At 40.0% G+C, this 57,671-nt stretch carries 54 protein-coding genes, 1 tRNA gene and 4 pseudogenes (1 of these 59 running past the window's edge); 49 read left to right on the top strand and 10 right to left on the bottom strand.

What is annotated here, in order from left to right; genetic code table 11:
* Positions 1 to 55: 55 nt before the first annotated feature.
* Positions 56 to 1,171 (bottom strand): ABC-F family ATP-binding cassette domain-containing protein, encoded by a 1,116-nt coding sequence (locus ACHBIF_RS03225; RefSeq protein WP_394718630.1) that lies wholly within the window; start codon positions 1,169 to 1,171, stop codon positions 56 to 58.
* A gap of 298 nt (positions 1,172 to 1,469) precedes the next feature.
* Here ACHBIF_RS03225 and ACHBIF_RS03230 point away from each other — a divergent pair.
* The 9 genes and pseudogenes from ACHBIF_RS03230 to lanM form a co-directional block, all read left to right on the top strand.
* A pseudogene (locus ACHBIF_RS03230) lies at positions 1,470 to 2,102 on the top strand (IS3-like element ISEnfa5 family transposase); the annotation flags it as partial.
* 46 nt (positions 2,103 to 2,148) lie between these two features.
* Positions 2,149 to 2,529 (top strand): annotated as a pseudogene (locus ACHBIF_RS03235) (nucleotidyltransferase domain-containing protein); the annotation flags it as partial.
* Between the two features lie 232 nt (positions 2,530 to 2,761).
* Positions 2,762 to 3,034, top strand: a complete 273-nt coding sequence (locus ACHBIF_RS03240; RefSeq protein ID WP_011266100.1) for a helix-turn-helix transcriptional regulator — start codon at positions 2,762 to 2,764, stop codon at positions 3,032 to 3,034.
* Between the two features lie 302 nt (positions 3,035 to 3,336).
* Positions 3,337 to 4,404 (top strand): Abi family protein, encoded by a 1,068-nt coding sequence (locus tag ACHBIF_RS03245; RefSeq protein WP_017768987.1) that lies wholly within the window; start codon positions 3,337 to 3,339, stop codon positions 4,402 to 4,404.
* 53 nt (positions 4,405 to 4,457) lie between these two features.
* Positions 4,458 to 4,700, top strand: coding sequence for a hypothetical protein (locus tag ACHBIF_RS03250; RefSeq protein ID WP_044980253.1), 243 nt, complete (start codon positions 4,458 to 4,460; stop codon positions 4,698 to 4,700).
* Between the two features lie 336 nt (positions 4,701 to 5,036).
* Positions 5,037 to 5,396, top strand: coding sequence for an SAG1252 family conjugative relaxosome accessory protein (locus ACHBIF_RS03255; protein WP_024394064.1), 360 nt, complete (start codon positions 5,037 to 5,039; stop codon positions 5,394 to 5,396).
* Between the two features lie 9 nt (positions 5,397 to 5,405).
* Positions 5,406 to 5,771 (top strand): MobC family plasmid mobilization relaxosome protein, encoded by a 366-nt coding sequence (locus ACHBIF_RS03260; protein WP_024394063.1) that lies wholly within the window; start codon positions 5,406 to 5,408, stop codon positions 5,769 to 5,771.
* On the top strand, positions 5,758 to 7,623 hold the full coding sequence (locus tag ACHBIF_RS03265; RefSeq protein WP_024395817.1) for an SAG1250 family conjugative relaxase: 1,866 nt from the start codon (positions 5,758 to 5,760) through the stop codon (positions 7,621 to 7,623). The genes ACHBIF_RS03260 and ACHBIF_RS03265 overlap by 14 nt, the downstream gene beginning before the upstream one ends.
* A gap of 131 nt (positions 7,624 to 7,754) precedes the next feature.
* Entirely contained in the window at positions 7,755 to 10,700 is a 2,946-nt protein-coding gene (gene lanM, locus ACHBIF_RS03270; RefSeq protein WP_024395818.1) for a type 2 lanthipeptide synthetase LanM, read from the top strand.
* 123 nt (positions 10,701 to 10,823) lie between these two features.
* Here the strand turns inward: lanM and ACHBIF_RS03275 are convergent.
* Positions 10,824 to 12,064, bottom strand: a pseudogene (locus ACHBIF_RS03275) (IS110 family transposase).
* Between the two features lie 366 nt (positions 12,065 to 12,430).
* Here ACHBIF_RS03275 and ACHBIF_RS03280 point away from each other — a divergent pair.
* From ACHBIF_RS03280 to ACHBIF_RS03375, 20 genes and pseudogenes are all read left to right on the top strand, one after another.
* Positions 12,431 to 14,548: a peptidase domain-containing ABC transporter gene (locus tag ACHBIF_RS03280; protein ID WP_044980252.1), complete on the top strand. Its 2,118-nt coding sequence runs from the start codon at positions 12,431 to 12,433 to the stop codon at positions 14,546 to 14,548.
* Positions 14,549 to 16,205: 1,657 nt separating this feature from the next.
* Complete coding sequence (gene slmA / locus ACHBIF_RS03285) at positions 16,206 to 16,394, top strand: salivaricin M family lantibiotic (RefSeq protein ID WP_024394059.1); 189 nt, start codon at positions 16,206 to 16,208, stop codon at positions 16,392 to 16,394.
* A gap of 15 nt (positions 16,395 to 16,409) precedes the next feature.
* Positions 16,410 to 16,592 carry a salivaricin M family lantibiotic gene (gene slmA, locus ACHBIF_RS03290; RefSeq protein WP_024394058.1) on the top strand — a complete coding sequence of 61 codons (183 nt, stop codon included), beginning with the start codon at positions 16,410 to 16,412 and terminating at the stop codon, positions 16,590 to 16,592.
* A gap of 80 nt (positions 16,593 to 16,672) precedes the next feature.
* Positions 16,673 to 16,855: a salivaricin M family lantibiotic gene (slmA, locus tag ACHBIF_RS03295; RefSeq protein WP_024394057.1), complete on the top strand. Its 183-nt coding sequence runs from the start codon at positions 16,673 to 16,675 to the stop codon at positions 16,853 to 16,855.
* Between the two features lie 93 nt (positions 16,856 to 16,948).
* Positions 16,949 to 17,125 carry a salivaricin M family lantibiotic gene (slmA, locus tag ACHBIF_RS03300; RefSeq protein ID WP_024394056.1) on the top strand — a complete coding sequence of 59 codons (177 nt, stop codon included), beginning with the start codon at positions 16,949 to 16,951 and terminating at the stop codon, positions 17,123 to 17,125.
* Positions 17,126 to 17,388: 263 nt separating this feature from the next.
* Positions 17,389 to 18,123, top strand: coding sequence for an ABC transporter ATP-binding protein (locus tag ACHBIF_RS03305; protein ID WP_024394055.1), 735 nt, complete (start codon positions 17,389 to 17,391; stop codon positions 18,121 to 18,123).
* 11 nt (positions 18,124 to 18,134) lie between these two features.
* Entirely contained in the window at positions 18,135 to 20,156 is a 2,022-nt protein-coding gene (locus tag ACHBIF_RS03310) for an FtsX-like permease family protein (RefSeq protein ID WP_044980250.1), read from the top strand.
* A gap of 86 nt (positions 20,157 to 20,242) precedes the next feature.
* A complete protein-coding gene (locus ACHBIF_RS03315) occupies positions 20,243 to 21,817 on the top strand; it encodes a sensor histidine kinase (protein WP_044980249.1) in 1,575 nt (524 codons plus the stop codon).
* Complete coding sequence (locus ACHBIF_RS03320; RefSeq protein WP_024394052.1) at positions 21,798 to 22,394, top strand: response regulator transcription factor; 597 nt, start codon at positions 21,798 to 21,800, stop codon at positions 22,392 to 22,394. The genes ACHBIF_RS03315 and ACHBIF_RS03320 overlap by 20 nt, the downstream gene beginning before the upstream one ends.
* A 78-nt stretch (positions 22,395 to 22,472) precedes the next feature.
* Positions 22,473 to 22,688 carry a helix-turn-helix domain-containing protein gene (locus ACHBIF_RS03325; protein ID WP_044680671.1) on the top strand — a complete coding sequence of 72 codons (216 nt, stop codon included), beginning with the start codon at positions 22,473 to 22,475 and terminating at the stop codon, positions 22,686 to 22,688.
* A gap of 273 nt (positions 22,689 to 22,961) precedes the next feature.
* Positions 22,962 to 23,102, top strand: a complete 141-nt coding sequence (locus tag ACHBIF_RS03330; protein WP_032499446.1) for a hypothetical protein — start codon at positions 22,962 to 22,964, stop codon at positions 23,100 to 23,102.
* 98 nt (positions 23,103 to 23,200) lie between these two features.
* On the top strand, positions 23,201 to 24,775 hold the full coding sequence (locus tag ACHBIF_RS03335; protein ID WP_044980248.1) for a recombinase family protein: 1,575 nt from the start codon (positions 23,201 to 23,203) through the stop codon (positions 24,773 to 24,775).
* Positions 24,775 to 26,391, top strand: a complete 1,617-nt coding sequence (locus ACHBIF_RS03340) for a recombinase family protein (protein ID WP_044980247.1) — start codon at positions 24,775 to 24,777, stop codon at positions 26,389 to 26,391. The genes ACHBIF_RS03335 and ACHBIF_RS03340 overlap by 1 nt, the downstream gene beginning before the upstream one ends.
* Positions 26,378 to 27,820: a recombinase family protein gene (locus ACHBIF_RS03345; RefSeq protein WP_228475522.1), complete on the top strand. Its 1,443-nt coding sequence runs from the start codon at positions 26,378 to 26,380 to the stop codon at positions 27,818 to 27,820. Before ACHBIF_RS03340 ends, ACHBIF_RS03345 begins: the two co-directional genes overlap by 14 nt.
* Positions 27,821 to 27,941: 121 nt before the next feature.
* Positions 27,942 to 28,271 (top strand): annotated as a pseudogene (locus tag ACHBIF_RS03350) (8-oxo-dGTP diphosphatase); the annotation flags it as partial.
* Between the two features lie 75 nt (positions 28,272 to 28,346).
* The gene (locus ACHBIF_RS03355; protein ID WP_029693774.1) at positions 28,347 to 28,607 is read left to right on the top strand and encodes a type II toxin-antitoxin system Phd/YefM family antitoxin; all 261 of its coding nucleotides are present in this window, start codon (positions 28,347 to 28,349) and stop codon (positions 28,605 to 28,607) included.
* A gap of 1 nt (position 28,608) precedes the next feature.
* A complete protein-coding gene (locus ACHBIF_RS03360) occupies positions 28,609 to 28,866 on the top strand; it encodes a Txe/YoeB family addiction module toxin (protein WP_172059171.1) in 258 nt (85 codons plus the stop codon).
* A gap of 113 nt (positions 28,867 to 28,979) precedes the next feature.
* Positions 28,980 to 29,852, top strand: coding sequence for a 16S rRNA (adenine(1518)-N(6)/adenine(1519)-N(6))-dimethyltransferase RsmA (gene rsmA, locus ACHBIF_RS03365; protein WP_394718641.1), 873 nt, complete (start codon positions 28,980 to 28,982; stop codon positions 29,850 to 29,852).
* 201 nt (positions 29,853 to 30,053) lie between these two features.
* The gene (locus ACHBIF_RS03370) at positions 30,054 to 31,784 is read left to right on the top strand and encodes a hypothetical protein (RefSeq protein ID WP_394718643.1); all 1,731 of its coding nucleotides are present in this window, start codon (positions 30,054 to 30,056) and stop codon (positions 31,782 to 31,784) included.
* Positions 31,785 to 31,796: 12 nt separating this feature from the next.
* Entirely contained in the window at positions 31,797 to 34,229 is a 2,433-nt protein-coding gene (locus ACHBIF_RS03375; RefSeq protein WP_394718645.1) for an LTA synthase family protein, read from the top strand.
* A 53-nt stretch (positions 34,230 to 34,282) separates the two neighbouring features.
* Here the strand turns inward: ACHBIF_RS03375 and ACHBIF_RS03380 are convergent.
* Positions 34,283 to 34,364, bottom strand: a tRNA-Leu gene (locus tag ACHBIF_RS03380).
* A 262-nt stretch (positions 34,365 to 34,626) separates the two neighbouring features.
* On the opposite strand from ACHBIF_RS03380, the gene ACHBIF_RS03385 reads away from it, so the two are divergent.
* The 8 genes from ACHBIF_RS03385 (at position 34,627) to purR (ending at position 42,090) form a co-directional block, all read left to right on the top strand.
* Positions 34,627 to 35,817, top strand: coding sequence for a cation:proton antiporter (locus ACHBIF_RS03385; protein ID WP_394718647.1), 1,191 nt, complete (start codon positions 34,627 to 34,629; stop codon positions 35,815 to 35,817).
* 135 nt (positions 35,818 to 35,952) lie between these two features.
* Positions 35,953 to 36,828: a ribosome small subunit-dependent GTPase A gene (gene rsgA / locus ACHBIF_RS03390; protein WP_105160347.1), complete on the top strand. Its 876-nt coding sequence runs from the start codon at positions 35,953 to 35,955 to the stop codon at positions 36,826 to 36,828.
* 13 nt (positions 36,829 to 36,841) lie between these two features.
* Positions 36,842 to 37,501 carry a ribulose-phosphate 3-epimerase gene (gene rpe, locus ACHBIF_RS03395; protein WP_105160346.1) on the top strand — a complete coding sequence of 220 codons (660 nt, stop codon included), beginning with the start codon at positions 36,842 to 36,844 and terminating at the stop codon, positions 37,499 to 37,501.
* Entirely contained in the window at positions 37,494 to 38,126 is a 633-nt protein-coding gene (locus tag ACHBIF_RS03400; RefSeq protein WP_394718650.1) for a thiamine diphosphokinase, read from the top strand. The genes rpe and ACHBIF_RS03400 overlap by 8 nt, the downstream gene beginning before the upstream one ends.
* Entirely contained in the window at positions 38,127 to 39,365 is a 1,239-nt protein-coding gene (locus ACHBIF_RS03405; protein WP_105160344.1) for a DNA recombination protein RmuC, read from the top strand.
* Positions 39,355 to 40,299, top strand: coding sequence for a 3'-5' exoribonuclease YhaM family protein (locus ACHBIF_RS03410; protein ID WP_105136987.1), 945 nt, complete (start codon positions 39,355 to 39,357; stop codon positions 40,297 to 40,299). Before ACHBIF_RS03405 ends, ACHBIF_RS03410 begins: the two co-directional genes overlap by 11 nt.
* Positions 40,296 to 41,180, top strand: coding sequence for a phosphotransferase (locus tag ACHBIF_RS03415; RefSeq protein ID WP_238143418.1), 885 nt, complete (start codon positions 40,296 to 40,298; stop codon positions 41,178 to 41,180). Before ACHBIF_RS03410 ends, ACHBIF_RS03415 begins: the two co-directional genes overlap by 4 nt.
* Before the next feature lie 91 nt (positions 41,181 to 41,271).
* Entirely contained in the window at positions 41,272 to 42,090 is an 819-nt protein-coding gene (gene purR / locus ACHBIF_RS03420) for a pur operon repressor (protein WP_105111720.1), read from the top strand.
* Positions 42,091 to 42,211: 121 nt separating this feature from the next.
* Here the strand turns inward: purR and ACHBIF_RS03425 are convergent, their stop codons facing one another.
* On the bottom strand, positions 42,212 to 42,592 hold the full coding sequence (locus tag ACHBIF_RS03425) for a thioredoxin family protein (protein WP_394718811.1): 381 nt from the start codon (positions 42,590 to 42,592) through the stop codon (positions 42,212 to 42,214).
* A 234-nt stretch (positions 42,593 to 42,826) separates the two neighbouring features.
* Between ACHBIF_RS03425 and relB the strand changes: the two genes are divergently transcribed.
* From relB to pnuC, 6 genes are all read left to right on the top strand, one after another.
* Positions 42,827 to 43,048: a type II toxin-antitoxin system RelB family antitoxin gene (relB, locus tag ACHBIF_RS03430; RefSeq protein ID WP_105111718.1), complete on the top strand. Its 222-nt coding sequence runs from the start codon at positions 42,827 to 42,829 to the stop codon at positions 43,046 to 43,048.
* Position 43,049: 1 nt separating this feature from the next.
* Positions 43,050 to 43,298, top strand: a complete 249-nt coding sequence (locus ACHBIF_RS03435) for a type II toxin-antitoxin system RelE/ParE family toxin (protein ID WP_394718654.1) — start codon at positions 43,050 to 43,052, stop codon at positions 43,296 to 43,298.
* 194 nt (positions 43,299 to 43,492) lie between these two features.
* Entirely contained in the window at positions 43,493 to 43,951 is a 459-nt protein-coding gene (locus ACHBIF_RS03440) for a CtsR family transcriptional regulator (RefSeq protein ID WP_125265901.1), read from the top strand.
* A 4-nt stretch (positions 43,952 to 43,955) separates the two neighbouring features.
* The gene (locus tag ACHBIF_RS03445; RefSeq protein WP_394718657.1) at positions 43,956 to 46,406 is read left to right on the top strand and encodes an ATP-dependent Clp protease ATP-binding subunit; all 2,451 of its coding nucleotides are present in this window, start codon (positions 43,956 to 43,958) and stop codon (positions 46,404 to 46,406) included.
* A gap of 60 nt (positions 46,407 to 46,466) precedes the next feature.
* The gene (locus ACHBIF_RS03450; RefSeq protein WP_105111714.1) at positions 46,467 to 47,504 is read left to right on the top strand and encodes an AAA family ATPase; all 1,038 of its coding nucleotides are present in this window, start codon (positions 46,467 to 46,469) and stop codon (positions 47,502 to 47,504) included.
* 15 nt (positions 47,505 to 47,519) lie between these two features.
* Positions 47,520 to 48,323 carry a nicotinamide riboside transporter PnuC gene (gene pnuC / locus ACHBIF_RS03455; RefSeq protein ID WP_170241968.1) on the top strand — a complete coding sequence of 268 codons (804 nt, stop codon included), beginning with the start codon at positions 47,520 to 47,522 and terminating at the stop codon, positions 48,321 to 48,323.
* A 61-nt stretch (positions 48,324 to 48,384) separates the two neighbouring features.
* Here the strand turns inward: pnuC and ACHBIF_RS03460 are convergent, their stop codons facing one another.
* From ACHBIF_RS03460 to ACHBIF_RS03480, 5 genes are all read right to left on the bottom strand, one after another.
* Entirely contained in the window at positions 48,385 to 49,209 is an 825-nt protein-coding gene (locus ACHBIF_RS03460; protein ID WP_105111712.1) for a C39 family peptidase, read from the bottom strand.
* 185 nt (positions 49,210 to 49,394) lie between these two features.
* Entirely contained in the window at positions 49,395 to 50,399 is a 1,005-nt protein-coding gene (dusB, locus tag ACHBIF_RS03465; RefSeq protein ID WP_394718660.1) for a tRNA dihydrouridine synthase DusB, read from the bottom strand.
* Positions 50,392 to 51,258 (bottom strand): Hsp33 family molecular chaperone HslO, encoded by an 867-nt coding sequence (hslO, locus tag ACHBIF_RS03470; protein WP_136670659.1) that lies wholly within the window; start codon positions 51,256 to 51,258, stop codon positions 50,392 to 50,394. The genes dusB and hslO overlap by 8 nt, the downstream gene beginning before the upstream one ends.
* Before the next feature lie 80 nt (positions 51,259 to 51,338).
* Positions 51,339 to 52,295 carry a 1-phosphofructokinase family hexose kinase gene (locus tag ACHBIF_RS03475; RefSeq protein WP_394718663.1) on the bottom strand — a complete coding sequence of 319 codons (957 nt, stop codon included), beginning with the start codon at positions 52,293 to 52,295 and terminating at the stop codon, positions 51,339 to 51,341.
* Positions 52,296 to 52,318: 23 nt separating this feature from the next.
* Positions 52,319 to 53,056 (bottom strand): DeoR/GlpR family DNA-binding transcription regulator, encoded by a 738-nt coding sequence (locus tag ACHBIF_RS03480; RefSeq protein WP_394718665.1) that lies wholly within the window; start codon positions 53,054 to 53,056, stop codon positions 52,319 to 52,321.
* Positions 53,057 to 53,263: 207 nt separating this feature from the next.
* On the opposite strand from ACHBIF_RS03480, the gene ACHBIF_RS03485 reads away from it, so the two are divergent.
* Genes ACHBIF_RS03485 through rhaD form a run of 6 tightly spaced genes read left to right on the top strand, consistent with a single transcriptional unit; the run spans position 53,264 to position 57,265 of the window.
* A complete protein-coding gene (locus ACHBIF_RS03485; protein ID WP_024377732.1) occupies positions 53,264 to 53,719 on the top strand; it encodes a PTS sugar transporter subunit IIA in 456 nt (151 codons plus the stop codon).
* Between the two features lie 13 nt (positions 53,720 to 53,732).
* Complete coding sequence (locus ACHBIF_RS03490) at positions 53,733 to 54,035, top strand: PTS sugar transporter subunit IIB (protein ID WP_394718667.1); 303 nt, start codon at positions 53,733 to 53,735, stop codon at positions 54,033 to 54,035.
* Positions 54,036 to 54,071: 36 nt separating this feature from the next.
* The gene (locus ACHBIF_RS03495; protein ID WP_024377719.1) at positions 54,072 to 55,421 is read left to right on the top strand and encodes a PTS galactitol transporter subunit IIC; all 1,350 of its coding nucleotides are present in this window, start codon (positions 54,072 to 54,074) and stop codon (positions 55,419 to 55,421) included.
* Entirely contained in the window at positions 55,411 to 55,650 is a 240-nt protein-coding gene (locus ACHBIF_RS03500) for a hypothetical protein (RefSeq protein WP_024377718.1), read from the top strand. Before ACHBIF_RS03495 ends, ACHBIF_RS03500 begins: the two co-directional genes overlap by 11 nt.
* Positions 55,651 to 55,654: 4 nt before the next feature.
* On the top strand, positions 55,655 to 56,407 hold the full coding sequence (locus tag ACHBIF_RS03505; protein ID WP_394718670.1) for a class II aldolase/adducin family protein: 753 nt from the start codon (positions 55,655 to 55,657) through the stop codon (positions 56,405 to 56,407).
* A gap of 51 nt (positions 56,408 to 56,458) precedes the next feature.
* Positions 56,459 to 57,265 carry a rhamnulose-1-phosphate aldolase gene (gene rhaD, locus ACHBIF_RS03510; RefSeq protein WP_394718672.1) on the top strand — a complete coding sequence of 269 codons (807 nt, stop codon included), beginning with the start codon at positions 56,459 to 56,461 and terminating at the stop codon, positions 57,263 to 57,265.
* Positions 57,266 to 57,291: 26 nt separating this feature from the next.
* Here the strand turns inward: rhaD and gshAB are convergent, their stop codons facing one another.
* On the bottom strand, positions 57,292 to 57,671 hold the end of the coding sequence (gene gshAB / locus ACHBIF_RS03515; RefSeq protein WP_394718674.1) for a bifunctional glutamate--cysteine ligase GshA/glutathione synthetase GshB. The gene runs 1,858 nt beyond the window's last position; the window shows 380 of its 2,238 coding nt (coding positions 1,859-2,238); its start codon lies off the right edge, out of view; the stop codon is at positions 57,292 to 57,294.

Raw genomic sequence — 57,671 nt, forward strand, 5'->3', positions numbered from 1 at the left:
ATTATTGGGAATCCCAGCTTAAATCATAGATACCGTAAGGGATTTTATTCTTTATTTAAAACTTTGCAACAGAACCACCAATACCATTACTCCCAACAATTCCAAGCTTCTGTCCCCTTTCAAGGTTGAAATTAACCTTTGCAAGAGGAGTATCATAGCCTATCACAAGTTCTGAAGCACTTAATACTTGCCTTGAACTACTGATTCTCGGTTGAAATTTAGACATATAAGTTTTTGTATCGTATTGGTCTGGTGCATTTAATATTTGCATACGCTGTAATAATTTAATTTTAGATTGCACCATTTTAGCTTTCGTAGGTTTATAACGAAAACGTTCAATCAAGCGTGTAATCCTTTCAATTTCTATCTGTTGCAAATCGTAATCTTTTTGCTGTTTGATATGATTTTCTCGTTTTTGCTCCTCAAAGGCTGAATAATTACCTTTATAACATTTGGTCTCTCCCCATTCGATTTCATAAACCTTATCCACAATTCGATTAAGAAACATTCTATCATGGGAAATAATAACCAATGTAGATTTATAACTTCTCAAATAACTCTCCAACCATTGTATTGTTTCTATATCAAGGTGGTTAGTAGGTTCATCAAGTAATAGAATGTCTGGCTTTGTTAAAAGTATTTTTATAAAAGCTATCTTAGTTCGCTGACCACCTGAAAATTCAGAAATGGGTTTTTTATCATCTGCTTCAGTAAAACCCATACTACGAATCATCGTTTCATATTCTTTTTGGTAGGTTAGACCTCCAAGAGCCATATACCTTTCACTGATATCAGAGTATTCATTGATGATTTTATCATCATATTGATTCTCCATTTTATCTATCAGCTGTTTCATCTTGTTTTCCATATCAATAAGCGTCTTAAATACCGTACGGACTTCATCCACCATTGATATACTTTCATCTTCAAAAGGCATCTGTCTTAAATAGCTAATATAAGGGTTACCGGTCTTTATTACTTGAAACTCACTTTCACCAGTTCCTTCTTCTAATTCAATTTCGCCTATAATAGCTTTTAGCAAGGTTGTTTTTCCACATCCATTTCTACCAACAATAGCAATCTTTTCATTATCATTGATTTCAATATCGATGTTTTCCAACACCATATTACCATCATAGTAAACGGCACCATTAATTATTTTGTATTGCATTTTCATATCCTCCTTTGCGTAAGTACTAGCAATTGCAAAGGTGGCTTCGGACAATAATTATTCCACTCCATGTAAAGCTTGTCACAGCCACCTATACATGAAGTTCTCTAAATGTTACTTTAGTTGTAGATTTCATTTGCTTCTCCCTCCTATCGTTTCAAATATAATTCAACTTCCCCCTTATTGTACCAAATCGCTAGCGCAATGTCTAACCTAAGTTTTAGCTTACACCTTTTCTGATAAAAACAAAGTAACTGATCCGTTATCTCATCCGACACCAGATTCCGCATATGCCCTGCTGTCCCCGTTCAATGAAAAGCGAGTCTATCGCTTGATGCATATCCATGGGATCCAATCGGTCATCCGCCGGAAGCGGAAGAAGCATAAGAAGTCAACGCCGCAGCACGTGGCCGAGAACCTGATGAACCGAGAGTTCAGCGCGTCCCGACCGGACGAGAAATGGTGCACCGACGTCACCGAGTTCAAATATGGTGCCGGGAAGAAGGCATACCTGAGCGCGATCATCGACCTGTATGACGGCTCGATCGTCGCCTATCGCATCGGGAAGTCCAACAACAACGCTCTCGTCTTCCAGACGATGATGCCGGCCATCGCGGGGCTCCGTACAGGAGCACGTCCGATGATCCATAGCGACCGAGGGTTCCAATATACCTCGAGAGGGTTCAAACGAATGGTAGAAGACGCGGGAATGACCCGCAGCATGTCCCGGGTCGGACGTTGCATCGACAACGCCCCGATCGAGAGTTTTTGGGGCACCTTGAAAGTGGAGATGTACTACTTGCGTGAGTTCCAGGCCTATAGCGAACTCACAGCGGCCATCGAGAACTACATATCGTTCTACAACCACGATCGTCTCCAGAAACGACTGAACGGCTTGAGCCCTGTCGAATACAGGTCTCAAGCCGCTTAGGCTGGTTTTCATTATTTACCCTGTCTACTTGACGGGGAGCAGTTCAGATATCGATTTTGATTCACAACATACAGACAAATTAGTTAAAAAATTAAAAGAGATTGGATACATCACAGTTGTAGATTGGATGCCTTCCAGAATGGAATTAAAACACGAAGAATACGGATATTTAGATATACATCCCTTAGATTTAAAAAAAGATGGCACAGCAACTCAAGCCGATCCAAAAGGCGGTTTTTATCTATTCGAAAAAGATTGGTTCACAACTACAAATTACAAAAATCGAAAAATACCATGCATTTCAAAAGAAGCACAACTACTTTTTCACTCTGGATATGAATTAACAGAAAAAGACCAATTTGATATTAAAAATTTAAACTCAATAAATCAAGTTAAGAAAGAAGGTCATTTTTCAAATGACTTCTAAGACCTTTGGGGCTAGCCCCAAAACCCCACAAGCGCAAGGGCGCTTGACCCCTGCCTCTAAAAAGGTGTTACGTTACAGCAAACTCGCTTAATTGAGCCCTTTTCGTCGGACAACAAAAGCTAAAATCACTAATCACAAGTGATTTGTGATTAATCACTTGTGATTTACAAGGTGTAACGATATAATTAAATGGATAACGTGCAAAATATTTACATAAACAGGGGGGAGAAACTTGGAACTAGCATTTAGAGAAAGCTTAAAAAAGATGAGAGGTACCAAATCAAAAGAAAAATTCTCCCAAGAATTAGAAATGAGTAGATCAAATTATTCACGAATAGAATCAGGAAAATCAGATCCAACCATAAAAACACTAGAACAAATTGCAAAGTTAACTAACTCAACGCTAGTAGTGGATTTAATCCCAAATGAGCCAACAGAACCAGAATCAGAACAAGTAACATTGGATTTAGAAATGGAAGAAGAAAAAAGCAATGATTTCGTGTAAAAAAATGCACGAAATCATTGCTTATTTTTTTAAAAAGCGATATACTAGATATAACGAAACAACGAACTGAATAAAGAATACAAAAAAAGAGCCACGACCAACTTATTTTCCGCCAAGAAAATAAGTTGCGAGCCTTAATTGATTACCACCAATCAATTAAAGAAGTCGAGACCCAAAATTTGGTAAAGTATTTTCTTGCTTAGTAGGAGGTGTTGTGGTATAATTTAGTTAGATTAGAAGTCATCGAAGGTACAGCAATGTATAACTAGGTGGCCTTTTTTCATATTGCGGAGAGATATTTTATGCCTAATAATGTATTTGAATTAATAAATTTTAAGGACTATTTGCCGTTAGATTTAGATATTACTGATAAAACTAGGTTGGTTTATAGACCAGTATTAGCACCAACTCAATTAAAATGTTCTCTTGAGCCGGCTTTAACTGAAGAACAGTTATATGTCCATATGAAAGAAAACTCTAACTGGTCTTTCAAATACAATGGGAATGATGATTTTTATAAACAGGATTGTATTGACTTTTTAAGAGATATAGACTTCCAATCATTCTCTCAATATGGGAAGTTGGTGGACAGAAAATACATAGAAGCAAAAAGAGTTTACTTATTTGATAGCTACTTTAGAAATTTTCTTCAAGAGATATTGGAGCGTATCGAAGTTTTTTTGAAGAAGAGTACAGCTGATGCTCTGACGATTGGATACAATAAAACTTCTTATATTTTTGAAGATGATACTCTCTATTATTCAGAACAATCTAAATACCGAAAAGAAAATCCTAAGAGGCTGGATATTGTTTTGAAAACAAAATATCATTTGTCACGATTGATTTTGGAAAAACAAGATGATGCCACAATCAAGAATCAGATTAACCAATATGGGGTCGTGTTACCTTGGACCGTTTTTCGTTTAATGACATTTGGAAACATAGCGTCCTTCCTCGTTGCCCTACAACCAGAATATCGAAATAAGGTTGCTGCCTATATTAGTCTTCCCTTGGACAAGGATGATAACATTCCAGCTAAAATCTTATTGTCTTGGTGTAACGCTCTTCGTTATCTTAGGAATATTTGCTCACACAATGGCAGATTATATGGTCGCTTACACCATACACTGCCAGCTTTTCATCATTCTGACAGAGAGTTGCTAGTGACAGACTCAGAGAATGATAGCAAGACACTATTTATCTATTTTATAGCAATGAGACATCTTATCTTGTCAATGTCCATAGAAACTAAGAATTTTTGGAATAAAAAATTACAAAAGCTTCTGGAAGAAAGTAATCAAGAACAAGTGGATTTGAGACACTATGGTTTTCCAAAAAATTGGATGGATTTATTGGCAATAAAGATATGATAAGTGCTTAGATGGACACGGACTAAAAAATAGATTAGAACGGAGGTAAAGTATTGAATCTTATTTCAATCAAAGAATTTGTCGAATTGACTATCAATAATAATCCAGACATCAATCCCAAAGAGCTTGAAGAAACCTTGCGTGCAGTACTTGAAGAAAAAGAAGGAGGGGCAAGGTGTATGAATTGTGGATATCCTATTTGGGTAGCAGGGAGTGCACTGGTAGGGAGCTACATGTGCTTCACGTGTCTAACAGGTGAAGCCGATGGTAGTGATGATTTTGAAGTTTTAGGTTAAGCTATTTCAGAAATTTTTCGAGAGCCAAATGGCTCTTTTTCTTTTCCTGTGATAATTTTTTCAGCTCTCTCTTGTTACACTCTATCTAGTTTTAGAAAATCAACCCTTGACTTTTTCTTGGGGGTTTGGGGGCGAAGCCACCATGTTTTCTTATCGTCGGCTGACCAACCTGTAAGGTTTGGGTTCAGCTGGCGATTAGATTTTAGGTTATTGTGGACACAATAACTGAGCTCGCAAAGACCGAACAAGGAACGAGTGAGGTCTTTCGAGGGGTGTCTGACAATGTCAGGCTGCCTCACATTGTCAGACAATGCCTGATTTGAAAGGATGGATAGAATGAAACAAGATATTAGGCTCGTTAGAAAGCAGTTTAGAATGACGAGACAAGAAGAAAAACAGATAAAAGAGATGATGAAAGATCAGCAGATAGAGAGTTTTTCAGAATTTCTTCGGCATAACCTCTTTAAAACTGATGACGATGACAAAAGTATTGAGATGTGGTTTTCCCTATGGCAATCACAAAAGTTAGAACAGGTTAGCCGTGATTTATATGAGGTACTAGTCATCGCTAAGCAAAATCATCAAGTGACTCAAGAGCATGTTTCAATCTTATTGACCTGTGTTCAGGAGTTGATTGTGGAAGTAAGCCAATCACATTCTCTAAGTCAATCATTTCGTGACAAGTATATGAGATAAGAGGTTAGTATGGAATATCGTTACAGAACCAACTTGAAAAAAGTCTTTTTAACAGATAGTGAATTAAAACAACTGAATAATCGTATTGCAGAAAGTAGGAGTAAAAATTTTTCCGAATATGCTAGAAAAGTATTGCTTAATCCAAACATGACATTTTTAACAATTGACACTTCAAATTATAAGGAACTCGTTTTTGAATTGAGAAGGATTGGAAATAACATCAATCAGATTACACGTGCGATTAACCAAAGTCATCTCATTTCTCAGGAACAACTAAAAAGTTTGAGTCAAGGGATTGACGAGATGATTTCTGAAGTTGAGAAAGAGTTTCATATGAATGTTAAAGCGCTAAAGGAGTTTCATGGTAGTCACTAAACACTTTGCGACTCATGGGAAAAAATATCGTAGACGCTTAATCAAATATATTCTCAATCCTGAGAAGACCAATAATCTTGAATTCGTTTCTGATTTTGGAATGAGTAATTACTTGGACTTTCCAACTTATGAAGAGATGGTCAAGATGTACAATATCAATTTCATCAATAATGATGAATTGTATGATTCGAGAAATGACCGTTTGGAAAGAAAACAACAAAAAATTCATGCCCATCATGTGATTCAATCTTTTTCTCCTGAGGACAGCCTCACTCCTGAAGAAATTAATCGTATTGGCTATGAAACAGTGAAAGAATTGACTGGTGGAAATTATCGCTTCATCGTAGCAACTCATACAGACAAGTTACATACCCATAATCATATTCTTATCAATTCTGTTGATCTCAATTCAGATAAGAAACTCAAATGGGATTATGCCCAGGAGCGGAACTTACGGATGATTTCTGATCGTATTTCTAAAATGGCTGGTGCAAAAATTATTGAAAAGCGTTATTCCTACCGAGATTATAAAAAATATAGGGAATTTAGTCATAAGTTTGAATTGAAACAACGTCTCTATTTTTTGATGCAGCAATCTAAAGCGTTTGATGATTTTTTAGAGAAAGCAAAGCAGCTGCATGTCCAGATTGATTTTAGTCAGAAGCATAGTCGTTTTTTGATGACTGATAGAGCAATGACAAAACCAATTCGAGGTCGCCAACTTAGTAAACGGGACTTATATGATGAAGAATTTTTTCGAACACATTTTGCCAAACAAGAGATTGAAAGTCGTTTAGAATTTTTATTAGAGTCTGTTCATTCACTAGAAGAATTGCATGTAAAAGCAAAAGAGTTGAATCTAACCATAGAGTTAAAACAAAAAAATGTGATTTTTACCCTAGAAGAAGATGGTCAAAAGATTACTCTAAGCCATAAAAAAGTTAGTGATAAGAAATTGTACGACATTCCATTTTTTAACCATTACTTTGAAGACAAAGAGGCAAGAGATATTCAAGCATTAGAAAATATTCAGGAAGATTATCAGACTTTTCGAGAGAAGCAGCATAAGGAGAAAGTCTCCGCAGAAGAAATCGAGGAAGCCTTCAAGAAATACAAGGAAAAACGAGATGCCGTTCATGAGTTTGAAGTTGAACTTACGGATAATCAGATTGAGAAATTAGTTGATGATGGTATCTATATCAAGGTTTCATTTGGTATCAAACAAAGTGGGCTCATCTTTATTCCCAACTATCAGTTGGATATCCTAGAAGGAGAAAATCAGAAAAAATATAAAGTTTACATTCGAGAAACGTCCTCTTACTTTGTCTATAACAAAGTAAACTCGGATAAAAATTGTTTTATCAAAGGGAGAACTTTAATCAGGCAATTGACCAACGATAGCCAAAAACTCCCTTATAGACGACCAACTTTAAAAAGTCTTCAAGAGAAGATTTCTGAAATTAATCTTATGATTGAACTGTCTAACACAAACAAACAATACCAAGAAATCAAAGATGAGTTTGTATTAGAAATTGCAGAGCTTGATATGAAGCTGGAAGAAACACAAGAAAAAATCGCCACCTTGAACAAGATGGCAGAAGTATTTATTAATCTGAAGAGTGAGGATCACGAAAGTAAGAAATTAGCTAAGTACGACTTCTCTAAAATGAACATGACAGAATCGATAACTCTAAATCAGCTTAATAAAGACATACTGATAATGCAACAGGAATTTGATAAAGAAATTGATGAATATGAGGGATTAGCCAGAAAGTTAGAAACATTTGTAAAAGTGTTAAATATAGGAGGAACTCTTAAACTCAAACAACGAGATAATATTTCAATGGAGTAAAAAGGTTTGTTGATGACAATAAATATAAATTTTTAAAAATAGATTTCTCTCAATCTCAAAAGTGCATAGAATACTCATTATCATTACTTGAAAATTTGATAATCTTAAAGTAATTATAAGGAGGAATTACTATGTCAGCAATTACAGATAAATGGATAAAACTATTTAATAATGTCAATAATTCTCAGGAGTTAGATACATTTTTAAAGAATGTTTCAGGGAAAGGGCTCAATGAATGGGAACAACTATATAATGACTATGATGAAAGTAAAAATTTACTTATTGAAGAAGCATTAGAACAATGTGAATGGATTTTATATATTCCACAGCAAAGGCTTAAGACTAGAATTAATTGGTTAGATTTATATAAACCATTGTGTTATAAATATGTCCAAAAGATTTATAGTATTGTTGAAACTAAGAATTATATTTCTGATAAACAGACTTTTATAGAAAGTATTGAAGAATATTTTTTTGATATTTGTATGAATATCAGTTATCGTACAGTTGTCTTAGAAATTAATGATTTACGCAGAAATTCAAAACTTCTGGGGGAGAGTAGAGAGGATAGATATAAATACTATATAGATATTTTATTACGAGATAAAGAGTATATTGTTGATTTTTATAAAAGATACCCAATGTTATATGAGGTATTAGATCAAAAATTAAAAAATATAAGTTTTTATATCCAAGAAATTTTAAATAATTTAGAAGACGACATTCAAGATATTCAGAATTATTTTAAAGTATCGGATTTACAATTATTCAAAATTAATTTTAATGCCGGTGATACTCATTCTAAAGGTAAGACAGTTTGTATATTAAATTTCAAAGATAAGGATATTGTGTATAAGCCTCGTAATATGATATTGGATGTTAATTTAAAATTATTTGCAGAAGAATTTGAAAAGACATTTGGAATCTCGGATACATTATTTATCCCTAAGACTTTAATTAAGAAAGGATATAGCTATGTAGAAATGATTGAAATTCAAGAATGTTCTACTTTAGAAGATGTTAAAATATATTTTGAAAATATGGGGAAAATTTTAGCATTTTTACATTTGTTTGGTGCAAAAGATTATCATGGAGAAAATGTATTAGCGTCCGGGAGATTTCCTTATTTAATTGATAATGAAACAATTCTTCATTTTAGCGAAAATGAGAAAATTAATACATCTGTACATAAAATGTATGACTTTGTAGCTAACTCAGTATATAGTACAGGTATTTTGCCAATGACACTATATTCAATTAATAATAACAAAGGAATGGAAATAGGTGCATTAAATTCTGGAGCAAGAAGAGAATCTCCTTATTTAACTCATAAGCTGTCTAATGTTGGCACTGATGAAATCAGAATTGAAAAAGTTTTTAAAGAGGTTGGAAGCTTTCCTAGTACTGTTAGATACGAGGGTGAGAATATCTCTTGTTCTAATTATTTACCTCAAGTTCAACAGGGATTTGAAGAGATTTATAGAATCTTTGTTGATAATAAGTCAGTTATTTCAAAAATGATTAAGAAATATTTTAATAATTGTGAAACGAGATACATTTATAGGAATACTAATATATATGTACAATTACTAGAGACAAGTCATCACCCAGAACTATTAAAAAATCGTTATGATTTTGAAATGTATTTTCTTAGATTATATGAATATGGTGATATTTCAAATGAATTTGATAGTAAAATGATTCATGATGAGATTAATCAATTGAAAAATGATGATGTTCCGATTTTTTATTCCGATTCATCTAATAATAATATTTCAAATGGAGTTAAGGAGTATATTTTATCACTTGAGGGTGAAAGTATTGTAGAGAAAATTTTAAATAGAATAAAAATAGCATCTACTTCAAATTTAGTTCGTCAGAAGAGAATCATTAATATGTCTTTTATGGGAACAGAATTATTTGTAAAAAATATTGAACCACTTAAAAGAAAAGACTTTGGAAGAGAATTATTTGTAAAAAGACTATTATCTAGTAGGTTTGAACATGATGGCGAAATTAGTTGGTTAGCAATGCTAGCTATGGATAAAAATTATGACATATCACCTATGAAGTATGATTTATATTCAGGTACAGCAGGTATTTTACTTGGAATCAATAGTTTAGAAATCAAGGAGTTAGAAGAACTTTTTTCTGGAGTAATGAAATACACTGTTAACTACATAAAGGATTTTAGTTCTGATATTACGTATCAAAATATTGGGGCTTTTACTGGAATTTATGGCTATCTATATGCATTGTGTGTATTAAAGGAGAGTAATAAAGATATTCCTTTAGAGATTGAAACATTTATCTTTGAAACCATTTTTAGAACTAAAGATATAGTTTCAAATTTAGATAATTTGGATATTATAGGTGGGATTTCTGGTATTTTAGGTGTTTTATTGAAAGTCAATAGTACATTTAAAGGAAATTTAGATATATTAAATTTAACAGATAAGTTGATGAAACTAATTGTTCAACGTCTGCTTAAAATATATGCTGAAGAAGGGAGCTGGATTTCAGAAGATCCAGGGTATGCTCACGGGAATTACGGTGTAATTGTTCAGTTATATAAATATAGTTTAAGTTTAAGTACAGATTCAAATATTAGAAAAATGATTATTCAGTGTGTACAAGACTATTTAAGGAAAGAGAGAGAGGAGCTAGATCACAATAGAGTTCTAAAAATAAGAAAAAATGCTAAATACTACTCATGGTGTAATGGTATTGTTGGTATTGTAAAAGCTAAGCATTATTTGTTAATTAATGGTTTATCAGACAAATTGTTATCTGAAGAAGTGGAATATTACAGCAAAGATATACTAACTAATGGATTAAATTTGGATAATTCAATTTGTCATGGGAATGTGGGTAATTTGGTGATTTTGGATTCAATTTTACCTGTTCAAACTAATCAATTTGAAAATGCGATACATCAGGAAAGCAATCAATATTTATTAGAAAAAATGACCTATGAAACTGATGATTGGGGTGTTTTGACAGGTGAAATGGGAATATTGATGGCTAATTATAAGGCAGGTAGAAAATGTCTTAATGAATTGCTATTATTAAATTAAGTGCTAAAAAGTCAATAGAAAGTTGATTAATTTTTAGTTGATTTTTTAGAAAAAAGGGTGCACTAAAAACACCTAGCGAAAAACGCTTTTTTCGCCAGCTTATCCAAGGACATGTGCCGATAATCACTTATCTTCCATAAGCCTTCTTGGTGGCGTATAGAGTTGGCGGTTGATCCACCAGACGCACAAATTTTCTAGCGGTTAAGACGATGGCTCGTTTGTGTTGATGTTTAGGAACTTCTTGATACTTCTTCATATAAAAGGTTTGATACTCACTATCATGTCGCCTCACCGAGTTGGCGGCTTCAACTAAGTAATAGCGAAGATAGCGATTGCCTCGTTTTACAAGTTCCGTATTTTGAGAGTTAGTGTTCCCAGATTGATACTGTTTCCAATTCAATCCTGCATATTTTGCGACTTGAGGATGATCTCTAAATCGCTCAATCTGTCCAATTTCAGTGATAATTCCTGCAGCGTAAACTTTACCAACACCAGGCACAGAAGTTAAACACTGGTATTCGGGAATGACTTCTACCATGTCTTCAATAGCTTTATCAATATCCTTAATCATTTGTTCCAGATTTCTGATTTCTCGAGCTAATAGCCCAAGAATGACATTGACAGAATCCTGTTGGAGTTTAGAGACGATAAGAACCACGAATGGCCGCTTGAATAGCTTTCGCTAGCTTTTCAGAAGCTTTGAATCGTCCTCTTCCTAGTTTCTGGAGAAATTCTGCCAGATCTTCGAGAGCAATAGTGGCTAATTCGTCTAGGGAGTAGTCTTCTGTCATAAGAGAGATGATTGTGCTAGACCAGAGATTGGTTGAGAGGTTCTCATTCTTGATTTCAGTTGATAAGGTATTGCACTTGTAGTAGATATTCTCAATAAAGTGCTGCTTGGTCTTGGTCAACTGCTCAATGAGTTGAAGCCTGGTTCTGGTCAAGTGCTGGAGCGCCATGTATTTCTCTTCCTTGAGAAAAGCAGGTGAGAATCGCTTGATACGGAAATAATCGGCAATATAGAAGGCATCAAGGGTATCATTCTTGTTTTCTTCAAAGGCTTCCCGGTATTTCTTAATCTTATTGGGCTGTTCGACCATGACCTCAACCTTTAGAGCTTTCAAGTCGCTGTCTTCATGAAAGAACATAGCAGGGTGAAAGCTGTAGAGACTGGTGGCTTCCATACCAATGACGATGCGTTCAAATGAATAGGAGTCATTGAGTTCAAGAATTTGTTTCTTGATTTCAGAAGCACCTACTAGGTCATTGGGAAGAGAAGCTGTAAAGGGAGTTGTTGTATCACTAAGCATGATACAGACATCTAATTTGGTAGAGCTAACATCTAAACCGACAAAACATTTCATTTGGAAGGTCTCCTTTCATTTGTAATTGGAAAGTTTCTTGACTACTGTAAGGTTCCCCAGAAACACGTTGGACCAACAGCCTCGCATAAGAGAATTCTAATCACTAGCTCACTTGCCGCCTGTACGCTACTACGTACAGAAGTGAGCATAATGGAAATAGCTAGTGTGTTGGAAGTAGGAACAACGCTTGGGTAACAGACTTTAAAATGAAGTCTAAGCAACAAGAAGGAAAAGAAACAACCATGAGTCCATTCCATGACTCTATTGTTCTGGAAAACCTTGCAATAGTCAAGTTAACGTTTTTACGATTATTAAAAATTTGGAATTGAAAAATCCCCATAAACTTATTTTACGAGGAGGAATGTAATGAAGAGAAGAGTACCATTTATAGAACAGCATCAAAAAACAGAGTGCGGTTTATGTTGTGTAGCAATGGTATCAAGTTATTTTGATCATGAGATTTCTGTCAAAGCTTTACGTAATATTCAAGAAACCGGAAGGGATGGAACAAATTTTGGAAATTTAATTGATATATTAGAGAATATTGGATTTTCTATTAAGTCGTTTCGTTATCCTAAAGAACAAGTTGAAAATTTCTCTAAAATTTTGACTCCAGCAATTGCCTTATGGCAAAGTAAACATTTTGTAGTAATTGAGAAGGCAAATAAAAAATTTGTATGGGTTGTCGATCCAGAGCTTGGTAGAATTAGATATAGTTTGGAAGAATTTTCAGAAGGTTTTTCAGAGTATCTAATCAGTATAGTAGATAGTTCACAAGTATCTAGTAGAAAGAGTAAAGAAAACTTTCAAGTAGTTTATAAACAGTTGTTAAAAACTTGGTCATATTTTATTCCATTACTTTTTTTAACACTAGGTAGTTATGGAGTAAATTTTATTTTTCCTCTATGGATGCAACAAATTTTAAACGAAGTATCGCAGGGAGTATCTATTAAACAATTCGATTTATTACTTAGATTCTTAGGTTTTGTCTCCATATATTTTATTATCATGTTGTGCCAGAGATATTTTGCAATTATATTAACAAGTACTATTGATGAGGGACTAAACAATAGTGTGATAAGTAACCTCTTTAAATTACCTTATAAATTTTTTTCTACTAGAAGTAGCGGAGATTTAATCTACTCAATAAATGGTTTGTCTAGAATCAGACAGTTATTTACAAATCAGTTTATACTTGGGATTTTAGATATAGGGTTTGCTATTTGCATTTTAATCTATTTTGCTAGATTTAATTATATTATATCCTTATTAGCTATTCTATTGCTTTTTTTGAATCTTTCTATATTATTCTTGACCAAACAGAGTTTAGAACAAAGAAATAAGTCATTTATAATTTCTCAAAATGACTTACAGAATAAACAAATTGAAATGGTTTATTCTATGATGGGAATTAAAATGGAAGGTTTTGAAGACCAGACATATAAGCAGTGGAAGAGTTTATTTGATAAAAATATATATAGGTATAAATGTAGCGAAATTTTTTCAGGATTTGTGAATTCGTTATTTACTATTATCACATTTATTTCACCTTTTGTATTGCTATTTGTTTCCTTACAATCAAATAGTAGTGTTGGTATAGGAAGTGTATTTGCACTTTATTCTTTAAGTACTCTTTTATTCAGTAAAACTAATAATATTTTTGAAACAGTAGTATCATTTTATAATAGTAAAACGTTTTTAGCTAGGATAGTTGAAATTTTAGAAGAAGACATGGAGGAAAATGGACAATTAAAATTTGATTTAAAAGGTGATATTGAATTAAGAAATGTATCATTTTCATATACAAAAGATAGTAAAAAAGTTTTAGAAAATATTTCTTTAGAAATAAAACAAGGAGAGCAGGTTGCAATTGTCGGATCATCTGGTTCTGGAAAAAGCACTCTATCTAAGTTATTAATTGGTCTATATCCAGCAAGTTCAGGAAAAATATTGTTTGATAATATAGATTATGATGAATTTGAGAAAAAATACTTACGTCAACAAATTGGAATTGTGCCTCAAGATATGACGCTTTTTAATAAAACTATTCTTGAAAATATTATAGGTGATAATATTATTTCACAAGAAGAAGTAGAGGAAATTTGTAAATTAGTAAATATTCACGATGAAATCCAAAATATGCCTATGGGGTATCATACGATAGTTTCGGAGATGGGATTGAACTTGTCTGGTGGGCAACGTCAAAGAATTATTTTGGCTAGAGCATTAGTCAAGAAACCTCGAATTATGCTCTTAGATGAAGCGACAAGCTATTTAGATAATGTAAACGAAAAACAAATAATGAGAAAATTTAAAGAGCAGAATATTACTATAATTTTGATTGCACATCGTTTATCTACAATTATTGACTCTGATCAGATTTTTGTTATGGACAATGGAAAAATTTCTGAGAGAGGGACGCATAGAGAGCTATTAAATAATAGAGATGGTTTATACAGTCAACTTTATCAAATGAATTATTAATTTTAATAAAAAATCTCAAGTTTAAGTTATTTTGCATCAAATGAGTTGATTATGCTTATCATTTGTATCATACTTCCAAGAAAAGAAAGAATAATCTTATGTTTCAGAGATATGGAGTTTAGTTTTATAGTATCACTTACTAACAATGGAAAATGTAAAAAAATTGAAAAGAATCCTACTTCGTCAAGGATAGTGAGTGATTTACCATAACATACGAGAGAATCAAGATGGTTCTCTCTTTTTATTAGATTTCCTGCAAAACAAAATAATTATTTAGAATTTTAGAAAATTTTGCAAAACCTCATTTGTCAAATTAAGTTAGATATTTTGAAATAACTCAGAAAAACTTGGTGTAGAGTTTGATAGTTCAAGGATTTTCTAGAAATTAGATTTCTTTTACCGATTATAGCTGATAATAATTCTTGGGAAATCTTATTGAAGGCTATCTGATTTGGAAGCCCATGTTTCCGTAGTGAGCTAGGATGTTCATTGAAACCTCGTTAACCAAGGGGTTGTATTGACCCCCAAAAGTTGGACACTTAATAAATGCTTGCTAGACTTTAAAATCTCGGAAATCTCTGTTACAATAGTCATAAGTTTTATATCTTTCTAAGGGAATGTGGTGTTCTCCTAGGATATAGGACTTTTTTTGTTTTGTAAAGGTGTTTCCGAGATTTATTTTACACTAACTGAGAGTATACTGTCAGTTGGGAGAGCGTGATCGCGTGAAACTTGTCTTAAAGAATAGCTCTGAAGGAACACTGTATCCATTATTTCTTTCTTTAACTCAAGAGAGTAGTATGTATTTTTGGTCTTTTTAACCACTTCAATACCATAGCGGTCCATCAAGCGAATCAAATACTTCAGTCCACTGACGTTGACATCAAATTGGCTACAAATCTGTGACCAACTAACTCCTTGTTTTTTTAGCTTGTATATCTCTAATTTATCCTCATGGGGCAATTGGAGATTTTTCGTTATCGGCGATTGTCTTGTATAATCTTAGCTTATGTAAATAGGTTCTTAGAACTTCTTTTTGTTAGTGTATTCTCATTGGGAAAATGTTTTAGAAGATCGGTGGTATATTTTTCTAAATCAAGCTTATGTTGCTTGGTAATTGCCAAGAGGTTCATAATGATATTTCTCTGAAAGAATAGCCAATTTTGTTAGTCGAATTGCCATAGATTAATACCTTATTCAAAATGGTTTCTATTGTTTCTTGATTGAGAGCTTGAAACAAGGTAAGTTTTAATTTAATTTTCTAATACAAACTTTAAGAACAGATTATTTTTGTTTTTCTGATAACAACGACAAGATTGTGGAATTTCCAAAGAAATACTCCGTTGTGACATCAATATAGCCTCCAACTTTATTTTCTATTAGCAGTATGCTGAAGGTGTGAGAATTATGATAGATACATTGTCATAGAGCTAAATTGATTGTTCCATTTTAATTGTTCAAGCTAGCTTGACATAGCTAGAAAAAGATACTTTACACGGAGTCTATTACTATATTAGAATATATAGCTAATCAATCTGTATTGTCATTTTTAAAGCGTTCAATATTATTGCACGATTTACTCATTACTAAAGCTATTTAACGATGTATACTTAGTAGTGTAAAGATGATCATCTAAAAAAAGAAAGGAGAGTTGTTTATGACTAAAGATATTCATAAACGTGAAGAAATTGATAGTCTTGATTTTGAAGTAAACGAGCAAGAGCTTTCAGGCAAATCAGGTTCAGGCTGGTTCACGGCAGTTCAATTAAGTCTAGCAGGTCGTTGCGGTCGATGGTTTACGGGTTCATTTGAATGTACTAGTAACAACGTAAGTTGTGGTAAATAAAAATAGGAGAAAACGATGGAAAACAAGAAAATGTCATCAGAGATTGATAATTTGGATTTTGAAGTAAAAGAACAAGAACTTTCGGGTAAATCAGGTTCAGGCTGGTTTACGGCAGTTCAATTAAGTCTAGCAGGTCGTTGTGGTCGATGGTTTACGGGTTCATTTGAATGTACTAGTAATCATGTAAAATGTGGTTAACTAAGGATTAGAAAATTTTATTCTGATAAATAGCGTTTGTTAAATTTACTATAAACAAGGAAAGTTTTGCGAGGGACAATATGAAAAATAAGCAATATAATTCAGAAATTGACACTTTAGACTTTGAAATTAGCACTCAAGAATTGGAAGGAACTTCTGGTGCAGGAGGCTGGTATTCAGCATTTAAAATGACTCTGGCTGGTCGCTGCGGTCGATGTTTCACATGTTCTTATGAATGTACAAGTAATAATGTTAATTGTTAATTTAGGAAGTATATATGTTTCTTGAGATGTGTAAACTTTCCTTGTTATAGTTGACAGAGATAGAGTTAAATGATAAATTATAGGAGGAATAAAATGAAAGAAAATTATGTAGAAGTTGATAGCTTGCGTCATGAAATTGACAATCAAGAACTATCAGGTAATTCCGCAGCTGGATTCAGAACTGCAGTTCGAATGACTAGTCAAGGTCGCTGTGGGTGGGCTTTCACTTTTTCTTATGAATGTACATCACCAAATGTCCGCTGTGGATAGAATGAACAAGATTGGAGGGTAAGATGGAAGGAATTATTGGAACACTTGAGTTTTATGCTCCCGTATTGATTTTAGGAGTATCCATTATTGGTGTCGTCTACGTTATGAAAAAACGGAAAGAACGGAAATGATGTATATTTAAAAAGCCATACTAGTTTATGGCTTTTTTACTTGTCTTTAGAGAGATTATGCACGAATTACTCATGATATTAAAGAACAGATTGATTATAATAGTCTTGTAAAATAGAAATGGAGGAATACTTATGTCACAATTAGTTGTAAAAAATTTAAATAAAGAGTTTGGGGAGGGAGATAGTCTAGTTCATGCTTTATCGGATGTTAATCTCTCTGTAAAGACAGGAGAATTTCTTGCTATCATGGGAGCAAGCGGCAGTGGAAAAACAACTTTGTTAAACTGTATTTCAACAATTGATAAGCCGACGTCAGGTGATATTTCCTTTGAGGGATTTGATATAATCAATGCAACAGATAATCAGTTGGCAAACTATCGCTCACAAAATATTTCCTATATCTTTCAATCTTATAATTTAGTTGAAACTTTAACAGTTTATGAGAATATTGTCTTACCGTTACAGATTCAAGGAAAAAAAGTTTCTGATTGTCATTTAAAAATAGAAAATATCCTAGAAAAATTATCAATTGGTCAATTACGAAATAAATTTCCCAATCAATTATCAGGAGGACAAAGACAGCGTGTTGCAACTGCACGTGCTCTAATTGATGAATCTAAACTGCTTATTGCAGATGAACCAACAGGTGCTTTAGATTCGGCTAACTCAGAAAATTTAATGGCTCTTCTGCAAGATATTAATCAAGATTTTGGCATTACCATTTTAATGGTGACACATGATCCAGCAGCAGCTAAATATTCATCACGGATTATTCTATTAAAGGATGGGCAAGTTACAGCAGATATGTACCGCCACTCTTTATCAAATGAAGAATATTTACAAGAAATTTATAAACATACACGATAAGGAGAAGTAAGATGTATCTAAAATTAATTCTTAGAAATGTTCAAAGAAATTTACAGACATACACAGTTTACTTTCTTAGTTTGACGTTAATTTATAGTCTACTCTATGCATTTAATGCTTTGCCAAGTCATCCTGTCATGCAAAGTTTATCAGGTGCTAAGGAGATGATGACAACCATTATGTCACAATATATGGGGCTATTATCTTATGTTGTATTGAGTACAATTGCTTTTTTAGTTGTTTACTCCACTGGTTTCGTATTAGGCCGAAGAAAACAAGAGCTAGGTCTATACGCAACATTGGGGATGAAAAAACGTCATATTGTAGGAACGCTTTTCTGTGAGACAATGGTTGTTAATCTGTTTGCTTTGTTTGCAGGATTTATTTTAGGGCTAGGAGTACTGATTGTTCTAGCACATATTGCCTCTAATTTTTTTATGGGGAATTATTTTGGTAATATGTTTTTCCTAGACATGAAATCAGTGAATTTACTAGGAATATCATATTTAGCAACAAGTGTAATTATTGGTGTGATGGACATATTTACCTTTAGAAAGCAAGCTATTATTTCTCTTATTCAAGAAAATGGTGTTAAAAGTTCTATTTTTTCGAAAGGAGAAACAAAGTGGCAAGTGCTATTATTTATCTTATCGGCACTAGTTATTTGCTTTGGATGTGTCTATCTATCAGACTATACTCATATTTCAATTCTTAGAAATTGGGGAATGTTACTTATAACACTGTTTGTATTAGTTATATTTATTTTTTACAGTACATTAAGCCATTCTTTGATCCGCTTAACTTATTCATTGCCAAATTGGTATTTCAAGAAATATAATTCATTTAAACTCAGACAACTATCTAAACAGGCAGATCGTAATTCGGTGACTATATCGGTATTATCGCTTTCCTTGACATTAGCAACTAGCTTATTGATTTTTAGTGGTAGCGCCTACAGTTCATTGAGTAATGATTTAAATAAATTTATTCCTTATGATATTGATGTGCAGATGTTTAAGGGAGAAAAATACCATTATAACAATATAGATGTAAAGAGTAAGTTAAAAGAAGATGGTTTTGACTTTTCGATTATTGATAAAGAGCTTGAGTATCCAACTTATATAAGTGAATTGACTTATAAAGATATTATTGATACAAGCAATTTATGGGATTTAGATAAAGAATTAGGAGATTCGTTCGTTAATATTGTTTCGCTTACTGATTACAATTCTTTATTAAGACTTCAAGGGAAAAAAGAAGTCAGTTTGTCAGACAATGAATTTTTAATAAATGCAAACTATAAAGGTACTAGGAAGCAGATTAGGGAATTTCTCTCTAAAAATAACGAATTGACTGTTTCCGGTGTAAAGTTAAGGTCAAGTTCTAAAAGTGCTTTGGAAAATGTTTATTTTGTTACTACAGTAGAAAATAATGATCGAGGGACATTGATCGTTCCTGATAAAGTAGCGAAAAAATTGACTGTTAACAGTTTACATTATGTAGCCTTATATAAAAAAGGGATTGATAAACGAAATGTTGAATCATTTTTAGAGAACTGGATTGAAAATTATTATTTTACGGATCAAGAAGGAAATCAATCTGATTTTGTATATCAAACAAAAGTTCGATCAGCAGAACTATATCTAGGATTTATGGGAGTCATTGTGTTAGTTCTAATTTTTGTGGGAGTTATTTTTACAGTCATCACATTGAGTATTCTGTCGTTGCAGGCTTCTACAAATGCATTAGAAAGCGTTAATGATTACAATATACTTTATTTACTAGGAAATCAAAGAAAGCAAAATAAAAAAATTATTTTTCAACAGATTCTTGCCTATTTTCTAATCCCGTTGCTAATAGCTGTTCCATTGAGTTATTCACTTAGTAACAGCTTATTAGGCTACTTTGAAAATTTCGCGAATACGACAGTTGTCATTGATGCAAAATATTTATTGTTTATGATTGGCTTATTTGCAGTTTATATCTATTTTACCTATAAAGTTTGTTTAAAGGCTAGTAATCAGACCCGATGAGTGAAAACCAGAATAGGATATTAGCTATCCTTATTCTGGTTTTGTGATATAATGATAATAAAAAATCATAGTAGGAAATTTTAAATATGAAGACGTGGTTAAAGAATATTTCTGATAACTCACTATTGTTATGGTGGATCACTTTAATAAATCATTTTATATTAATGATTTATATATACCTTCAAATTCCATTTGACTTTTCATCAACTTTTACTCAAAAATTTGCAGTTGTTTTTATTATTTTGTTGATTATTTCTACTTACATTTGTAATTTCTTAAAGTTTAAATATAGTGAATTGAAGTTGTGGCTATTACTATCGCTATTTTTAATTAGTTGGCAATTGGCTCTGAATTTGAATGTTGAACACACATTATTCCATTTTTTAAATTTACTTCATCCCATTAATTCTTTTCTATTAGTTTATAGTTCAGTATCTATTATTTTGTTAGGTAAAAAAATAGGTGAGGAACTATTTTTTGTAACTTTTATTGTTATAATTATTACAGAGATATCTTATTTTTTTAGCAAGCCCCTCTTTTTATTTTTATCTATATTTACATCATTTTTCATTTCTTACTTACCTATTATTCTGTTAATGATGTATAAAAAAGAGTTGAAATCTTTTTTAAATTACCAGAGGAAAAATTTAACCTTCCTTTCATTTTTCCTACCAGTTACTTATATTATTTTATATATTAATACGACTGATATTGGTATTTTAAACTTTTTATGGTATGTAGAAATTCTTTTGGTACTTGTTGCGTTCCACTTGAAAACAATTTATATGAGTTTTCAAAAAAAGATAGATGAGTTGAAACTATTATATATTGAGGCAAGTTTAAAAGTACTACTGGGGGTAAGTATCCTTTTGGTTACTACATTTATTATTGTAAGACTAGACTTAAAACAAAGTTTTATTTGTTTTAATTTACTTGTGCTGATAGTTGGATTTCTAACGGAAGAATTTATTAGATTATTTAGAGGTAAGCGGCTAACGGGTGCAAAAGATTATTTAGAAGTTTTATTTTTGAAAAGAAATAAGATGGTGAAGAATTTGTTAGCTAATGAAGATATAGAGCAACAATTCGCAGAATTTCTTCATAACGAAGTATTACAAAGTGTGATGGCTATTAAAAACTTTAATAAATATGGAGAAGATGAGAAGTTTAGAACTCAGATTGGATATGTCTCAGATGAACTAGTTCAACGTATCCGAGAGAGAATGGATTATTATCAACCAATGAGTAGTGGCAATGAGGAGTTAACTAAAAAATATACATCATTAATTGATAGAATATTGAGGAGATATGAGACTATGAAAAAAGTTGAAACAGATTTTCAGTCTGATTTTTTTCTAATGGAACCGTATGATAAGATTCTTTATCGCTTTATTGAAGAGTTAGTGACCAATGCTGTTAAATATTCGTCAGGCCATATTATTTCGTTATCTCTCTCTGTATCTGACGATATTATTTATTTATCTTGTAAAAATGATTATGATATTTCTAGTAACCATCTTGGTTATGGGTTAAAGAATTTAGAAAATCGTGTCAGTGTTTTAGGTGGAACAATAGAAATTCAGACAATGGATGCTATGTTTCAAGTAGAAATCCAATTACCAATAGATAAGGAGTTATGCTATGAAAATTTTATTAATTGATGATCACAAGTTGTTTAGTCAGAGCATAAAAATGATTTTAGAGCTATCAGAAACAATTGATTATGTTGATTTAGTTGAAAATTTTCAATCAGTAGATGATATTGATTATAGTCGATACGATATCATTTTGATAGATATTAATTTGACTAGTATTTATGAAACAGATGGATTAGCCTTGGCAGAAGAAATGATAAAAAAAGAACGAGGTATTAAAATCGTTATTTTAACAGGATATAGCAAAAAAATTTATGAATATCGAGCTCAGAAGATGGGAGCTTATGCTTTTATTGATAAAAGTATCGATCCAGATAAGCTTCTTACTCAATTAAAAGGTATATATAGTGGAAAAAAGTATTTTTCGGTAGAAGAAATCGTGGATATCTTGTCTGAACGAGAGATAGAAGTGTTAGAATCGGTCAGAAATGGTTTAACAATTGATGAGATTTGTGAAACCTTATTTTTAAGCAAACGGACTGTTTCGAATCATTTGGCAAATGTATTTTCAAAGCTAGGTGTTAATAATAGGCAGGAGGCAATCCATAAAGCAGAACTTTTAGGATATTTCTCTCCAGAGTAGGATTATCTTTTATGCCAATTTGGCATAAAATTTAAGATTCGTTCAAATCTTAATTATAATTTCATTAGGAGTGAACGAATGTATAGGCGACTAAGAGATATGAGGGAGGATTCTGACTATAGTCAAGAGTTTATTTCAAATTATTTGAGTTGTAGTCAATCCTTTTATTCTAGAATAGAAAGTGGCACCAGAGAATTGCCAGTAGATATTTTGATTAAGCTTTCAAATCTTTATAGTGTGAGCACGGATTATTTGTTACATCTAACAGATTTTCGTAAAAGAATACAAAAATAGAAGTCTCTCCTTGTTTGTTCATTGACAACTGAATAAACCAAGGTGGGACTTTAATCATTTGTGGAGCAATTTAGCCTGGTACGCCGTGAGATGAGCGAGAATTATCGGCTATAAAATAGGTTGGTTACCTATCTGCCATGAGACAAATGAGGATAATGATACTTCTGAACGTTCAGGCTGCCATCGAGAAAGGACAGCGGGTGCAATCCCCATGTAGGACTTAACCAGTTCTTCCCACTGAGGTCAATATTTTGAAGTAAAGGAAAAACGTTTATGGAAAAAATACAAACAGGTGCGGAATTACCGCAGGTTGTGATTGAGGGTTATAAGGTGACGGTGCAAGTGACGAATAAGTCACTTAGTCTGACGGATATTTTAGATGATTTATTAGGTCGAAAGCTTGAAAAAATTTGAGGTTTTAGCGGACATGTTTTTAGAAATGATGTAAAATAGAGTTGTAGAACCTCAATCCTTAATCGGTAAGCACCTAAATACTGATTAAGGAGATACATATGACAAAAACCTGTATTTATTTACGCTTATCACGAGATGATGGGGATAATGTGGAAAGTAATTCCATCATCAACCAACGCTCACTTTTGAGAGATTATGCCAGAAATCATGATTTCACCATTTTAGAAGAATTTATGGATGATGGTATTAGTGGCTTAACCTTTAACCGCCCTGACTTTAACCGTATGATGGCTATGGTGAATGATAAGACAATTGATACTATTATTGTTAAGGACTTGTCACGCTTCGGTCGTGACTATATTGAGACTGGGAAATACCTTCAGCGAATTTTTCCTGCTATGGGAGTTAGGTTTATCTCGGTTAATGATCACTATGATAGTATGACTGCTGATACAAATGAAACACACTTGGTTATGCCCATTAAAAGTCTAATTAACGATAGCTACTGTCGAGACATTTCAACCAAAGTTCGAAGCACTCAAAAAGCTAAACGACAAAAGGGCGAGTTTATTGGAGCTTTTGCCCCTTATGGCTATCGCAAAGATGAAAAGCAACGGAATCATCTAGTGGTTGATGAGAATGTACGCCCTACTATTGAGAAAATCTTTACTCTTAAATTAGAGGGATATTCGTCAAACGCTATTGCAGAGTTTCTTAATCAAGCTGGGGTAGAAACGCCTCTACAACGTAAGAAAGCCTGTCAAGAAAAGATTAAAGGCTTTCATGGTCATAACTACAAGTGGGATACCAAAATGGTCAATCGTATCCTGATTAATCGTGTCTATACTGGCACTTTGGAACAGGGGAAGCAAACCAAACTCAACTACAAGTCTCAAAAGTCTGTAGCTGTGAATCCAGCAGATTGGGTACGAGTTGATGATACACATGAGGCGATTATCTCAAAAAGTACGTTTGAGCTTGCTAATAATCTCTTACTCAGAGATGTCAAACATGGGAAGAAGCTGCCTGACATATTTGCAGGATTATTATTTTGCAGCGACTGTCAGGCTCAACTTGTACAACGAAAACTCCGCTACAAGGACAAAGAGACTGTTCAATATATTTGTAGCACCTACAATAATGGACGAGGCTGTAGCCGCCATGCAATTAAACAAGAGAGATTGCTTGACTTAGTATCGACCGTTATTCATCAACACCTTGACTGGAAGTCTTTTCTGATTAAAGCTGTTCCTGATTATTTAGACCAAGAACAGTTTTTGGAAGTTGATTTTACTTCTTTGCTTGCGAATCGCAAGAAGTATGAACAGTTGCTCCAGTCCTTGTACTTGGATTTAGACGACGGTTTGATCAATGATACAGAATACCAAGAGTTTCAGCGAAGCTATCGGCAAAAGCTAAAACAGATTGAGGACACCATCATTCAAAAGAAAGCACTGGCTCAAACCCTGTATGACAAACTTCAGGATAAGGAACGGTGGTTAAACCAGTTGAGTGAAATCCAAAAAGATAAAGAACTCAATCGTCTCACTTTAGTGACCTTACTTGACCGGATTGTCATTCATGAGAATCAGGAGTTGACCTTAGTGTTTCATGATGTGGCAGAATTAGAAATCCTCCAGCAGTTTTCTCATAAAGAGACGGAGGTGATCTAATGGCCCGTACCAAGAACCGCTACCGCAAGCAAACGAGCGAAGAGACACCACTTCAAACTTATCTTACAGGCATTTACATTCGTTTGTCGAATGAACGTACAGAAAGTTGGCGAAACAAATCGCACTCCTTAGAAACGCAAGAAAGTCTAGCTAGAGCTTTTGCTAAGGAGAAAGGTTTAGTTGTAACCAAGTGTTACATCGACTACGAGTATTCAGGCACAACTTTTAACCGACCTGCCTACCAGGACATGATGGATGACCTCAAAAAAGGTATCATCAACTGTATCTTAATTCGAGACTTATCTCGTCTGGGTCGTAACTATATTGAGATGGGACGACTGATTGATAAAGTATTCCCTTTTATGGGGGTTCGCTTTATCTCAATCAATGATAACCTAGACACTCTCAATGGGTTAGGAGATAAGAAATCCTTTGAGGTGGAAATTAAGAATTTGGTCAATGACCTTTATTCTAAGGATATTTCAAAGAAAGTTACCGCTAGTCACATTCAGAAAGCCAAACAAGGTTATGTCATCGCTGGTTTTGCCCCATATGGTTACCAATTAAGGAAACAAAATGGTGGCAATCGATTGCTCATTGATTCAGTGGTTCAACCAATTATGGCAGATGTCTTTGAAAAGTTATTAGCAGGCCTATCTATTAAACAGGTGACAAAATACCTTAATCAACAGAATGTTGCTACGCCAATGTCTTATCGCCAAACAGGAAAAGTCTATAGAGCAGAACAAGACAATCGACAATGGAGAAGCGCTAATCTTCAGCGACTGGTGCAAAATCCTGCATTTTATGGTAGTCTGATTCAACGTCGGCATAATAAGACCTTATCAGAAAAAGATTACATCCAGGTAGATGATTGTCATGAGGCTTATATCACTAAGGAAGACTACCAGACCCTTCGGAGACTCAGTCGTGAACGTCGCCAAACAAGAAAGCATACTCAACTTAGAACAGCTAATCGGTATAGGGGGCTTGTTTATGCTAAGGGAAAAGCAACTCAAATGCCAAGATATTGCAAGCATTTCTCAACTCTCAATTCAGAGTATGATTACTATTACTTTATGGATTACCTTTATGATTCAGAATCATTGGAAAGACAGACTGTCTATATCAGTGAACAAGCCTTAGATAAGATTGTGTTGAGCGTAGTTCAGACAGAGATGAATCGGCTTGGTACGATGAAATACTTGTTGCCAAGATTAGAAACAAAGAGGGAGGAATGCCTTAAAGTCTATCAAAAACAAATCAAAAACCATCAAAGGGCTTTGACTAGCTTGCAAGCTGAGCAAAGCGAACTTTACCAGAACTACCGCCTTGAAGCTCAGGAGAGAGAGACCTATCTGTCTCAAAAGGCTACTATCACCTCAAAGATTGAAACCCTCTCACAAGAGATAGCTCATTATGAGGCTTTGATGAGGCAGATTGAGGAGAAACATAGCCAGCAAGTGAACTGGGTTAGACATCTAGCTAAGAGCCAAAATCAAGTTGTTTTAACGGGAGAACTCTTAAATGTTTTAATAGAACGGATTGAGGTTGATGTGGATAAGTCTGTAACAGTCACTTTTACTTGCCAGATTGGAGGTAATGAACGTGACTAAAATTGCTCTGTACCTCCGTTTGTCAGTAGATGAGGCTGAAACAGATGAAAGTAACTCAATCACGAATCAACGGTACTTGTTAAACCATTATCTTGACCAAACACCTGAGTTTAAGAACTGGGAGCGCTTGGAATTTGTGGACGATGGTTTTTCAGGAACAAGCCTGAATCGTCCGTCTTTTCAACGGTTGATGGCTGCTGTGAAGGTGGGAACTATCCGACATATCCTTGTTAAAGACTTGTCCCGATTTATGCGTGATTATCTGGAGTTAGGGAACTATTTGGAAAATATCTTTCCTTTTCTTGGGGTTCGCTTCATCGCTCTCAATGACCACTATGACAGTTTGACGTCTGAACAGAATGGACTAGATATTGATGTGCCTTTTCGGAATTTACTCAATGATTTCTATGCCAAAGATGTTTCTGAAAAGGTTAAGAGTGCGATGAACAGCATGAAACGCTCGGGCAAAAACATGAGCTGGTTGCCCCCATTTGGTTATCTCAAGGATCCAGAGGACCGTTTCAAGATTATTATTGATGAGACAGTTGCACCAATTGTTCGACGGATTTTCGCCTTGTACCTTGATGGTAATAGTTACCAAACAATTGCTCGACTCCTGAATGAAGAACAAGTCATTACTCCAGCAGAACGAAAGATGCAAATCAGTCAGGCACGTTACGCAAAGTCACTCCGTTTAACAACTGAGAAAAAACGAAATGTTTGGAGTAGCACTACCGTTGGTCAAATTTTAAAGAATGAAGCCTATAAGGGAACTTATCTTTTTAATACTCGGACGTATGTAAGGGGGAAGCATGTTTTCAGACCGAAATCAGAGTGGGAGCGGATTGAGAACAATCACGAAGCGATTATTTCATCAGAACTATTTGAACAAGTTGTCCAATTAAAAGGATCAAAAGCCACTAAAAGAAAACAGCATCAGATACCTAAAACATCATCTGTATTGACAGGTCTGATTCGTTGTGAGCATTGTGATCATTCTTTGATTGGACATTACAACCATCAAGGTTACCAATATTTTTCCTGTCGTTATTGTAAGGGGCAGGGAGAAAAAATGAAGTCTTGTCGAGTGGATAGGATTGAACAAGCAATCAAAGGGAAACTAGGAGATGAAGCGGTAAAACCTCATCAAAAGGTATCTAAGACCCTTGTTCTTCGGGAAATTGAACGATTGAAGACAGAAAAACTTGCCTGCTTTCAGGACTATAAGGATAGCCTGTTGACCAGAGAAGATTATATTGCCAAGAAAAAGGAAGTGGATAAATCTGTTCAGGCTTTGGAAGAGCAGTTGAAAGAAGCTAGCTATGTTCAGTTACCAACTGACAAGAGGTTAAGCAAAGAAATTGTAGTTGCACACGTTGACAAAGTTGTGGTTGATTGTCTTGGTTTTTTTACAGTCATCTACAAATAGCTGAGGAGGAGACTTGTATCCTAGCAAGTCTCTTTCTTGATGGGATAGTTTGTGGTATAATGAGTGTGTAATCTAGCAAATAAATAGTGTCAGTTACTTGACATAAGAGGGCCATGTCGAACGTGGCGAGAGTATTATTTCCTCTGTCGTCCGCGAGGTCAAAGAAGAAACGGGCTTGACTGTCTCCAATCTCGAACTCTGTGGGATTCAAAACTGGACGGATCCTACTGACCAGTATCGCTATCTGGTATTTTGCTACAAAACCAGCCATTTTTCAGGCTCTATCCAAACTTCAGATGAGGGGGAGGTCTTCTGGATTGACCGTGCAGAATTGAAGAATCTCCAACTTGCTGACGGTTTTGAATCCATGTTGGAAATCTTTGAACATCCACAACTGACGGAGAATTTTTACTGGTTTGAAGATGGCGAGTGGAAGGTGGAGAATCGCTAAAGAGTTGTACAATAAGTTTGACAACTCTTTTTTTCTATGCTATAGTAAGCCTAGAAATGATGAGAGGTATTGCTTATGGAAGCTATTGTATATTCCCATTTTCGAAACCACTTAAAGGACTATATGAAAAAGGTCAATGACGAGTTTGAGCCCTTGGTCGTGGTTAATAAAAATCCAGAGGAAGATATTGTTGTACTCTCAAAGAGTGAGTGGGATAGCTTACAAGAAACCCTCGCTGTTGCTCGGAATGCCTACCTATCTCAGAAAGTCTTGCGTGGTATGGCTCAAGTCAAAGCGGGGCAAACCCAAGAACGCAATCTGATAGAGGCGGACTAATATGGGAATCCATTTTACAGACGACGCCTGGGAAGACTATCTTTATTGGCAAGGTCAGGATAAGAAAACACTGAAGAGAATCAATAAGATTATCAAGGATATGCAGCGACATCCTTTTGAAGGCATTGCCAAGCCAGAACCTTTGAAGTATGACTATCAAGGTGCCTGGTCAAGAAGGATTGATGCGGAGAATCGCTTGATTTATATGCTAGAAGCAGACCAATTGTATATCTTGTCTCTAAAGGACCATTATAGGTGAGGGGTGAGGAAAAAAGATAAAAGATGTAGATAATCAGACTGACTAAAATTGATGTTGTTACCTCGCTGTCTATCTGAAGCTTGCCTAGAAATAAAAAACAAGAAAGAACACACATGAGAATCGCAGACAAAAACGTTACCCGCGCCGTCCTGGAACGCCACGGGTTTACCTTTAAGAAATCCTTCGGTCAGAACTTTTTGACCGATACCAATATTTTACAGAAGATTGTAGATACGGCTGAGATTGACCAGAATGTCAATGTCATCGAAATCGGGCCTGGAATCGGGGCCTTGACCGAGTTTTTGGCGGAGAGTGCCGCCGAAGTCATGGCCTTTGAAATTGACGACCGCCTGATTCCGATTTTGGCGGATACCTTGGGTCGCTTTGACAATGTGACTGTGGTCAACCAAGATATCCTAAAGACCGACCTGCAGACCCAGATTCAGAATTTCAAGAATCCTGACCTACCCATCAAGGTTGTGGCCAACCTGCCCTACTACATCACTACCCCCATCCTCATGCACCTGATTGAGAGCAAGATTCCCTTCAGCGAGTTCGTGGTCATGATGCAGCGGGAGGTGGCCGACCGCATTTCTGCCGAGCCAAACACCAAGGCCTACGGCAGTCTGTCCATCGCGGTTCAGTACTACATGACTGCCAAGGTGGCCTTCATCGTGCCTCGCACTGTCTTTGTACCTGCACCAAACGTGGACTCCGCCATTCTCAAAATGGTACGCCGTGACCAACCCCTGGTGAACGTCAAGGATGAAGATTTCTTCTTCCGTGTGTCCAAGGCCAGCTTTGTTCACCGCCGCAAGACCTTGTGGAACAACCTGACCAACCATTTTGGCAAGTCCGAAGAAGTCAAGGACAAGCTGACGCAGGCACTTGGCATGGCAGAGCTGGAAGCCAGTGTCCGTGGAGAAGCACTTTCCATGGCTGACTTCACGCGCCTGTCTGACAGCCTACAAGAAGTCGGTTTATAAGCAAGTATTGATTGCGGAGAAATCTGCAATCAATATTTATTTTAATGGAAAATTTTTTTCTGTTTGCCTTGTTCGTTGACAGTGGGTGGAAAGCTTGCTATACTGAAAAGTGACTAACTTTTGAAAAATATTGTCTGCAAATTGGCAGAATATTTACAAAAACAAGAGAGGATTTCCCTCTTTTTTTATGAAGGTATCGATATGTTAAAAACTATGCTAAAAAAGCATCCCCATTTAGTAGCCCTGGGCCTATTTGTGGGCTTTTCTTTATTATTATTGGTTCCCCACTTGCTCACTAAGGGCATGGTGACAGGTGCGGACTTGATTTTCCACTACAATCGTTTCTATGGTGCGGCTATGCAGATGAAGGAGGGGAATTTCTCCTATATCATCAGTTTGTATGGCTACCAGCAGTCAGGACGGATTGTCAATGCTCTCTATGGACCTTATTTTGCCTATTTACAGGGGGCGCTAGTTCTTTTAAGTGGGACCTGGTTCCGCTATCAGATTTTATCCAATCTTTTCTTGGGAACTCTGAGTGCAACCTCCCTCTATTTCCTCATGCGTGAGGTCAAGGTCAAATATGCTCACTCCATTCTCTTGTCCATGTTCTTTGTGACGACCTATTCCATTCAGTATTGGTGGGCGACCCAAGGATTTACCAGCTGGGGAGTGGCTCTCTTTCCGCTTTGTTTAATCCCTGCAGTCCGCTTCTTGCAGACCAAAAAAGTACCGAAATTCCTCATGGCAGGAGCGGTAGGGCTCATGTTGCAGGTTCATATGCTATCGACCTTGTTCTTGGTCATTGCCTATGGCATTCTCTTCCTTATTGGTTGGTGGAAATCAGACCAAAAAATGAAGATTATTGGGCAAGTAGCCCTGTCGGTAGGGATTTTTCTGCTCCTGACTATCAATATCTGGTTGCCACTGGTTTATATCAATGCAACCAACGCTTTGGTACCACCATTTGTTAACAAAAAATTTGTACTCAATACCGTAACGTGGCTCAAAACAGCCTTTCTATACTATCCATATCCATTGCCAATTTTCTTTGGGACCTATCTCTATTTCTTGGTGAAAAATTGGAAGAAACAATCGCTGGTTCTGGCTGGTCTTGCTTTTACCTACGCAGTATTTTTGATTTTGTCAACCAACCTCTTCCCTTGGCAATTAGTAGCTGGCAAGGGGATTGACTTAGTTGAGTTGATCCAATTTCCATTCCGCTTTTTCCTCTATGCCAATGCTCTTTTACTGGCAGTCGTAGGGGTCCAGGTTTCTGGTTTGTCAGAAAAAATGCAGAAAATCTTTTCTGGTTTGACGATTATTTCTTTGCTTGTTTCGGTTGGTTTCCTCTGGAATGAAAGTTATAAGGAAATCAATGGGCATTATTACAGTGATACTTTCCTGCAAAAACGAATTCATACGACCTTGTACGGGACGACGGAAGAGTTACAGGCTTCATTTCATTCTAAAGACTTGGGCGAATTTATCCAGATTGCTCAGAAATCCACGCCGGACTATGTACCAGATTTATCAGAAAAGACTGGACATCTGACCAACGAAGAGTCGGATAATACCTATTTTACCTATCGTGACCAAGTGATTTTACCAAATCAAGATTTTGCCAAAGAAGTTGATGGTAATCAGCTGGTGGTGACTTGGACGGCGTCAGAAGCAGAAGAAACTGCGGTACCAGTTATTGTTTACCAAGACAGTCAGCTTGTTTTGAATAACACCGTTTTAGATAGAGAGGCTGTAGAACTTTCCGAAATCGGTGTGCCAACGGTTACCAGCCAACCGGGGAAGAATACCCTTGTCCTATCCTACAAACAACAATGGTGGTTACTGCCAGTTATCATTATCAGTTTGACTGGATGGCTAGTCTGGTCGATGTGCTACATCTTTATTTACCGAAAATCAAGCCTTTCCTAAGAGAGAAATGTTATGAAACAAATCAATCCAAAGGCAAGCAAGCAATTTATTCTGGTTATGATTATGACCGTTTTGCTGGCGATGGGTCGGGCTCTATTGCTAAGTGGAGTATCTTTCCCGCTCTGGTTTATCCCCCTGCCCTTGCTTGCCTATCTTATTTTTACTTTTTATATCTTGGTCCTGCTGGATAAGTACGAACAGTTTATCAAGACCAAAACCTTTGCCAAGTATGTCGGCTATTTTCTAGGCTTTCTGTATCTTGTCAATCTAGTCTATCGGCTCAATGCCAAGAAATATCAACCCTGGAATATTTTCCGTAATAATCTCTTTCAATTTGAGTTTCTATTGATGTTGGCTCTTCCAGTATTGTTGGCATTTTTATGGCGGAAGAAGACGGGAATTCGAGAAAAATTAAGCCAGTGGTCAGCCAATCACTTGGTACCAGATGGCTATTTGCTCTTGACCAGTTTGCTTTCTCTCAGCCCTCTAGCTATCTCTTATTGGAAAGATAGCCATTATGAGAGTTTGGTTGAGAAAGGTTCTTACATAGAGTTTTTCAGCCAGACACCGCTGTTTGCGCCTATTCATTTTATAGGGACATATATATTTCTCCGCTATCTTCATAAGGCATTTGTAGAGTTTAAGGCCAATCGGACCAATGTCCACAGCATGGTCTTTATCAGTCTGGTGCTGGCAAGCCTGTCCCATATCGGCTATCAGGTCTCTATGGCTGGGGCGACGGGGTCTTATTTTACCCGCCATCTCTTCCCTGGTGCCATTATTTTTCAGATAGGCTGTCTCTTTTTGCTCAACGTCATCATCAGCCTAATGCTCAATCGCCAGGTCCTGTCGGCGGCTGTTATTGCCAGTCTCAATGTGACCTTGATTACAGCCAATTTCCTCAAATTCCGCTACCGGTCAGAGCCTCTGACTCCAAATGATTTCAAGTGGATTGGAAATATGGGGATGATTCTCAGCTTCATCAGTTTGCGCATTGTCCTTGTATCAGTCGTCTTTCTAATCATCGCCGCTTATTTCTATCGTCGTATTCACAGGCGCTATTTCCTGGGGTCAATTGTAAAGACCTTCTGGAAGCGCTTGGTGACGGTTGCCATGATTGTTTTCTTGATTGTGGGAATGGGCTTTGCTATCCGCAAGGAAAAAGACCACAAGATTGCCAGTTGGATACCGATTTTGTCCCAGGTCAATAATTGGCGGAACGTGGATTGGAAGGGCTATGCTTTCGTGGCTCGTTATCGCACGCTATCCTTCCTCTGGCTGCAACAGTTGAGTAAGACCAGCATGGAAGAACCGCAGGGATATTCGGAGAAAACCATTAAGGCTATCGTCAAGAAATATGAAAAGCTGGCAGAGGAAATCAACGCCGAACGTGCCAATCAGCTGACCGACCAGACCGTTATTTACATTCTCAGCGAGAGTCTGGCGGACCCGAGACGGATTCCGGGTGTGACCTTGAGCCAAAATGTCCTGCCAAATATTGAGCAGATTATGAGCCAGACGACCAGCGGTCTCATGAAGAGTGACCATTATGGTGGGGGTACGGCTAATATTGAGTTTCAGGTTTACAGTGGCTTGCCTTTTTACAATTACAATTCGTCCATTTCGTCTGTCTATCTGGATGTGGCACCTCGGATGAAGAAGTTGCCAAGTATCAGTGATTTGTATGCGGACACGGCGCGTGTGGCCATCCATCCTTATTTTGATACCAGTTACAACCGCAATGCCATCTACAAGCAGCTGGGGATTGAGCAATTTTACACCTTGAACTCTACGACCCATCCTATTGCGGTGACGGCTGAGGATTATCAGGGGAATTTTGTCAGCGACAAGAAGACCTATGATTTGATACTGGAGCAGGTGCGGTCAGGTAATCCTCGATTTGTCTCGGCTATAACCATGCAAAACCATGTCCAGTGGCACTCAGAGGAGCCAGTTGCCATTACAGGTACAGGGGTCAATTTCACGGCTGAGGAAAATGCCAATTTGACCAGCTATGCAAGACTTTTATCCTTTACGGACCAGTCGACCCGTGATTTCTTGGACCAGCTCAAGCAGTTGGATCAAAAGGTAACGGTTGTCTTCTATGGCGACCACCTGCCGGGGCTCTATCCTGAGTCAGCTTTTGTGACAGACCCTAGCCTCCAATACAAGACGGATTACTTCATTTGGAGCAATTTTGAGACGGAGGACCGTCATTACGAGTTGGTCAATTCCAGCGATATGAATGCCCTCATGCTAGAGACCACCAATGCCAAGGTCAGCCCTTACTATGCCCTCTTGACGGAAGTCCTCCACAAGGACCGAGTGGGTTTGACCGAGCGCGATGCCAAGGTAGCAGAAGAACTCAAGATGGTCCAGTACGACCTATCGACAGGCAAGGGCTACCTGCTCAAACAAAAGAATTTCTTTAAGGTTACGGAATAACACTAAAACCCAAGCCAGTTGTCTGACTCGGGTTTTGAGTTTTTATCATGATATGCGGAGGAAGGGATTTGAACCCTCACACCCGATGGGCACATGCGCCTGAAGCATGCGTGTCTGCCGTTCCACCACCTCCGCTTATAGATACTATTATACTACGTTTTTCTTCATTTGGCTAGAGGCAAATGCAACTTTACATCTTTCTCTATTTGGCTTATACTGGGAGTGGGCCAGAACTCAGAAAGTTGAAAGAGTTCGTTTGCCCCCACAGCTTCAAAGGTTCCTCGAGCCTTTTGAACAATCAACCCCTGCGCTAATGTGTTTCTCCTAATCAAATAGTTTGGTGTAGGAGTTTATACCAATCTAGATTTGAATTTTTCTTGGAGAAATGAGGGGGTTTATGTTATTGTCTTTGGCCTTAATTTGTATAGCAGCGGTTACTGTTTCTTGGCTATGCCAAAAGGGTGGTCTGCCTAAAATCATTGGTTTCCTGCTTGTTGGTATGCTGCTGGGACCCTATGTTGGGAATTGGATTGATAGGAGTTTATTGGATAATTCAGCAGATATTCGTAAGATTGCCCTGATTATTATTTTGATAAAGGCAGGTTTGACCATAAAATTATCGGATTTCAAGACCATTGGTCGGTCAGCCGTGCTTATGTCCTTCCTACCAGCCTGTGCAGAGTTGGTCGGCTATACCCTGTTTGCGCCTCTTTTCTTTGACCTGTCCTATGGAGAGGCCGCTCTGATGGGCAGTGTCATGGCAGCAGTATCTCCTGCGGTTGTTGTTCCGCGCATGGTGGACTTGATTGAAAATAAAGTTGGCCATGAGAAGAAAATTCCCCAATTGATACTGGCGGGGGCCTCCTTTGACGATGTGGTGGTGATTGTCCTGTTTACGGCCTTCCTTAGCCTGGTTCAGAAGGGGGATTTCCAAGTCCTATCCCTGGTCAATATTCCACTGACTATTCTGACCAGTATGCTAGTGGGGGTCTTGGCAGGCTTAGCCTTTGCCAGGTTCTTGAAAACAATTCGCCAGTCTGACAGTCTTCCTCCTATCTACCAATACCTCTTGCTCTTTAGCTTGTCCTTCTTGTTGGCGACGATTGAGGCCCGCTATGCCAATCAGTTTCCATTCTCAGGCTTGTTGGCTATTCTGGTGGCGACCATGGTGGTCAATCGTCAGGCCTTGCCGGTTGAGGTTGCAGGGTTTGCTGGTTTCTTTAGCCGTTTGTGGGTCATTGGGGAAATTTTCCTCTTTGCCTTGGTCGGGTCCATCGTGGATATTTCCTACGTTGCAGTGGCTGGTTTGCCAGCGCTGGGCTTGATTGCTCTGACCTTGGTCATCCGCTCCCTGGGTGTCTGGCTTAGCGTCAGTGGCAATGGCTTTAGTAAGTGGGAAAAGCTGTTCTGTGTCATTGCCTATCTGCCCAAGGCAACTGTTCAGGCGGCTATCGGTGGTATTCCCCTGGCGACCGGTCTGGCTAGTGGGCAATTGATTTTATCTGTGGCTGTTTTGGGGATTCTAGTCACCGCACCTCTAGGAGCTATCCTGCTGGACCGATTTGGCAAAGAATTACTAGAAAAATAGCCGTAAGTAGAAAAACGCACTATGGATAAAAAGAGTCAGTTTTTAGATGAGGGAGTAGCAGTTAAACACCTGTTATTCCCTTTTTTCTAGGGAATTTTGGTATAATACTTATAAGAATACCCAAAGGAGTCTTGTTTGCAAGGAAGAATTATTAAGGCCTTGGCTGGTTTTTACTATGTCGAGGCGGATGGACAGATTTATCAGACCCGAGCGCGGGGAAATTTTCGCAAGAAAGGCCAGACGCCCTACGTTGGAGATTTTGTGGACTTTTCGGCTGAGGAGCAGTCGGAGGGCTACATTTTAAAAATCCATGAGCGCAAGAATAGCTTGGTGCGGCCACCCATTGTCAATATTGACCAAGCGGTCGTGATTATGTCGGCCAAGGAGCCGGATTTTAATGCCAATCTCTTAGACCGTTTTTTGGTGCTCTTGGAGCAAAAGGAGATGGAACCGATTGTTTACATTTCCAAGATGGATTTGCTGGAGGACCATGCGGAAATGGATGCCTTCAAGGCCATCTATGAAAAAATTGGCTATCCCTTCATTTTCAGCTTGGAGGAGCTGACGCCGCTCTTAACCGACAAGGTCACGGTCTTTATGGGTCAGACAGGTGTGGGCAAGTCGACCCTGCTCAATCGCCTTGCGCCAGATTTGGCCTTAGAAACGGGGGCGATTTCAGACAGCCTTGGTCGCGGTCGCCATACGACACGTGCGGTCAGTTTTTACAATGTATTCGGCGGGAAAATTGCGGATACACCGGGCTTTTCATCCTTGGACTACGAGGTCAAGGAGGCAGAGGCTCTGACGGATTGTTTCCCAGAAATTGCGGAGGCCAGTCAGGCTTGCAAGTTCAGAACTTGTACTCATACTCACGAGCCGGACTGTGCGGTCAAGGCTGCGGTAGAAAGCTCTGCCATTTCCCAAAGTCGCTTTGACAATTACCTGCAATTTTTGAGCGAAATCCAAAATCAGCGCGAAACCTATAGCAAAGTTAGTAAGAAATTCAAATAGAAAGTTGGTTCCTATGTCACATTACAAGATTGCGCCATCTATCTTGGCGGCAGATTATGCAAATTTTCAATCAGAACTGGAGCGCCTAGAGGCGGTTGGTGTTGAATATGTCCACATCGACGTCATGGACGGTCATTTTGTGCCCAATATCAGTTTCGGTGCCGACGTGGTGGCTGCCATGCGTCCCCATAGCAAACTGGTCTTTGACTGCCATTTGATGGTGTCCAATCCAGAAAATCATATCGAAACCTTTGCCCGTGCGGGTGCGGACATTTTAACCATTCACGCTGAGGCGACCCTACATCTGCATGGAACCTTACAGAAAATCCATGCGGCGGGTATGAAGGTTGGCGTGGTTATCAATCCGGGTACGCCTTTGGTGACCATTGAGCCTGTGCTCAATTTGGTGGACCAAGTGCTCCTGATGACAGTCAATCCGGGCTTCGGCGGACAGGCCTACATTCCAGAGGTGGCTGAAAAGATTGCAGCCTTGGTGGAAACGCGCAAGGCTAAGGGATTGGATTTTGACATCGAGGTCGACGGTGGTATTGACGATAAGACCATTCATTCTGCCAAGGACGCGGGCGCTAACGTCTTTGTGGCTGGCTCCTTCCTCTTCAAGGGTGACTTGGAGGCCAATGTTGCCAAGTTGAGAGCGGCTCTTCATGATTAGGGTCGCAGTTGTCGCTGGTGGACAGTTTGATAGCTTGCCTGCGCCTGCGGACCTATATGTGGGCGTAGATGCGGGTTGTTTACGGCTTTTGGAAAATGACCTTCCTCTTGATATGGCAGTTGGCGATTTTGACTCGGTCAGCCCAGCGGATTTATCGCGGATTGAGGAAAGAGCAGAGCTGGTTATCAAGGCACCAGCTGAGAAGGATGATACGGACTTGGAATTGGCGCTCAAGGAGATTTTCAAGCGGCATCAAACGGCACAGGTTCAGATTTACGCAGCCTTTGGCGGTCGAATGGACCATGCCATGACCAATTTGTTTCTGGCAGCAGAACCTGATTTGGCGCCATTTATGGAGCATATCGAGCTAGTGGACCAGCAGAATGTCATTCGTTTTCGGCCGTCTGGACAGCACAGGATTTCACCGATTGCGAGTATGACCTATATTTCCTTCATGCCGTCCGACGGCAGTCGCTTGACCATCAAACATGCCAAGTATCCCTTGGACGACGAAAATTATTTTTACAAAAAATGCTACGCCTCTAACGAATTTATAGGTAGGGACATGGACATCAGTCTGGACACAGGCTATGTGGTCCTGATTTACAGCAAGGATAAGGATTAGATGGAAATACTACAAATCATCTTGCTGCTTTTGGTCGTGATCGGTTTGGTCTTTCTCTATGGAAAATGGCAGAGCTTGTCTCTGATGTTGCAAGACCAGGCCGAGGACACTGCTGACCAATTGTCGGACCAGTTGACCTATCAATTGGAATCAACCAGTCTCAAGCAGCAACAGGTTCTCAGCCGTGAAGTCAATGAACTCCGGCGTGAACTCTATCAACAATTAACAGACATTCGGCAGGATATTCACCACAGTCTCCTGCAAAATCGTGATGCCACTGACCAGCGCCTCCAAGCTATTCAGGAGTCCAACGAAAAACGCTTGGAAGAGATGCGCCAGACGGTGGAAGAAAAATTAGAGAAAACCCTGCAAACTCGCCTGCAAGCCTCATTTGAAACAGTGTCCAAGCAGTTGGAATCTGTCAATCGTGGATTGGGTGAGATGCAGACAGTGGCGCGTGATGTTGGTAGCCTCAATAAGGTTTTGTCCGGAACCAAGTCGCGAGGCATCATGGGTGAGCTCCAGCTGGGACAGATTATCGAGGATATTTTGACGCCCAGCCAGTACGAGAGGGAATTTGCGACGGTTAAGGGTTCCGGAGAGCGGGTCGAATATGCTGTCAAGTTGCCGGGGCAATCAGTAGAGGATTATGTCTACCTGCCCATTGACTCCAAGTTTCCACTGGCGGATTATTACCGTTTGGAAGATGCTTATGAAACCGGCGACAGGGACCAAATTGACTTTCACCGCAAGCAACTGTTGGCGGCTATCAAGCGCTTTGCCAAGGATATTCAGAGCAAGTATTTGAACCCGCCTGAAACGACCAATTTTGGTGTGCTCTTTTTGCCAACCGAGGGGCTCTATGCGGAAGTGGTCCGCAATCCCATTTTCTTTGATGACCTGCGCCGGCAGGAAAACATTGTAGTGGCAGGTCCGACGACCCTATCTGCCTTGCTCAATTCCCTATCCGTCGGCTTTAAGACCCTCAATATTCAGCGGTCGGCAGATGATATCAGCAAGGTCTTAGGCAATGTCAAGCTGGAATTTGGCAAGTTCAGCGATCTATTAATCAAGGCCCAGCGCCAGATTAACCAAGCTAGCTCCAATATTGACAAGCTCCTGACGACACGGACGTCAGCCATTGAGCGGACCCTGCGCACCATTGAACTCTACGAAGACGACCAGACCAAGGGTCTGCTCGGCATTTCTCCATTAGAAGAGGATTTAGATGAAAATTAACCAAATGAAAGCAGATGAGTTCTTCGAAGGATTTTATCTGATCAAGTCAGCCGATGTTCGTCAGACCAGAGCTGGCAAGGATTATCTAGCCCTGACTTTCCAAGACGATACGGGCGAGATTGATGGCAAGGTTTGGGATGCCCAACCGGGAAAAATCAAGGATTTTGTGGCTGGAGTGGTCGTTCATGTCCAAGGACGCCGCGAGGTTTACAATAATACGCCTCAGGTCAATCAGTTGGTGATCCGTTTGCCGAAAGCTGGCGAGCCAAATGATCCTGCAGATTTTAAGGAAAAACCGCCTGTTGATGTCAAGGACACCAAGGACTACCTGAGTCAGATGATTTTCCAGATTGAAAATGCGACTTGGCAGCGCATCGTTCGGGCTCTCTACAGCAAGTACGAAAAGGAATTTTATTCCTATCCAGCGGCCAAGACCAATCACCATGCCTTTTACTCCGGTTTGTCTTTCCACACGGCGACCATGGTTCGTCTGGCGGACAAGATTGGCGATGTCTATCCGCAGCTCAACAAGAGCCTGCTCTTTGCCGGGATTATGTTGCACGACTTAGCCAAGGTCATTGAATTGACAGGTCCAGACAATACGGGCTATACTGTTCGGGGCAATCTGATTGGGCACATTTCCTTGATTGATGAAGAAATTACCAAGGTTCTGATGGAATTGGGCATTGATGATAGTCTGGAAGAAGTAACCGTTCTCCGCCATGTTATTCTCAGCCACCATGGTTTGCTGGAATATGGTAGCCCAGTTCGTCCGCAAATCATGGAGGCAGAAATTCTCCACATGATTGACAACATTGATGCGGAAATGATGATGATGCTGACGGCTCTGGAAAAAGTGGGACCGGGCGAGATGACCAGCCGTATCTTTGCCATGGATAATCGCGCCTTCTACAAACCGGATATTGACCAATGAAGATGAAAACCAAACTGATTGCGTGCCAGCCCATCACCAAGGGCTGGTCTGCTGACCAAAAGTTTCTGGCTGTGGATAAACATGGTCAGAAATTTTTATTACGGATTGCGCTTGTGGAAAAGTTGGCTGATAAGCAGGCTGAATTTGCCCTACTCAAAATCTTGTTTGAGAGGAATTTGCCAGTGCAAAAAACAGTCGAATTGACTTATGATGGTCAGTCAGTCTACCAGATTTTTGAGTGGATTGAGGGGGAGGATTTGAGACAGGTGGCTCCGAATTTGTCGGATGAAACTCTCTATGAGCTAGGTTGCCAAGCGGGGAAGCTATTAAAAGTCCTTCATCAAATCCCAATTGACCAGACTAGCTTGGATTGGGAGAGCTATTATCAGGCTAAAATTGACAAAAAGACTGCGGCTTACCAGACTGCTAGCCATGCTTATGAGCAGGGGCAGGCTATGTTGGAGTTCATCGAGCGCAGTTGTCACTTGGTAGGGGGTCGTCCGATTGCTTATCACCACGGGGATTTCCATGATGGGAATATGTTGGTGGGCCAGGATGGTCAGCTTTACCTGCTGGATTTTGATCGTTTTGACAAGGGCGATCCTTGGGAGGAGTTCAATCGACTGATATTTACAGTGGAAACTTCTCCAGCTTTGGCTCGAGGGATGCTGGATGCCTATTTTGAAGAGGCTATTCCAGAAGAATTTTGGCAGCTGCTGGCCCTTTATCTGACGGTCAATAGCATTGGAGCCTTGGTCTGGGCGGAAGAGGTGAATCCAGACCAGATTCCTCTGATGAAAACGCAGGCTAAACAGCTTTTTGATTGGTATCAGGGCTATAAGGAGGTCATTCCCTCCTGGTATCTAGGTAAAAACAGATAAAAAACGAAAAAAGCGGACTTTCTTGATAGAAAAAGTTCGCTTTTTGTGTGTTGGTGTGGTATAATGAAAAAAAGTGAAAGAGGAAATTGTTATGAAATTAAGAAGAAGTGAACGGATGGTGGTTATTTCCAATTACCTGATTAACCACCCCTATGAATTAACCAGTTTGAATACCTTTGCGGAAAAGTACGAATCAGCCAAGTCTTCGATTTCAGAGGACATTGCCATTATCAAAAAAGCTTTTGAAGAGAGCTCTATCGGACATATCGAGACCATTACGGGTGCTAGTGGGGGTGTTGTCTTTACGCCGTCTATTTCTAAGGAAGAGTCGATCGAGATTGCCCAGAGCCTTCGCAATCAGATGGCGGAAAGTAGCCGTATCCTGCCTGGTGGCTATATTTATTCGTCGGATTTGCTGTCGACGCCCCATGTATTAAAAAATGTTGGCCGCATTATCGCGGATGCCTTTAAGGCAGAGAAGATTGATGCTGTTATGACCGTGGCGACCAAGGGGGTTCCTTTGGCCAATGCCGTTGCCAACGTCCTCAATGTTCCCTTTGTTATCGTTCGTCGGGACTTGAAAATTACTGAAGGTTCGACCGTTTCGGTCAACTATGTGTCGGGTTCTAGCGACCGGATTGAGAAGATGTTCCTCTCTAAGCGCAGTCTCAAGGCCGGTAGCCGGGTGCTCATTGTCGATGACTTTTTGAAAAATGGTGGCACTATCAACGGTATGATTAGCCTCTTGACAGAGTTTGACTCGACCTTGGTCGGTGTAGCAGTTTTTGCGGAAAATCAAAAAGGCGACCGCAGTGTGGCTAACTACAAGTCTCTGCTAGCCGTGACCGATATCAATGTCAAAGAAAACCGAGTGGACGTTGAGTTGGGAAATATTTTTGATAGCAAGTAATAATCCGTCTCAAGACCGATGGAGAGATGGAAAATTTTGGGTATACTAATACCAATCCTAAATATTTTTCATAATCTCCTTAAAAAGCACTGGCCGTGATGGTCAGTGCTTTTGTGCTGAATTAAGAAAGGAAATTCAAAATCTCTTCTTCCGTCATGCTAGAGTCGCAACGAACTTGGACACCGTCTGCTTTGGCGACGAGGAGACCTGGTACAGTTGGGACACCGTAGTGGTCACGAAGGTTTTGAAGAGCTGGGCTCATCTGGCTAGAGTCCAGGAAGTTGACGGTCAGCTGATTTTCCTGAGCGACCTTGTGGAGTTTCGGTACAAAGCGATTGCAGTAGGGGCAGGTGGCGCGACCGATGAAGAGAATGTCCCCCTCTTTATCTGCCAAGAGCTTTTCAGCCTCTTGCACAGTAACAGTTGTAAAATCTTTGATGTAAGTTTGGAAATCCATAATGTTCACCTCTTTTTTTACATTATAGAAGAATTTAGCAAGAATTACAAAAGTCTGCTACGTTGGGAGCTTTATCTTCTGTAGTTATTGCTCTTGTCCCGTGTTTGTAACTCCTGAACCGTCTTCTAATTCTTGACGTCACTGGCCTCCTAGAGCGTCGGACAGGGTGGGGTAAAAAATAGAGGACGCAGAATTGGAGTAAGTAGAACCATATAAGAGGGGGATAGTTTGCCTTTTTTGGGCAAATGTGCCACAATGTAACACAAAGGAGGGAAAAGCATGGGTACAGTGACAGTTCGATTGAACCAAGAAGAGGAAACTTTTTTCAAAAGTTACGCGCAGTTGACAGGCCAAAGCCTCTCGAGTTTATTTAAGAAGGCGCTGGAGCGGACTATAGAAGATGAGTTTGATTTAAAAATCTACCACCAAGCCTATAAGGAGTACCAAGACGACCCTGAAACCATTTCGCACGCTGACTTCAAGAAAGAGCTAGGTTTTTAACATGTACCGTATTGACTATTCCAAAAGAGCACAGCGTCAGATTCGTAAAATGGATAAGCAGGTACAGAGGTTACTATTTGCCTGGATTGACAAACATCTGGACGGTACAGAAAATCCTAGGCAGCATGGCAAGGTCTTGACAGGTAACCGAGCTAATGAATGGCGCTATCGTATCGGCGATTACAGACTGATTTGCGATATTCAAGAGGATAAGCTGGTTATTCTGGCCCTTGAGTTTGGACACCGTTAAGATATTTATTAGGCTAGTTTGACCAGTCTTTATTGTTTTCCTTGCTTGGTAGATATTTTGAAGAAAAACTAAAGAAATAAATGTTTTTTTCAGACATATTATATGTTCCCATTTGCTTGGAAAAGAGTTTTACTTTAAAAAATCCTCTTTTTAGGGTATAATGGTCAAAGAAAGTCAAAGAAAGAGGCGATTCCATGGCGATGAAAAATACATCAGACTATATCGAAGAGCATATCAAGGCGATCTTGGATCAGGTCAATGTGGCGGAACTCCGTCGGAGTGAATTGGCCAGTCGGTTTGAGGTCGTGCCCAGTCAGATAAACTATGTCATTAAGACACGGTTTACAGCCAGTCGGGGTTATATTGTGGAAAGTAAACGCGGTGGCGGAGGCTATATCCGAATTGGCCGCATTACCTTTTCGGACAAGCATGAATTGGTTCGTGATTTGTTAAATAATATGGGCGACCAGTTGTCTGCGACCGTTTATAATGATATTTTACAGCTCTTGTTTGATGAGAAATTGATGACAGAGCGCGAGGGCAATTTGTTTCTTGCGACGGGTACAGATGAGGTGCTCGGCAAGGAAGCGGCAAGTATCCGGGCCCGCATGATGCGTCAGATTTTACGCCGTTTAGATAGGAAAGAGGATTAGGGGAATGAATATTTCAAAGGGATTGAAACGGGTCTTTGAGGATGCCCAGCTGATTGCCCAACGTTATAGTAGTGATTTGTTGGAGACCTGGCATGTGCTCTTGGCCTTTGTTATCAACCAAGATACAGTGGCTGGAGCGGTCCTGGCAGATTATCCACCTAGTGTGGCAGACTATGAGCATGCTACCTTTGTCGTGACCGAAAAAGTCTATCAGGAGGACATAGAGTCCTTCAAGATTTTGCCGTCGTCCAAGCGTTTGGATGAGAAGGCAGCCAATGCCAAAACCATTGCGCAGGCCGTCAAGGCTAAGGAAGTAGGAACAGAGCATCTTTTCCTAGCCATGCTTTTGGACAAGAAAACAGTGGCCAGTCAGATTTTGGACAAGGTTGGTTTTCACCATGAAGACTCGGATGATAAGATTCGCCTGCTAGATTTGCGGAAAAATCTTGAGACCCGTGCAGGCTTCAACAAGGAAGATCTTAAGGCCATTCGTCTGGCCTTGAAGGGGCGCAAGGCTCCTCAACAGACCATGGGGCAGATGATGGGTGGCGGTATGCCTCAGCCCCAGACAGGTGGTTTGGAAGATTACACCCGTGACTTGACTGCCTTGGCTCGTGAAGGCAAGATGGAGCCTGTTATCGGTCGTGATACTGAGATTTCGCGTATGGTGCAGATTTTATCGCGCAAGACCAAGAATAATCCTGTCTTGGTCGGTGATGCGGGTGTCGGGAAAACAGCCCTGGCCCTGGGACTTGCTCAGCGTATAGCGTCGGGAGATGTTCCGCCTAGTCTGGCTAAGATGCGGGTCTTGGAGCTGGATTTGATGAGTGTGGTTTCTGGGACCCGTTTCCGTGGGGATTTTGAGGAGCGGATGAACAATATCATAAACGACATCGAAGAAGATGGTCAGGTGATTCTTTTCATTGATGAGCTTCATACTATTATGGGCTCTGGTTCTGGGATTGATTCGACCATGGATGCGGCCAATATCCTCAAGCCTGCTCTGGCGCGTGGCACTCTGCGGACGCTTGGTGCGACGACCCAGTCGGAATATCAGAAACATATCGAAAAGGATGCTGCTCTGGTTCGCCGTTTTGCCAAGGTCATCATCGAAGAACCAACAGTGGCGGACAGCATTGCCATTTTGGCAGGTCTCAAAGGGACTTTTGAAAAATACCACAGGGTCCAAATCACAGATAGTGCTGTAGAGACAGCCGTGACCTATGCCAAGCGGTATTTGACCAGCAAACGCCTGCCGGATTCAGCAATTGACTTACTAGACGAATCAGCGGCAAGGGTGCAGAACCGTGTCAAGGGTCAGCCAGTTGCGACAGGCTTGACAGTCCTTGACCAGGCCCTCATGGCTGGCAAATACAAAACGGTCAGCAAGCTCCTCCTGGCTGAGAAAGAGGCTGTTAAAGCCGGCCAAGGTTACGACTTAGAAGTGACGGAGGCAGATATTTTGGAGACCCTCAGTCGCCTGTCGGGTATTCCAGTGCAGAAACTCAGCCAGACAGATGCCAAGAAATACCTGAACCTGGAAGCAGAACTCCACAAGCGGGTCATCGGTCAGGACCAGGCCATCTCAGCTGTCAGCAGAGCCATTCGACGCAATCAGTCTGGCATTCGGACCGGTCGCCGTCCAATTGGTTCCTTTATGTTCCTGGGGCCAACAGGTGTCGGCAAGACCGAGCTGGCTAAGGCCCTGGCAGAAGTCCTCTTTGATGATGAGTCGGCACTAATCCGCTTTGATATGTCCGAGTACATGGAGAAATTTGCGGCCAGCCGCCTCAACGGTGCGCCTCCAGGCTATGTTGGCTATGAAGAGGGTGGCGAGTTGACGGAAAAAGTCCGTAACAAGCCTTACTCTGTTCTTCTCTTTGACGAGGTTGAAAAGGCCCACTCAGATATTTTCAATGTCCTCCTCCAGGTCTTGGACGATGGTGTCTTGACAGACAACAAGGGGCGTAAGGTAGATTTCTCTAATACGATTATTATCATGACCTCCAACCTTGGGGCAACTGCCCTGAGGGACGATAAGACGGTTGGTTTTGGTGCCCTTGATTTGTCCAAGAGCCAGGAGCATGTGGAAAAACGGATTTTCGAGGAATTGAAAAAGGCCTACCGCCCAGAGTTTATCAACCGTATTGATGAAAAGGTTGTCTTCCACAGCCTATCTGAAGCGGATATGCAGGATATTGTCAAGGTCATGGTGCAGCCGCTGATAGCTATCACGGCCGAGCGTGGTCTGACCCTCAAGTTGCAACCGTCTGCTCTCAAACTCCTAGCGACAGAAGGCTACGATCCAGAAATGGGTGCCCGTCCGCTCCGCCGTCTCTTGCAGACCAAGCTGGAAGATTCATTGGCAGAAATGCTCTTGCGTGGTGACCTGGTTGGCGGTCAAACCCTTAAAGTGGGCGTCAAATCTGGCCAATTGAAATTTGACATAGTGTAAGAAGAAAAGGGAGAACATATTCGCCATTTCCCTAAAATATAAAATGTAAATAGGTATCTTATGAAAAAAACTGTTGCTGTTATTTTTGGGACCTTTGCGCCCATGCACAAGGGTCACATTGACCTAATCCAGCGGGCCAAGCGAGCCTGTGACCGAGCGGTTGTCATCGTATCTGGTTATGAAAATGACCGTGGGGACAAGATTGGCCTGGGTCTGCAAAAGCGTTTTCGCTATATTCGTGAAACTTTTAATGACGAGTCCTTGATTTCGGTTTATAAGCTAGACGAAACAGGCATGCCTCCTTATCCAGAAGGTTGGACGCCCTGGCTAGAGGCCTTGCAACAGCTGGTGCAGGCCGGCGAAGACGAGGAATTGGTCTTCTATGTTTCTGAAAAAGAATACTCTGCGGAGCTGGGAGGGCGTGGCTTCAGAGCATCTTTCACCGAGCGTAATTTCGGTATTTCGGCTACCCTGATTCGGGAAAATCCAGCCAAGCACTGGAACCTGATTGCCAAGCCCTTCAGACGGCATTTTTCAAAAAATGTCTTGGTGGTTGGTTCGGCCTCAAACGGCAAGACTACCCTGGTCAAGGATTTGGGACGCTATTATTCCTGTCCTGTCTCCCTAGAGTACGCCCGCTATTACCAAAAGCGCTACAATGTTCGTGACGATGAGTTGACAGGCAAGGATTACAATTACTTGCTGACGGGCCAGTATCGCCAGACCTCTGATTTGATTGACTCAGACACCAATCGTGGGCTGGTCATTGCGGATACCAATGCGACTGTGACCGAGGCCTACTATAACTACTATATCGGCGAAAGCTCCAGCTCCTTCCATTCCCTCTGTGCTGACACGGTCAAGAATGAAAAGTGGGACTTGATTATCTTTGTCCTGCCGACAGGTAACTATGTGGACGACGGTTTTCGGGACATGTCTATGGCCGACCAGGAAGTACGCCATGCTTTTACGGAGTTATTGAAAAAATTAGTGGCAAAAAATCACCCAGATGCGCATTTGGCCTTTATCGGTGGGTCCTATCTGGAAAACTATCAAAAATCCATTGATCTGATTGATGCCATCTATCAGGAATTTTAGGAGAAAAGAGGAGATATGGAAAAAATAAAACAGATGCTGACTGGCTGGGTGGAGGGCATTCGAAATGTCCCTGCCACCTTTGCGAAATTAGGCCAGGCAGCCAAGGAATTAGGATTTTTCGGGCTCTTGAAGGCAGCCTTTGCGGATATGTTTTTGGGACGGACAGCCTTTCAGTGGCTCTATCTCATCGGCCTATCCAGTGTGCCGCTGATTTTAGAGTTTACCAGCGGTAGCGACAAACACGACTGGATGGGGCTCTTTGCCTCCTGGACGGGGATTGTCTGTGTCATCATGGTAGCAGAAGGCCGGGCTAGTAACTATGTTTTTGGTTTTATCAACAGTCTGATTTACTTTGTGCTTTCCTATAATAGTGCCTTTTATGGGGAAGTGATGACAGCTGTTTTCTTCTTGGTCATGCAGCCTATCGGCCTTTATACTTGGTTGGCTGCCCGTGTCAATGAAACCGAGGATGAGACGCCTGAAATCAGCGAATTTGAAACTCGCAGCCTGTCTTTCTTTGGCTGGGTCAAATGGCTGAGCTTCACGGCTCTTGTCTGGGGGATTTTTGGTCTTCTCTACCAATCTATCGGCTCTGCCAGACCCTTCCGAGATTCTGTGACAGACGGAACCAACTGGACAGGGCAATTTCTCATGACTTATCTTTACAGGGAACAGTGGCTCTTCTGGATTGCGACCAACCTCTTTTCTATCTACCTCTGGTGGGGAAATTCCATCCACATGCAGGCCATGTACTGGGTCTACGCTCTCAATAGTGTTGTCGGCTGGTACCAATGGTCCAAGGCTATGAAAAAGGGGTAGGAAATTAAAAACTTAAATACAAAAACAACCTCCGAGTCAGCATTCGGAGGTTTTGCTATTGCTACCAGCCATAATTTGGCTCTTCACAGGTCATCAGGGCTTGGAATAGTTCTTCGGGCGTAGTGACTTTCAGCCCACCGTATCTAGGGTCCTGGACATTGGGAGAGGGGTCGAGGTAGTAGAGCTGCTCAATATCCTTCCCGTCTTCTGTGGTCAGATAGCCAATACCAATGACGTTGTGCTCCCCTTTTTTACTAGGATACATCACAGCGGAGTCAAAAGTGTAGTACATAGGGTAGCCAGCATCAATATTTTCCCTGACCCTCTGCTTAAACAAGGCCATCTCTTGTCCAGCTGGATTAGGGTCCGTCACCGTCGCCAGCCGATAGCCAGCCTGACCATCTGTAGGATATTCATAGCCGAAAAGATGTTTATTGAGGATGCGAATGGCGTCACGATTATGGGTGCCAAAAGGCTCGTAGGTTCCCATTTCAAACGCCAACTGCTTCTGCCCAACATGGACACCCTGACTAGATAGCATCATACTGACAGTCGTCGGAGCGCAGTAGTTCCAGACAGTTTGGATTTGCGGTTGGACACTTAGCTGTTTTTTGATTCGCTTGGATGCCGGCTTTTCCTGCTCTGGTTCGGAACTCGGTGTGGTCTCATTTGGTTCATTTTCTTGGGTAATGGCAGAGCTACTGGAGCTTGAAGAGCTAGGGTTTTTAGTCTGTTCTCCACTTGTTTTGACAACAGAGCTACTTGTCACCTTTACTTCAGGGGAGGTCTGCTCCTGCCGAGGGACAAGCAGAAAAAAGCTGGCAGAGGCAAGAATGAGAGCTAAAGAAGACAGACAGAGACTGATAAGAATAGCTTTTGATTTCATAGCCACCTCCTGGAGGATTTTGTAAAGCATTTCACAATATTAGTATATTATAATTATATGTATTTAGCAAGAACTATCCATAAAAAATGGCTGAGGCATGTCCAACCATTTCCTTATATTTTATTTAGTAACACGTCTTTTGCGGAGATGGCAAAGGAGACCAGCTGGAACTGATCTCCTTTTGTTTATTTAACTTGTTTTGCCTGATAGGCAGCGCGTGCTTGGTCGAAGAGTTCTTGGACTTCTTCGATGGTTTCGGCACGGGATACGGCGCCACGGATCTTGGCAGCACCTGCCGAGCCACGGAGATAGTGGGGAGCTAGGCCACGGAATTCGCGGACGGCAATGCTTTCGCCCTTGAGATTTGTCAAGCGAGTTAGGTGGTCAAAGGCGACATTGAGCTTGTCCTCAAAGGATAGGTCGGGTAGGATTTCACCCGTTTCCAGATAGTGGTTAATCTGGTTGAAGATGTAGGGATTTCCCATAGCGGTCCGGCCGACCATGACAGCGTCAGCCCCAACTTCCTCGATACGCTGGCGGGCATCTTCCACATTGCGGATGTCGCCGTTTGCGATGAAAGGAATCTTGGTCAGGCTGCCGGCAACTCTGGTCAGGGTTTCGAGGTCAACAGTTCCAGTGTACATCTGCTCGCGGGTCCGTCCGTGCATGGCCAGGGCAGCCACACCAGCACTTTCTGCGGCCAGGGCATTTTCGACCGCCAGGTCGGTATTATTCCAACCGGTCCGCATCTTAACGGTCAGAGGAATGTCGAGGACGGAAGTCACTTCCTTGATGATGTGGTAAATCTTGTCAGGGTCCTTGAGCCACTTGGCACCAGCCTCGTTCTTGATGACCTTGTTGACAGGGCAACCCATGTTAATATCTACGATATTGGCCTTGGTGTTTTTCTGAATGAAGTCAGCTGCACGTTTGAGGCCCTCAGCCTCGCCACCGAAGAGCTGGATAGACATAGGGTATTCGTTATCGTCTATATGGAGCATGTGGAGGGTCTTCTCGTTGTTGTAGAGAAGGCCTTTTTCAGAAATCATTTCCATAACCACCAGTCCTGCCCCCATTTCCTTGGCAATGGTACGGAAGGCCGAGTTGGTCACGCCGGCCATTGGGGCCAACACGCAGCGATTGGGGATTTCCACATCACCAATCATGAAAGGGGTGTTGAGATTAGCCATTGATGAGTTCCTCCAAATCGTTTTCGTCAAAGTGGTAATGGGTCTGGCAGAATTGACAGGTGATGTCCACGCCCTTGTCCTCGTCTTTCATCTCTTGCAGGTCGGTTTTTGGCAGACTAGCCAGAGCATCAAGGAAGCGGTCTTTAGAGCAGTCGCAGACAAATCCGATTTCCTCTTCTGACAGGCGTTTGAAGTCGTCGTCGCCATAAATGGCGGATAGCAGAGCTTCTATGTGGTTTTCAGAAGCCAGTAAGCTTGAAATGGCAGGCATTTCCTGGATGCGTTTCTCGAAACGGGCAATTTCAGTCTCAGTCGCACCTGGTAGAACTTGCAACAAGAATCCGCCAGCTACCTTGACCTTGTCTTCTTCGTCCAACAAGACATTAAGTCCTACTGCAGATGGTGTCTGCTGGCTGTCTGTCAGGAAGTAGGCAAAGTCTTCACCAATCTCACCAGAAATCAAAGGTGTCATGGAATTGTAAGGATGACCTGTTCCGTAGTCTGTGATGACCAGGAATTGCCCATTGCCTACAAGAGGTCCAACGATGACTTCGCCAGTCGCTGTCCGCTTGTAATCCAAGTCTGGATTTTGAATGTAGCCCTTGACCTGACCTTTGGTATTGGCAACGGAGATGATAGCCCCAACAGCACCGCTGGCCAAGATTTTCAGGGTGATTTTTGTATCGCCTTTTTCATTGGCGGCCAAAATCTGATTGGCAATGAGAGTGCGCCCCAGAGCAACGGTGGATGACGCCATAGTATCGTGTTTTTCTTGGGCAGTTTTCACGGTTTCTGTGCTGTCTAGCACAAAGGCACGAAAATGCCCGCTTTTTGATAGTGTCTTAATAATTTTATCCATAAGGATTATTATAGCATAAGTGGGGAAAATGGGGAAAGGGAGAGGTTTTTTGAAAAAGAAAACCTCGGTTTATTCCGAGGTTAGTTGTCATGTATAATGGGACGAATGGCGACTTGATCTAGTAAACGTTGCACGATTTCTTTTGGTGCTACACCCACTCCGTTTTCCATGGCATTAGCTGTTCCGCTAGCGATAGCATAACGAATAATGCTTTCATCATCTAGCTTGTTAGCAAATGCGTATATCGCTCCAGCGACAGAAGCATCACCAGATCCCGTTGGATTTACCAAGTCAATCGTAGGAGCAGTCACATCGTAGAGTTGGCCGTTGAATTGAGCAATTGCACCTTGACCACCGCAGGATACCAGCGTGTAGGGAATAGGTGACGGGTTGGTCTGTAGGTGGGTAAGAACTTCTTCTTTTGAAGACAATTCCTGACCAACCAACTCGGAAAACTCATGAATGTTCGGCTTGATGAAGTCAGGCTTGTAGGGGGCTTTGTGGATAATGTTGTACAAGGCTTGACGTGAAAAATCAGTCACAATGGTAATAGGAAAATCCAAGTCCTCTCGGAGTAACTGGACGAGTTCATCATAAAAAGAAGGGTCATCAGAATGAACAGAGCCGTTAAGGGAGATAATGGAAGGTTTTTCTTGTTTGGCAATGTCTAAGATTTGGTTGAAAATGGTCGTTTTCAATTCTGAGCTAACTTTTGGACCAGCCTCTACAATTTCTGTATGGGTCCCTTGGTTGTGCATGACTGTAATGGAGTGTCTGGTTTCATTCTCTACAGGAATATAGAGAGAGTGGAATGTCTCCTCTTCCAAATGTTGCTTGAAAAAGTCACCTGTTTTTCCGCCTACTAGAGCCAGTGAAGTTGCATTGATTCCTAAATGCGAAAGGGCACGGGAACAATTGATTCCTTTACCAGCAGCCATAATGGTAGAAGGGCTGAAACGATTGTGTTTGCCAAGTGTAAATTGCGGTTCAAAATAAAGCAGGTCAACAGAGGGATTTAAGGTAACAATGAGAACCATAGGGGAAATCCTTTCTAGTTAAACTAAGAAATAATCGGTGTATATGCTTCGTAGTGCTCCTTGGTAGTAGAGCTGACACCTTTATCGGTAATAATGGCGGTTAATTGATCCAACTTACCAAAAATGTAGGAATCACTCTTTCCAAATTTGGTGTGGTCGATGACCAAGTAGGTTTCTTTTGTTTGTTTCATGACTTCAGTTTGCAAGCGTCCAGCTGAGGGAGAAAAAGTAGTCATATTGTTTTCAGAAACACCATTGGTTGCCAAAAAAGCATAATCGATTGAAAAGTTTTGAATGAGTTTTTCTGCGTGTAGGCCATGGAATTCAGCTGTTTTAGGGTAGAATTCTCCTCCTGTCAAATGGACATTTTTAAAGTGATGATCAATGAGCCAGTTAAACGTAATCAGGCTATTGGTGATAATGTGTTTGTGGTCGTTTCGCAAGCGTTTGGCCAAGGAAAGAATGGTCGTTCCAGCCCCCAGATAAATGACGCTATCAGGACGAATCATCGCATTAGCAGTTACCGCGATTTCTTCTTTTTCCTTAGTGTTCAGTGTTAATTTTTCATAGGTCGGTTTGACACGGGCCACTTTACGTACACCACCGTGCTCTTTGATGATTTTTTGTTGTTTTTCTAATTCATTGATATCTCGCCGAATGGTCATGATAGAAACACCAAGTTCTTGGGCGAGGTCTGAATAAGAAATGATTTCGGCTCGGTCGGTGATGTCTAAGATTTCCTTTTGCCGATTAGCTTTCATACTATTATTTCCTTTCTATACAGGATAATTCCCCTTGTTCTTTCTATCATATCATAAGACAAAGGGAGATAAAAACCATTTTGTGTAACAAATGATTAACAAAAAGACACAAAATTTTTACTGAAAGCGTTGACAACGATAAATAAATGGTTTATAATCATATTATAACAAAAGATTAACAAAAAGTTAACAAAAAGAGGTGAAAAAATGTATAAAGATATGTTACAAGCTGATTTAATTCAATTGGATTGTAATGTTTTCGAGCATACTGACCTGTTTCAATTAATTGGAAAGGAGTTAAAAGAAAAAGGATACGTTACAGATCAGTACCTTGAGGCTTTGTTAGAAAGGGAGCGAGAATTCCCTACAGGCCTCAAGACACGTCATGTTAACATTGCAATACCGCATACAGACCCTCATGTTATCGAACGACCATTTATCTATGTTGTCAAAAACAGCCAACCGATAAATATGTTGCAAATGGGAGATAATTCTGAGATGACCTGTCAGTATTTCTTGTTCCTAGGCATTAAGGATCCAAAAGGACAGGTTGGGCTGTTGGCGGCACTCATGGATATATTTTCGCAGGAAGCATTTGCTCACCAATTTATTCAAGCGGAAACACCCTTGGATATGTATCAATTACTAAATCATTATTTATAAAGGAGACAGTCTTATGGTAAGAAAACTAATTGTAGCGTGCGGTAGTGGTGTTGCAACCAGTACAACCATTGCAGAGAAAATAAAAACTCGTTTTGAAGATGACAACATTAGTTATCCAGTAGAAGCAGTTGATTACAAGTCAATTTTAAATGAATTGCCACAGGCAAGTATCTACGTTTATATCGCCAAGCCAGAAACAGAGGTTTTGGAAGAAGCAGAACGCCTTGGAGTATCTGTTTTTCCAGGTGTACCATTCTTGACAGGCATGGGTGTCGATAGCGTTTACGAAGAAATCGTAGAGGCAACTAAAAAATAAGGAATCAATCAAAATACATTATAAAGGAGAATGACAATGGGAGTCTTTCAAGATATCATTCAATGGATATTGAATTTAGGATCCGCAATCTTTGTTCCGCTCATTATTCTTGTACTGGGCTTGTTGGTAGGGATGAAATTTAAAAAAGCTTTCATCTCCGCTATTACACTGGGTGTAGCCTTCACAGGTATGGGGATGATTATTGGTTTCATGTCCAATGCCGTATCACCTGCGTCGGAAGCTCTGGCCTTGAATACTGGTATCTCCCTTCCAGCACTTGACTTGGGTTGGACTGGTGCAGCTAGTATTGTATGGTCTTGGACCTTTGCTTTCACCTTCTTTGCTGTTCAAATTGCTATCAACGTGTTGATGCTTAGTTTGAATTGGACAAAGACCTTGAACGTAGATATGTGGAATGTTTGGGGGAAAGCCTTGACTGGTTACTTGGTATACTATGTGAGTGGTCATTTATGGGCTGGCTTCTTGGTGGCAGCTATTCAGGTTGTTTTAGAATTAAAAATGGGCGATATGTTCCAAAAACACATTGAAGATCTGACAGGTATTCCAATGGTAACTGTTACTCACTGTATGAACCTATCTGCTGTCTTCATGTTGCCAGTGAACAAATTGATGGATAAAGTACCGTTCTTGAATAAAAAAGCTGATACGGATGCTCTTCGTAAGAAAATCGGTATCTTCTCTGAAAACTCAGTAATGGGCTTCATCATTGGTGTCTGCCTAGGTTTTGCAGGTGCCTACACCATTTCAAATTCCTTGAACTTGGGTATTCAAGTTGCTACTGCCATGGCTCTATTCCCAATGGTAAGCAAGCTCTTTATGCAATCCCTCTCTCCATTAGCTGATGCTATGTCAGAGTTTATGAAAAAACGTTTCAACGACCGTGAAGTTTATATTGGTATGGACTGGCCATTGTTGGCAGGGCGTTCAGAAGTATGGGTCACTCTTATCCTCATGGTGCCAATCTTTATCGGTTACTCTCTCATCTTGCCAGGAAATACCGTATTGCCAATCGCAGGGGTATTGAACTACTCTATTGCAGTAGGAGGCCTCTTGCTTACAGGTGGTAACTTGGCACGTATGATGATCCTCGGTGTCATCTATCTTCCGCTCTACCTTTACAGTGCAACGTATTTTGCTCCTATTTTGACAGGTTTGGCAAACTCTACTGGTGCAGTTGAGGTAGAAAAAGGTCAGTTGATTACTTGGTCTACTATTGAAACGCCAGAACTCCGCATTATGTTTGCGGAAGCGTTCAATGGCAATATACTCGGTATTGGAGGGGCGGTTCTCTTCCTAGCACTCTTTGTTTGGTTGTATAAGACAATGACAGCACAAGAAGTACCGTCAAAACGTTATGAAAACTAAAAAAGCATATTGGCTAACTTTATTATTGGTGGCAGTTGTCCTTTTTCTGCTAGGTTTAAATACGGGAGTGTATGTATTTAACTTGTTAGCGATTGGGATTAGCTTTCTAGTCTATCGAAATGGCTATGATGTTTTATTCAAAGAGTACGACGATAGCCAAAAAGAAAAACGAGAAACAGCAGAAAAGATTTACGCTGCCTTGAGGGAAGGAAAAAAGAAAGGCGAGTAAGCATATGACGAGTGGAAAAATTCTATTTTCAGAAGAGAGGAAAGCACTAGCAGATGCTGTTCATCTGACCTATTATCGTAAGAACACCAATACGGCAGGGGGGAATTTTTCCTTCAAAACACAAGATAAGACAGGCAAAGAATACATCATCATGACACCGTCTATGATGTCAGAAGCTTATCATGGAAAAATCAGTCCTGCGCAAGTCTTGGTTATAGATTATGACACCGAGGAAGTGGTGGCTGGTGAAGGGAAAGTGACGCGTGAAATCAATATGCACTTTGCGTGTTACCGGACAAATCCTGAAATCAAATGTGTTTTCCATGCCCACGCTCCCAATGCTATGTTTTGGGCAACCAGTCATTTAGATATGCCCAACCTGACAGAATCAACTCAAAAGGTCGAGTATATTAAGGTGTTGGATTTTGCACCGAATACTACTCCAGAATTGGCAGAAATTGTCCGACAAGAGTTGCTCTCATCAGACGGAAAACTGCCAAAAGAGTATCTTTTGGATAGTCACGGGGTCTTGATTTTGACTCCGGGATCAGACGGTGAAGAGGCTTTGAACAAGGCTCTCCAAATTCTTGATACGGTTGAATGGAACGCAGAAATTGCTTACAAGCAAACCGTTTTCCAAAAACTTGGTATCTTGGATGGCTATTATTCAAAAGGTCATCGAATTGGAGATATAGACGATTTGATTCATAGAAGACCTATCTGGAATCAAGAAAAACAAGACGAAGGTTTTGAATAAAAGATAGGGGATACCCTATCTTTTATTTGTGAAAAGGAAAGGAGTAAGGACATGAAAGAATTTAAAGATTCGCAATCCATGCAGGAGCTGTGTCAGCTGACTTATGATATGTGGTTGCATGGTTGGGATGAATATAACGGGGGAAATGTCAGTTACATTTTACCGGAAGAGGACAGGGAGTATCTGAAGTTCTATGCTGTAAAAAAAGAAGTTGAACTGTCCGATATTCCTCCAGAAATGATTGGTCAGTATGTTTTGATTACTGCATCAGGTAGTCATTTTAGGACCTTGAGAGATCATGTGGAACGCGATACGGGTGTCATTCGGGTGACAGAAGCAGGCTATCAAGTTTTGTGGGGATTTGAAGAAGAAAAACGTCCGACCAGCGAGCTATATATGCACTTGTTGGCCCATGCAAAACGGTTATCCGTTGATCCAGCTCATCGCGTGGTTGTCCACAATCATGCTCCCAATGCCACAGCCTACTCACTGGTATCTCCGCCGGATGATAAGGAATACACCTTGCCTTTGTGGAGAGTGTTGACGGAGAGTATTGTTGTATTCCCAGACGGTGTTGGCATTTTACCGTGGGAATTGCCGGGAACGCTAGCAATTGCTCAGCATAGTGTAGAAAAGCTGGAACATTGCCGTATTGTTGTCTGGGCCTATCATGGTATTTTAGCGACTGGAAAAGATTTTCAAGATTGTTTTGGCTTGATTGAAACAGTTGACAAGGCCGCAAAAATCCACCTGCAAACCATGTCTATCAAACAATACCCTGGTTTGAGCGATAAAGACTTGTACGAGGTCTGTCAGGTACTCAAGGTAGAACCACGGGAAGGTTTTTTACAGATATAAAAAATAAGCTCAGAGAATATCTGGGCTTATTTGTCAAGTTCAGGAAACAATTTTCGCAAAATTTTCGGTGTAATGCTCTGCCCAGGTCCTGCGTAGGTGTAGGTGTGCAGGTACATGCCAGGGTTGAAGTTGAGTTCGATGCAGGTGCAGTTAGGCTCTTCCTTGCTGGCTGGCTTGGTGCGGTCAGGAATAATCAAGTCCACACCGCAGGCCCAAGCTCCCATAGCAGTCGCCATATCGGCAGCCAGTTGCTTGTAGGACTCGTCCATCTGATCGGTCATGTCAATAGAGTCACCACCGGTTGAGATATTGGAATTGCCACGCAGAAAGGCTTGGACGCCCTCTGGCAAAACTGTATCAGGCGTGTAGCCCTGCTGCTCCAACATAAGCAGTTCGATATCACCCA

Origin of the sequence: Streptococcus sp. A11 (assembly GCF_043674225.1) — a bacterium.
GTDB classification, from domain to species: domain Bacteria; phylum Bacillota; class Bacilli; order Lactobacillales; family Streptococcaceae; genus Streptococcus; species Streptococcus suis_V.

What these genes read in the sequence shown, in the direction of transcription:
- ACHBIF_RS03385 (WP_394718647.1), top strand. Translation starts at nt 34,627, where the DNA reads ATGTTATTGTCTTTGGCCTTAATTTGTATAGCAGCGGTTACTGTTTCT.
- ACHBIF_RS03415 (WP_238143418.1), top strand. Translation starts at nt 40,296, where the DNA reads ATGAAGATGAAAACCAAACTGATTGCGTGCCAGCCCATCACCAAGGGC.
- ACHBIF_RS03330 (WP_032499446.1), top strand. Translation starts at nt 22,962, where the DNA reads ATGGAAAAAATACAAACAGGTGCGGAATTACCGCAGGTTGTGATTGAG.
- ACHBIF_RS03400 (WP_394718650.1), top strand. Translation starts at nt 37,494, where the DNA reads ATGATTAGGGTCGCAGTTGTCGCTGGTGGACAGTTTGATAGCTTGCCT.
- lanM (WP_024395818.1), top strand. Translation starts at nt 7,755, where the DNA reads ATGTCAGCAATTACAGATAAATGGATAAAACTATTTAATAATGTCAAT.
- ACHBIF_RS03325 (WP_044680671.1), top strand. Translation starts at nt 22,473, where the DNA reads ATGTATAGGCGACTAAGAGATATGAGGGAGGATTCTGACTATAGTCAA.
- ACHBIF_RS03315 (WP_044980249.1), top strand. Translation starts at nt 20,243, where the DNA reads ATGAAGACGTGGTTAAAGAATATTTCTGATAACTCACTATTGTTATGG.
- slmA (WP_024394058.1), top strand. Translation starts at nt 16,410, where the DNA reads ATGGAAAACAAGAAAATGTCATCAGAGATTGATAATTTGGATTTTGAA.
- rpe (WP_105160346.1), top strand. Translation starts at nt 36,842, where the DNA reads ATGTCACATTACAAGATTGCGCCATCTATCTTGGCGGCAGATTATGCA.
- ACHBIF_RS03305 (WP_024394055.1), top strand. Translation starts at nt 17,389, where the DNA reads ATGTCACAATTAGTTGTAAAAAATTTAAATAAAGAGTTTGGGGAGGGA.
- ACHBIF_RS03370 (WP_394718643.1), top strand. Translation starts at nt 30,054, where the DNA reads ATGTTAAAAACTATGCTAAAAAAGCATCCCCATTTAGTAGCCCTGGGC.
- purR (WP_105111720.1), top strand. Translation starts at nt 41,272, where the DNA reads ATGAAATTAAGAAGAAGTGAACGGATGGTGGTTATTTCCAATTACCTG.
- ACHBIF_RS03500 (WP_024377718.1), top strand. Translation starts at nt 55,411, where the DNA reads ATGAAAACTAAAAAAGCATATTGGCTAACTTTATTATTGGTGGCAGTT.
- ACHBIF_RS03485 (WP_024377732.1), top strand. Translation starts at nt 53,264, where the DNA reads ATGTATAAAGATATGTTACAAGCTGATTTAATTCAATTGGATTGTAAT.
- hslO (WP_136670659.1), bottom strand. Translation starts at nt 51,258, where the DNA reads ATGGATAAAATTATTAAGACACTATCAAAAAGCGGGCATTTTCGTGCC.
- ACHBIF_RS03475 (WP_394718663.1), bottom strand. Translation starts at nt 52,295, where the DNA reads ATGGTTCTCATTGTTACCTTAAATCCCTCTGTTGACCTGCTTTATTTT.
- slmA (WP_024394057.1), top strand. Translation starts at nt 16,673, where the DNA reads ATGAAAAATAAGCAATATAATTCAGAAATTGACACTTTAGACTTTGAA.
- ACHBIF_RS03405 (WP_105160344.1), top strand. Translation starts at nt 38,127, where the DNA reads ATGGAAATACTACAAATCATCTTGCTGCTTTTGGTCGTGATCGGTTTG.
- slmA (WP_024394059.1), top strand. Translation starts at nt 16,206, where the DNA reads ATGACTAAAGATATTCATAAACGTGAAGAAATTGATAGTCTTGATTTT.
- ACHBIF_RS03490 (WP_394718667.1), top strand. Translation starts at nt 53,733, where the DNA reads ATGGTAAGAAAACTAATTGTAGCGTGCGGTAGTGGTGTTGCAACCAGT.
- ACHBIF_RS03245 (WP_017768987.1), top strand. Translation starts at nt 3,337, where the DNA reads ATGCCTAATAATGTATTTGAATTAATAAATTTTAAGGACTATTTGCCG.
- ACHBIF_RS03480 (WP_394718665.1), bottom strand. Translation starts at nt 53,056, where the DNA reads ATGAAAGCTAATCGGCAAAAGGAAATCTTAGACATCACCGACCGAGCC.
- slmA (WP_024394056.1), top strand. Translation starts at nt 16,949, where the DNA reads ATGAAAGAAAATTATGTAGAAGTTGATAGCTTGCGTCATGAAATTGAC.
- ACHBIF_RS03505 (WP_394718670.1), top strand. Translation starts at nt 55,655, where the DNA reads ATGACGAGTGGAAAAATTCTATTTTCAGAAGAGAGGAAAGCACTAGCA.
- ACHBIF_RS03360 (WP_172059171.1), top strand. Translation starts at nt 28,609, where the DNA reads ATGGGAATCCATTTTACAGACGACGCCTGGGAAGACTATCTTTATTGG.
- ACHBIF_RS03355 (WP_029693774.1), top strand. Translation starts at nt 28,347, where the DNA reads ATGGAAGCTATTGTATATTCCCATTTTCGAAACCACTTAAAGGACTAT.
- ACHBIF_RS03260 (WP_024394063.1), top strand. Translation starts at nt 5,406, where the DNA reads ATGGAATATCGTTACAGAACCAACTTGAAAAAAGTCTTTTTAACAGAT.
- ACHBIF_RS03265 (WP_024395817.1), top strand. Translation starts at nt 5,758, where the DNA reads ATGGTAGTCACTAAACACTTTGCGACTCATGGGAAAAAATATCGTAGA.
- ACHBIF_RS03450 (WP_105111714.1), top strand. Translation starts at nt 46,467, where the DNA reads ATGAAAAAAACTGTTGCTGTTATTTTTGGGACCTTTGCGCCCATGCAC.
- ACHBIF_RS03345 (WP_228475522.1), top strand. Translation starts at nt 26,378, where the DNA reads ATGAACGTGACTAAAATTGCTCTGTACCTCCGTTTGTCAGTAGATGAG.
- ACHBIF_RS03340 (WP_044980247.1), top strand. Translation starts at nt 24,775, where the DNA reads ATGGCCCGTACCAAGAACCGCTACCGCAAGCAAACGAGCGAAGAGACA.
- ACHBIF_RS03460 (WP_105111712.1), bottom strand. Translation starts at nt 49,209, where the DNA reads ATGAAATCAAAAGCTATTCTTATCAGTCTCTGTCTGTCTTCTTTAGCT.
- pnuC (WP_170241968.1), top strand. Translation starts at nt 47,520, where the DNA reads ATGGAAAAAATAAAACAGATGCTGACTGGCTGGGTGGAGGGCATTCGA.
- ACHBIF_RS03320 (WP_024394052.1), top strand. Translation starts at nt 21,798, where the DNA reads ATGAAAATTTTATTAATTGATGATCACAAGTTGTTTAGTCAGAGCATA.
- ACHBIF_RS03375 (WP_394718645.1), top strand. Translation starts at nt 31,797, where the DNA reads ATGAAACAAATCAATCCAAAGGCAAGCAAGCAATTTATTCTGGTTATG.
- ACHBIF_RS03280 (WP_044980252.1), top strand. Translation starts at nt 12,431, where the DNA reads ATGAAGAGAAGAGTACCATTTATAGAACAGCATCAAAAAACAGAGTGC.
- ACHBIF_RS03440 (WP_125265901.1), top strand. Translation starts at nt 43,493, where the DNA reads ATGGCGATGAAAAATACATCAGACTATATCGAAGAGCATATCAAGGCG.
- dusB (WP_394718660.1), bottom strand. Translation starts at nt 50,399, where the DNA reads ATGGCTAATCTCAACACCCCTTTCATGATTGGTGATGTGGAAATCCCC.
- rsmA (WP_394718641.1), top strand. Translation starts at nt 28,980, where the DNA reads ATGAGAATCGCAGACAAAAACGTTACCCGCGCCGTCCTGGAACGCCAC.
- ACHBIF_RS03495 (WP_024377719.1), top strand. Translation starts at nt 54,072, where the DNA reads ATGGGAGTCTTTCAAGATATCATTCAATGGATATTGAATTTAGGATCC.
- ACHBIF_RS03410 (WP_105136987.1), top strand. Translation starts at nt 39,355, where the DNA reads ATGAAAATTAACCAAATGAAAGCAGATGAGTTCTTCGAAGGATTTTAT.
- ACHBIF_RS03435 (WP_394718654.1), top strand. Translation starts at nt 43,050, where the DNA reads ATGTACCGTATTGACTATTCCAAAAGAGCACAGCGTCAGATTCGTAAA.
- ACHBIF_RS03225 (WP_394718630.1), bottom strand. Translation starts at nt 1,171, where the DNA reads ATGCAATACAAAATAATTAATGGTGCCGTTTACTATGATGGTAATATG.
- ACHBIF_RS03255 (WP_024394064.1), top strand. Translation starts at nt 5,037, where the DNA reads ATGAAACAAGATATTAGGCTCGTTAGAAAGCAGTTTAGAATGACGAGA.
- ACHBIF_RS03445 (WP_394718657.1), top strand. Translation starts at nt 43,956, where the DNA reads ATGAATATTTCAAAGGGATTGAAACGGGTCTTTGAGGATGCCCAGCTG.
- relB (WP_105111718.1), top strand. Translation starts at nt 42,827, where the DNA reads ATGGGTACAGTGACAGTTCGATTGAACCAAGAAGAGGAAACTTTTTTC.
- rhaD (WP_394718672.1), top strand. Translation starts at nt 56,459, where the DNA reads ATGAAAGAATTTAAAGATTCGCAATCCATGCAGGAGCTGTGTCAGCTG.
- ACHBIF_RS03335 (WP_044980248.1), top strand. Translation starts at nt 23,201, where the DNA reads ATGACAAAAACCTGTATTTATTTACGCTTATCACGAGATGATGGGGAT.
- ACHBIF_RS03310 (WP_044980250.1), top strand. Translation starts at nt 18,135, where the DNA reads ATGTATCTAAAATTAATTCTTAGAAATGTTCAAAGAAATTTACAGACA.